At 58.0% G+C, this 44,484-nt stretch carries 37 protein-coding genes, 1 tRNA gene and 2 riboswitches; of the genes, 15 read left to right on the forward strand and 23 right to left on the reverse strand.

The features are described from left to right. Positions 1–1,041: autotransporter outer membrane beta-barrel domain-containing protein (locus HMPREF1992_RS10615; protein WP_231366992.1), on the forward strand; the 1,041-nt coding region annotated here is incomplete at its 5' end. A 98-nt stretch (positions 1,042–1,139) separates the two neighbouring features. On the opposite strand, the gene HMPREF1992_RS10620 is transcribed toward HMPREF1992_RS10615, so the two are convergent. Continuing rightward, a complete protein-coding gene (locus HMPREF1992_RS10620; protein ID WP_021685912.1) occupies positions 1,140–1,895 on the reverse strand; it encodes a creatininase family protein in 756 nt (251 codons plus the stop codon). 125 nt (positions 1,896–2,020) lie between these two features. After that, a complete protein-coding gene (locus HMPREF1992_RS10625) occupies positions 2,021–2,671 on the reverse strand; it encodes a GntR family transcriptional regulator (protein WP_021685913.1) in 651 nt (216 codons plus the stop codon). A 263-nt stretch (positions 2,672–2,934) separates the two neighbouring features. Between HMPREF1992_RS10625 and HMPREF1992_RS10630 the strand changes: the two genes are divergently transcribed. Then, complete coding sequence (locus HMPREF1992_RS10630) at positions 2,935–4,362, forward strand: cytosine permease (protein WP_231366994.1); 1,428 nt, start codon at positions 2,935–2,937, stop codon at positions 4,360–4,362. Between the two features lie 121 nt (positions 4,363–4,483). On the opposite strand, the gene HMPREF1992_RS10635 is transcribed toward HMPREF1992_RS10630, so the two are convergent. The 3 genes from HMPREF1992_RS10635 to HMPREF1992_RS11865 form a co-directional block, all read right to left on the reverse strand. Then, positions 4,484–4,921 (reverse strand): hypothetical protein, encoded by a 438-nt coding sequence (locus HMPREF1992_RS10635; protein WP_037359715.1) that lies wholly within the window; start codon positions 4,919–4,921, stop codon positions 4,484–4,486. Between the two features lie 98 nt (positions 4,922–5,019). Beyond that, a complete protein-coding gene (locus HMPREF1992_RS10640) occupies positions 5,020–5,427 on the reverse strand; it encodes a hypothetical protein (RefSeq protein ID WP_021685916.1) in 408 nt (135 codons plus the stop codon). A gap of 74 nt (positions 5,428–5,501) precedes the next feature. Then, the gene (locus HMPREF1992_RS11865; protein ID WP_071782461.1) at positions 5,502–5,627 is read right to left on the reverse strand and encodes a secretion protein HlyD; all 126 of its coding nucleotides are present in this window, start codon (positions 5,625–5,627) and stop codon (positions 5,502–5,504) included. 101 nt (positions 5,628–5,728) lie between these two features. Here HMPREF1992_RS11865 and HMPREF1992_RS10645 point away from each other — a divergent pair, with 101 nt between their 5' ends. After that, positions 5,729–6,769, forward strand: a complete 1,041-nt coding sequence (locus tag HMPREF1992_RS10645; protein WP_037359718.1) for a low specificity L-threonine aldolase — start codon at positions 5,729–5,731, stop codon at positions 6,767–6,769. Between the two features lie 52 nt (positions 6,770–6,821). Here HMPREF1992_RS10645 and HMPREF1992_RS10650 read toward each other — a convergent pair whose 3' ends face one another. The 6 genes from HMPREF1992_RS10650 to HMPREF1992_RS11955 form a co-directional block, all read right to left on the reverse strand. Continuing rightward, positions 6,822–7,934 carry an ABC transporter permease gene (locus HMPREF1992_RS10650; protein WP_021685918.1) on the reverse strand — a complete coding sequence of 371 codons (1,113 nt, stop codon included), beginning with the start codon at positions 7,932–7,934 and terminating at the stop codon, positions 6,822–6,824. Next, the gene (locus tag HMPREF1992_RS10655) at positions 7,931–8,851 is read right to left on the reverse strand and encodes an ABC transporter ATP-binding protein (RefSeq protein ID WP_021685919.1); all 921 of its coding nucleotides are present in this window, start codon (positions 8,849–8,851) and stop codon (positions 7,931–7,933) included. Before HMPREF1992_RS10655 ends, HMPREF1992_RS10650 begins: the two co-directional genes overlap by 4 nt. Beyond that, on the reverse strand, positions 8,841–9,833 hold the full coding sequence (locus HMPREF1992_RS10660; RefSeq protein WP_037359771.1) for an HlyD family secretion protein: 993 nt from the start codon (positions 9,831–9,833) through the stop codon (positions 8,841–8,843). The genes HMPREF1992_RS10655 and HMPREF1992_RS10660 overlap by 11 nt, the downstream gene beginning before the upstream one ends. Before the next feature lie 164 nt (positions 9,834–9,997). Beyond that, the gene (locus HMPREF1992_RS10665) at positions 9,998–11,182 is read right to left on the reverse strand and encodes an iron-containing alcohol dehydrogenase (RefSeq protein WP_021685921.1); all 1,185 of its coding nucleotides are present in this window, start codon (positions 11,180–11,182) and stop codon (positions 9,998–10,000) included. A 65-nt stretch (positions 11,183–11,247) separates the two neighbouring features. After that, the gene (gene mnmE, locus HMPREF1992_RS10670; protein WP_037359725.1) at positions 11,248–12,624 is read right to left on the reverse strand and encodes a tRNA uridine-5-carboxymethylaminomethyl(34) synthesis GTPase MnmE; all 1,377 of its coding nucleotides are present in this window, start codon (positions 12,622–12,624) and stop codon (positions 11,248–11,250) included. Positions 12,625–12,652: 28 nt separating this feature from the next. Beyond that, positions 12,653–13,684, reverse strand: coding sequence for a CatB-related O-acetyltransferase (locus HMPREF1992_RS11955; protein WP_051290518.1), 1,032 nt, complete (start codon positions 13,682–13,684; stop codon positions 12,653–12,655). Positions 13,685–13,820: 136 nt separating this feature from the next. Between HMPREF1992_RS11955 and HMPREF1992_RS10680 the strand changes: the two genes are divergently transcribed. The 5 genes from HMPREF1992_RS10680 to HMPREF1992_RS10700 are packed head-to-tail and all read left to right on the forward strand — an operon-like array spanning position 13,821 to position 18,327. Continuing rightward, a complete protein-coding gene (locus HMPREF1992_RS10680; protein WP_037359728.1) occupies positions 13,821–15,551 on the forward strand; it encodes a DUF456 domain-containing protein in 1,731 nt (576 codons plus the stop codon). Between the two features lie 4 nt (positions 15,552–15,555). Then, positions 15,556–15,792, forward strand: coding sequence for a hypothetical protein (locus tag HMPREF1992_RS10685; RefSeq protein WP_021685925.1), 237 nt, complete (start codon positions 15,556–15,558; stop codon positions 15,790–15,792). After that, complete coding sequence (locus tag HMPREF1992_RS10690; RefSeq protein ID WP_037359731.1) at positions 15,789–16,253, forward strand: hypothetical protein; 465 nt, start codon at positions 15,789–15,791, stop codon at positions 16,251–16,253. Before HMPREF1992_RS10685 ends, HMPREF1992_RS10690 begins: the two co-directional genes overlap by 4 nt. Beyond that, on the forward strand, positions 16,250–17,824 hold the full coding sequence (locus HMPREF1992_RS10695) for an AAA family ATPase (protein WP_021685927.1): 1,575 nt from the start codon (positions 16,250–16,252) through the stop codon (positions 17,822–17,824). The genes HMPREF1992_RS10690 and HMPREF1992_RS10695 overlap by 4 nt, the downstream gene beginning before the upstream one ends. Positions 17,825–17,835: 11 nt before the next feature. Beyond that, positions 17,836–18,327 carry a hypothetical protein gene (locus tag HMPREF1992_RS10700; protein WP_021685928.1) on the forward strand — a complete coding sequence of 164 codons (492 nt, stop codon included), beginning with the start codon at positions 17,836–17,838 and terminating at the stop codon, positions 18,325–18,327. A 114-nt stretch (positions 18,328–18,441) separates the two neighbouring features. On the opposite strand, the gene gyrA is transcribed toward HMPREF1992_RS10700, so the two are convergent. Beyond that, positions 18,442–20,889, reverse strand: a complete 2,448-nt coding sequence (gene gyrA / locus HMPREF1992_RS10705; protein WP_037359734.1) for a DNA gyrase subunit A — start codon at positions 20,887–20,889, stop codon at positions 18,442–18,444. 137 nt (positions 20,890–21,026) lie between these two features. Beyond that, positions 21,027–22,331, reverse strand: a complete 1,305-nt coding sequence (locus tag HMPREF1992_RS10710) for a hypothetical protein (protein ID WP_021685930.1) — start codon at positions 22,329–22,331, stop codon at positions 21,027–21,029. 254 nt (positions 22,332–22,585) lie between these two features. On the opposite strand from HMPREF1992_RS10710, the gene HMPREF1992_RS10715 reads away from it, so the two are divergent. Beyond that, positions 22,586–24,268 (forward strand): tetratricopeptide repeat protein, encoded by a 1,683-nt coding sequence (locus HMPREF1992_RS10715; protein WP_021685932.1) that lies wholly within the window; start codon positions 22,586–22,588, stop codon positions 24,266–24,268. 93 nt (positions 24,269–24,361) lie between these two features. Here the strand turns inward: HMPREF1992_RS10715 and HMPREF1992_RS10720 are convergent, their stop codons facing one another. The 6 genes from HMPREF1992_RS10720 to HMPREF1992_RS10745 all read right to left on the reverse strand — a co-directional run bounded on the left by HMPREF1992_RS10720 (position 24,362) and on the right by HMPREF1992_RS10745 (position 32,746). Next, positions 24,362–25,354: an ABC transporter substrate-binding protein gene (locus HMPREF1992_RS10720; RefSeq protein WP_021685933.1), complete on the reverse strand. Its 993-nt coding sequence runs from the start codon at positions 25,352–25,354 to the stop codon at positions 24,362–24,364. 3 nt (positions 25,355–25,357) lie between these two features. Continuing rightward, positions 25,358–26,377, reverse strand: a complete 1,020-nt coding sequence (locus HMPREF1992_RS10725; protein ID WP_071782459.1) for an iron ABC transporter permease — start codon at positions 26,375–26,377, stop codon at positions 25,358–25,360. A 10-nt stretch (positions 26,378–26,387) separates the two neighbouring features. Continuing rightward, complete coding sequence (locus HMPREF1992_RS10730) at positions 26,388–27,419, reverse strand: iron ABC transporter permease (RefSeq protein WP_196801410.1); 1,032 nt, start codon at positions 27,417–27,419, stop codon at positions 26,388–26,390. 72 nt (positions 27,420–27,491) lie between these two features. Then, positions 27,492–29,627: a TonB-dependent siderophore receptor gene (locus HMPREF1992_RS10735; RefSeq protein WP_021685936.1), complete on the reverse strand. Its 2,136-nt coding sequence runs from the start codon at positions 29,625–29,627 to the stop codon at positions 27,492–27,494. 34 nt (positions 29,628–29,661) lie between these two features. Then, a riboswitch (cobalamin riboswitch) is annotated at positions 29,662–29,846 on the reverse strand. A 151-nt stretch (positions 29,847–29,997) separates the two neighbouring features. Then, a complete protein-coding gene (locus HMPREF1992_RS10740) occupies positions 29,998–31,239 on the reverse strand; it encodes an NADP-dependent malic enzyme (RefSeq protein WP_021685938.1) in 1,242 nt (413 codons plus the stop codon). Positions 31,240–31,405: 166 nt separating this feature from the next. Further along, positions 31,406–32,746, reverse strand: a complete 1,341-nt coding sequence (locus HMPREF1992_RS10745; RefSeq protein ID WP_037359741.1) for an LCP family protein — start codon at positions 32,744–32,746, stop codon at positions 31,406–31,408. 182 nt (positions 32,747–32,928) lie between these two features. Between HMPREF1992_RS10745 and HMPREF1992_RS10750 the strand changes: the two genes are divergently transcribed. Beyond that, the gene (locus HMPREF1992_RS10750; RefSeq protein WP_021685940.1) at positions 32,929–33,408 is read left to right on the forward strand and encodes a CYTH domain-containing protein; all 480 of its coding nucleotides are present in this window, start codon (positions 32,929–32,931) and stop codon (positions 33,406–33,408) included. Between the two features lie 336 nt (positions 33,409–33,744). Continuing rightward, a complete protein-coding gene (locus HMPREF1992_RS10755; RefSeq protein WP_021685942.1) occupies positions 33,745–34,422 on the forward strand; it encodes an MgtC/SapB family protein in 678 nt (225 codons plus the stop codon). 176 nt (positions 34,423–34,598) lie between these two features. Here HMPREF1992_RS10755 and HMPREF1992_RS10760 read toward each other — a convergent pair whose 3' ends face one another. From HMPREF1992_RS10760 to HMPREF1992_RS10775, 4 genes are all read right to left on the reverse strand, one after another. After that, positions 34,599–35,372 carry an ABC transporter ATP-binding protein gene (locus HMPREF1992_RS10760; RefSeq protein WP_037359744.1) on the reverse strand — a complete coding sequence of 258 codons (774 nt, stop codon included), beginning with the start codon at positions 35,370–35,372 and terminating at the stop codon, positions 34,599–34,601. A 1-nt stretch (position 35,373) separates the two neighbouring features. After that, complete coding sequence (locus HMPREF1992_RS10765) at positions 35,374–36,429, reverse strand: iron ABC transporter permease (RefSeq protein WP_021685944.1); 1,056 nt, start codon at positions 36,427–36,429, stop codon at positions 35,374–35,376. Between the two features lie 175 nt (positions 36,430–36,604). Then, the gene (locus HMPREF1992_RS10770) at positions 36,605–37,624 is read right to left on the reverse strand and encodes an ABC transporter substrate-binding protein (RefSeq protein WP_021685946.1); all 1,020 of its coding nucleotides are present in this window, start codon (positions 37,622–37,624) and stop codon (positions 36,605–36,607) included. A gap of 71 nt (positions 37,625–37,695) precedes the next feature. Next, on the reverse strand, positions 37,696–40,152 hold the full coding sequence (locus HMPREF1992_RS10775) for a TonB-dependent receptor domain-containing protein (protein WP_037359747.1): 2,457 nt from the start codon (positions 40,150–40,152) through the stop codon (positions 37,696–37,698). Between the two features lie 129 nt (positions 40,153–40,281). Beyond that, positions 40,282–40,476: riboswitch (cobalamin riboswitch) on the reverse strand. A 404-nt stretch (positions 40,477–40,880) separates the two neighbouring features. Here HMPREF1992_RS10775 and HMPREF1992_RS10780 point away from each other — a divergent pair. From HMPREF1992_RS10780 to HMPREF1992_RS10795, 4 genes are all read left to right on the forward strand, one after another. Beyond that, complete coding sequence (locus tag HMPREF1992_RS10780) at positions 40,881–41,357, forward strand: dCMP deaminase family protein (RefSeq protein ID WP_037359750.1); 477 nt, start codon at positions 40,881–40,883, stop codon at positions 41,355–41,357. 67 nt (positions 41,358–41,424) lie between these two features. Continuing rightward, positions 41,425–43,338, forward strand: a complete 1,914-nt coding sequence (mnmG, locus tag HMPREF1992_RS10785) for a tRNA uridine-5-carboxymethylaminomethyl(34) synthesis enzyme MnmG (RefSeq protein WP_021685950.1) — start codon at positions 41,425–41,427, stop codon at positions 43,336–43,338. Between the two features lie 39 nt (positions 43,339–43,377). Further along, a tRNA-Gly gene (locus HMPREF1992_RS10790) sits at positions 43,378–43,451 on the forward strand. 68 nt (positions 43,452–43,519) lie between these two features. Continuing rightward, the gene (locus tag HMPREF1992_RS10795; protein ID WP_021685951.1) at positions 43,520–44,335 is read left to right on the forward strand and encodes a hypothetical protein; all 816 of its coding nucleotides are present in this window, start codon (positions 43,520–43,522) and stop codon (positions 44,333–44,335) included. Positions 44,336–44,484: the final 149 nt, after the last annotated feature.

Genomic DNA, 44,484 nt, shown 5'->3' on the forward strand with positions numbered 1-44,484 from the left:
ACACCGACACCGACACCAACGCCGACACCAACGCCGACACCAACACCGACGCCGACGCCGACACCAACACCGACGCCGACACCCAATCCGGGCAATAACGGCTTCGTCCTGCATGAGGACACGAAGTCCCTTGCCGAGACTATGACAGGGACGGCGGCGTTCCTCGGCGCGAGCGGCGACCTCATCGCGGGCGGCGGCATGACGAGCGCCTCGGCAGAGGCTTCAGGAGCGAGCGGATTCGCCCCCTTTGCTGCCGTAGGCGGATCGAGCCTGCGCCACGAGACCGGCTCTCATGTGAATGTCAGAGGCATGAATCTTGCCGTCGGCTTCTCACGTGAGGTCATGCGCGGCGATGACCGCATCCTCTTCGGCCCCATCGTCGAGTACGGGCGCGGCAGCTACGACTCCTACCTTGATAACGGCACGCACGGCGAGGGGAATACCCACTACGTCGGCGGCGGTCTTTTCCTCAAGCAGGAACAGAAGGGCGGCGTCTTCTACGAGGGCAGCCTGCGCCTTGGCCGCATGAGCACGGACTATGAGGCAGACCTTCCCGTCGGCGGGATCACACGCCGCGCCTCCTACGATACGGATGCGAACTACATCGGCGCGCATCTTGGTCTTGGACATACGACAACGGCGGCAAGCGGAACGGAGCGCGAGCTCTATCTGCGCTACTTCTATACGCATCAGAACGGCGCGAGTGCAACCCTCTCGACCGGCGACCGCTATGACTTCCACGCCGTCGACAGCCACCGCGTGCGCACGGGTGCACGCTGGACGATCCCGCAGGGGAGCGGTGCGCTCATCCTCGGCACCTCACTTCAGTACGAATTCAAGGGCGATGCGGGCGCGACCTACCACACGGGCGGCTTCTCCTACGACACGGCCAGCCCCTCGCTCAAGGGACTCTCGGGCAGCCTTGAGCTGGGCTACCGCGCGAACCTCAGCAAAAACGCCACCGCCGACCTCAGCGTCGAGGGCTGGGCCGGCAAACAGCGCGGCGTAACATTCAAGGCAGGGTTTGACTGGAGATTCTGATCAACTCATGCATAACAAAACCTCCGAAGACGGTACATGTACTGTCTTCGGAGGTTTTTCTCTGCAATGCGTTCAGCGCAAATCCAAACGAATCTCTGCTATTTACGGTCTGCCTCAAAGTTCCAGTCTGCCGCATCCAGCGCTCTCATTGTCTTTGTGCAGTACTCGAGCAGAATTTTGAACATCTTCTCGCCCTTCTCTGCCGTTCCCTTCGTCGCATCGCCGGTCTGCGCTGTGTTGGTAAGCTCGGAGAAGTCCCACTTAATCCCCATAAGATCCGGCAGATTCTTCGGTACACGGCAGGTTGCCTGCTCCGGCTCACACCACTCGGGGAAGAGATAGTAGGCAATGGAGGTCTCGCCCTCGCCCGCATGGCCGAGGCCGTTCCAGACCTCAAAGGTCCCTTTGGGCAGAAGCTCGCCCGCCGTGACCCACCACTGGTCAAGCGCGGCAATGCGCGCATGGGGATACTTCTCCTTGATCTTGCGCGAGGCTACCTCAATCGGTGCGATGTTGCCGTCATGTCCGTTGATGATCATGATCGTATCGATGCCGTTGCGGAGCACCGACTCGACAATATCATAGATCACCTGCGTCACCGTATCGTACTGCAGGGTCAGCGTAAAGGGGAAGGAATCGTAATGGCCGCTGTATCCGACCGGGATCGGCGGCAGTACGAGCATATCGCCAAGCTCGTCCGCGATCGCCTTCCCCAGCTTATAGGAAACGATCGTATCGCACCCTTCAGCCAAATGCTGGCCATGTGCTTCACAGGCGCCGACAGCAAGCACGGCCTTTTTAAAATTCCCCTCTTTTACCTGATGGGCTGTCATTTTCCACAACTCATTCAACATGACAATTCCTCCTTTGTGTTTATCATGCAGGCGGCACGGTGATCCACACGCAAATGCCGCCGCTTATCCTATGCCGTAACGAGAGCATTTCCTGCCTCATCAGGGAGCCTCTGTATATATGCAGGTCAGGACATATGCTCTTTGCGCTCGATGATATTGATTTGCTGTGAGGCAATGGCGAGCGCCCCTGCAAGATCGCGCCTTCGGATCGCATCCACGATGCACTTGTGCTCTCCCAGCGTCTTTTCGACGCCGATGTATTTCATATCCTCAATCAGATCTCTCTGCAGGATGTTCAATACGCCGCGAAGGGCATCGATGAGATAATTGTTGCGCGTCAGTGCGGCAAGCCCGATATGAAACGCACTGTTCACTCTGTGGTATTCCTGAATCCACTCCGGATGCGACGTATCAACCTGAGCACCTGCCAGCACATCGAGGTGCCGAAGCTCCTCCTCGTCGGCGTATCGGACAGCATATTCCACCGATGCGCGTTCCAAGATATTTCGAAATTGATAGAGTTTGCAAAGCTCTTTGTGTGACAGCTTCTTTACCATGTACCCCTTGCGTGGAATTTTGCACAGAAGCTTTTCCTCGCAAAGAATGGTAAGCGCCTCTCTCGCAGGGGTTTTGCTGACCTGATACTTCTGCGAAACTTCGGACTCTGTGATGAAATGCCCATCCGCATATGCACTGGCACAGATCTCCTTGCGCAGTGCGTCCAAAACAGTCGATGTAATAGAGCATTTCCCTGCTCGTTCAGCTTCCATAGCCATATCACACCTTCTCACTTGCATTCAGAATAATCGTATCCTTTTGTGTTTCAGTATACCTTGATTGTCATCGACTTGCAAGTATAAAATATCTCTCGTATATTTAACAAACTTTTAAAACGACACGACGTTTCCTTATTGACATCCATATGATTTTTACGTATCATAAATTTTATGAAAAATATACTGCTAAGGTATTTTTCGTATATTCACGAGATGCTGGTCGCACAGGATCTCTTAGAAAAATAGGATAAGGAGGTACAATGATGGACAACTCTGTAAAGGAGAATGCCCCTCACAATGTTCCGGACGATCAGGAGTTCATGTCTGAACCCGTTCCGATGGAGAAACGGCATTCGACCAAAGATCAGATCATGGTCTGGATTGGCTTCGGCTACGTTGTAACAGGTCTTGTTGTCGGCGGACAGATTGGAGGACAGGGCGGTGCAGGACTGCCTCCGCTCACAGCATTCCTTTCCGTTGCGCTTGGGATGGGATTTCTGTTTTTCCTGACCTCCTTTATCGGGATCGCCTCACAAAAGACCGGATACAACCTGTCCCTGCTCTGCCGCTTCAGCTATGGTGAACGCGGTTCTACCCTGCCGCTCGCCATGATGTCGCTGATGACACTCGGTTGGTTCGCAAGCATCGCGGGCATGATCGGACAGATTTGGGGCGCATGGATCGGGAATCCGTCCGGCGTGGTCGTTTTTGACCCGAGTGCCCACGGTTTCCACGGGGTTGCAGCGATTACACTGGAGGAGTTCCTCTCTACATTCGTTTGGGGTCTCATATTTACTTATACGGCTGTCCGTGGAATGGGGGCGATCGAGAAGGTCGCCAATATCTTTGCACCGTTCATTATGATCGTCGCCATCGTCATGGGCTTCGTCTATATCTCGCAGGCAGGCGGGCTGTCTCCATTCCTCAGCAAGGCCAGCATGCTCAGCGGCATGAGCATGGGCACCGCGATTACGGCGGTCGTCGGCAGCTGGATTGCAGGGGCCATCATGGGCGCAGATCTCTTCCGTTTCAACAAAAACATCAGTGCCGTTTGGTGGTGCGCAGCAGCGTGCTTTATCTTCACCAATCCGATTCTGAACGTCGTCGGCTATATTGGCGCCGTTCAGACAGGCGACTTTAACTATGTGATGTATATGCTGCAGGTCAGCATTCCAGTAGCAATTCTTGGCGTCATTGTATGGACATCCGCGCTCTGGACAACAGACAATGGCGAGCTCTACTGCAATGCACTCTATACAGGGCCGGTGCTTCGGTCGTACGGATTCGATGTAAGCCGTAGGCACGTTGTCATTGTCGTCGGCGTCCTCGGATCGATTCTCGGGAGCCTTGCATTCTATCAGCTCTTCTTCGCGGACTTCATCAACGTACTCGGCATCATGGGCCCGCCCATTGCATCTCCAATTCTGGCGGATTACTTCGTATCCGGGCGTCATCGGAAGTACAATGCGGCAGCACTGCCCTATCAGCCCGCCATCCGCTGGGCAGGCCTGCTGTCCTTCGCTGTCGGTGCCGCGATTGCTCTCTACTGCTCGTATGGCATAACACTGCCCGGTGAGTTCCCGTCCGGTGTCTTTGCGATGATTATCTCCTTCATCGTCTATATTGTCCTCTATCGGATGCTGCCCGATGCCGCTGCAGATAAGCGCATCCTAACGCAAATCAATAGTTAAACAAAACCATATTTCTATTTTCGTGTGCTTCCCAGGCATGTCAAATCCCTCCTGCTGCAGCTCTTAGTCTGCAGCAGGAGGGATTTTCTTGCTTGTCCTCGATCTAGGGAGCAGTCCACTTTTATTCGCGGTACATCAGCGGATCCACCTCGGAGCGAATCCCATGGAGGGCGAGTTCCTCTGCAATCTGCTCGGTCGTGCGCAGCAGCAGAGCACGGGAGGTACGCCAGATCCTCTTTTTAACGTACGTGCTCCCATCATAAACATAGCGGCGGCTCTTCTGCCCATCCTTCTTCACGATCTGCATCTCCCCCATAAACGTGAGGTTCCCTTTGGTCGATCGGCAGAAAAAACGCACGACGCGAATCTCATCAAGCGCATAGTGCTCCTCTGCAGTGCCGCACAGTCCGTGGTAAAACGTAATCAGACAGCTACCCTCGATGCGCATCACATCATAAAACGCATGTGCCGCTCGAGAACGCGCGAGAAACCGCAGCGTCAAAACGCCCACAACGATGCCGGCTGACAGGAGCACCATGACCCAAATAATTTCTTCCATCCACATACCTCTTCTGATGCCTGCATCATGAGAGAGACTACAACAAAGACCTCCCGCACGATCCACAATGTGAGAGGTCTTTTTGCTGTTTGAACTTGTTACAGCATCGTACTGACGAGTGCCGCCGTCGCAGCAGAGCTCTGCGCCGCCTTCGACATGAGCAGCGGATCCGCAGTCTGCTCGCGTGCCTGCAGCTTCATCTTCTCCATCGTTTCGGAGATGATTGCCTTTCCTCTCTCGGGGTGCGAGCCGCGCGTCACGATCTGGGAGACGAGCTTCGTTCCCTCGTAGATCTGCGTGATGACCGATCCGTCTGCGAGCACACGCGTGATGACGGTGTCGCCCACCTTCTCCGCCCAGTCGCGCGCTTCTGCCGCCTTCATCTCCTTGAAGTTCTGCAGGATCCGCGCAAAGGCATCGGACGTATCCTCCTTGACGGAGCTTGCGCGCCGCGCAGATGATGTCGGTACAACGCTGCGGCTGCCAAAGATTTTCTCGAGTTCCATGTCTTTCCCTCCCTTCGTGCTTCCTGCATGATATTGCTGTCCTTACCTTTACTATCGGAAAAATCCTTCCTTGTTTAAGGAAGCACTGATAAATTCAGCCGCGCCATCTTAGCGCATCTTTTTTGCCCGCACTGTGCCCTAGAATCCTCCACATAGCCCCTGCTATGCGTCCGGTTTGTCTCCTTGTTCGGACGAAAAATTTACGCCAATCTGACGGACTTCATTTTATCAGCGATTCCTTAAGGATTTTCCTTGAATCCCTATAGATTTTCCGATAATATAGAATCGCATGAAAAAGGAGATGACGACAATGAGTGAACTGCTTTCCTTTTCCTCCGACTATATGGAGGGGGCGCACGCAGAAATTCTGCGGCGGTTCGCAGAGACGAATATGGAGCAGACGGCGGGCTATGGACTGGACACCTACTCCGAAACGGCGCGGGAAAAGATACGCAAGGCATGCCGCAGTCCGCGCGCAGAGATTTACTTCCTCTCTGGCGGCACCCAGACGAACCGCATCGTGATCTCGGCACTGCTGCGCCCCTACGAGGGTGTCATCGCCGCGGATACGGGGCATATCACCGTACATGAGGCGGGTGCGATCGAGGCGGGCGGTCACAAGGTGCTTGCGCTCCCGCATGAGGACGGCAAACTCACGGCGGAGGCGATTGAGGCGTATCTGCGCACCTACTATGAGGATGCGAACCGCGATCACATGGTGCGCCCCGGCATGGTCTATCTCTCCCATCCGACCGAGTACGGCACTCTCTATACGATGGACGAGCTTGAGGTCATCAGTGCGATCTGCCGCACGAATCGCATCCCACTCTTCCTCGACGGCGCGCGGCTTGCCTGCGCGCTCGGCTGTCCCGCGAATGAGCTGACGCTCGCCGCCATCTCACGCCTCACGGATGCATTCTGCATCGGCGGAACGAAGTGCGGTGCGCTCTTCGGCGAGGCGGTCGTCTTCCCGCGGCCGGACACAGTGCCGCATTTCTTCACCATCATCAAGCAGAACGGTGCGCTCCTCGCGAAGGGGCGCGTACTCGGCATCCAGTTCGATACCCTCTTTACGGATGGACTCTACGAGCGCGGCGGTGCACACGCCGTCGCTATGGCAGATCGCATTCGCGCGGCACTCACAAAGAGGGGCTATCATCTCGCCGTGGACAACCCGACGAACCAGATCTTTCTCGCACTCGATGAGGTGCAGCTCGCACACCTCTCGGCACACGTCAGTATGGGCTTCTGGGAAAAGCAGGACGACGTGACTGTCATGCGCATCGCGACCAGCTGGGCGACGCGCGAGGAGGACGTAGAGCGGCTGATCGCGCTGCTGTAAAGGAAAAATCCGCTTGCATCGGGGCAGTCCACCATCGCGTCCAAGGGTTTTTTCATAGAACCGACCGCTTGAATTTGCGTACGGCGGTGCCGAAGAATACGAAGGTGAAGAGCGCGAGGAAGGCACTCTGCTGGTAGAGCGATGTGATGCCCCCGCCCTTGAGGAAGATCATGCGCAGAATCTCGATGTAGTGCGTCATGGGGATGGCAAGGCTGAGGTATTGAAAGAATGTGGGCATCGCCTCGCGCGGAAACATGAAGCCCGAGAGGAGAACCCCCGGCAGAAGGGTCGCGATGCTCATGAGCCCCGCCTGCAGCTGATTCTGCGCAAGCGATGCGATCATGAGCCCCATCGTAAGCGAGGCGAGGAGGAAGAGGGTCGTGAGCGCATAGAGGAGCAGCACGCTCCCGCGCAGAGGCACGCCGAAGACGGCGAGCGCGACGAGGATACAGATCGTCGTCTGGATGTAGCCAAGCATAATATAGGGCAGAATCTTGCCGACGAGCAGTTCCCATATATGCAGTGGAGTGACAAGGAGCTGCTCGAGTGTGCCGGCCTCGCGCTCGCGCACGATGGACATGGAGACCATGAGCACCATCGTGATCGAGAGGATGATGCCCATGAGTGCGGGCAGCATGTAGTAGGCGGTGACGGCATCGGGGTTGTACCACGCGCGGATGCGTACGTCATAGGCAGGCGATACGGCGGGCGCCCCGCGCACAGCGACGGGCTGCACCCGCATGCCAAGCCCCGTCAGGGCGGCGATGGCAGAGGTCGAGGAGATGGAGTCCGAGGCATCGACAATCGCCTGGATCGGCACCGTATGCCCCGCGTTTGCCTCCCGCACGAGATCGGGCGGAAAGACAATGCCGATCTTTGCATCGCCGCGTTCGATCCGCTCGTTCAGCTCATCGTAGCTCCACGCGATGTAGCGCAGGTCAAAATAGCCGCTCGCCGTCATCGCCGCGAGGAAATTGCGGCTCTCCTCGCTCCGCGACTGATCGAACACGACCGTGGACTGGTGCCGCACGTCCGTGCTGATGGCAAAGCCGAACACGATGAGATAGATGACCGGCAGGAGAAAGGTCACACCGACGGTCATGGGATCGCGCCGCATCTGAATGAGTTCCTTGACGAGAAGCGCCAGAATCCGCAAGCCGCTCACCCCCTCTGCCGCCGGTCATAGTAGATAAAGACATCCTCCATCGTCAGTGCAGACGGCTGTGCCCCCAACTCCGATGGCAGCGTCACATCCCGAGAGACAAGCGCACGCACCTGCCGACCGAACACATAGACCTCGTCATAGGGCACGCCTGCCGCCGTCAGCGCCGCCGTCCCCGCCTCCGCACTCTCCTGCGGCAGGACGTAGAGACGCGCAGGCAGTTCCTCCTTCAGCGCCGTCGGCGAGCCGGAGGCGATCTTCTTTCCGCGCTGCAAAAAGGCGATTTCATCGCAGTGCTCCGCCTCATCCATAAAATGTGTCGTAACGAAGATCGTTGTCCGCTCCGTGCCCGCCATCTCCGAGAGCAGATTCCAAAACAGGCGCCGCGACGTAGGGTCGACGGCAGACGTCGGCTCGTCGAGCACGAGGAGTGCGGGGCCGTGGAGAATCGCGCAGCCGAGCGCGAGCCGCTGTTTCTGCCCGCCCGAGAGACCGCCCGCGAGCACATCCGCTTTCTCCGTGAGCTGCATGCGCACGAGCACTTCCTCCGTGCGTGTGCGCCGCTCCGTGCGCGGGAGGCCGTAGAGCCCGCCGTAGAACATCATATTCTCGCGCACCGTCATATTCGTGTAGAGGCTGAACCGCTGGGACATATAGCCAAGCGACTGGCGCGCGCGCTCCGGATGCGCCGCCGTGTCACAGCCGAGCACGAACGCTGTGCCGCTCGTCGGCGGGAGGAGGCCGCAGATCATGCGGATTGCCGTGGACTTTCCCGAGCCGTTCGATCCGATGAATCCGTAGATCGCACCGCGCGGCACGGAGAGGTTCAGATGATCGACGGCGGTGTAGTCACCAAAGACACGCGTGAGATCATGCGTTACGATCACAGGCGCATCGCCCGTACGCGCCTCACGTTCCATGACGCGCCCCCAGATCCACATCGGCAGGCATGCCGGGCTTTAGGATGCCGGCCGCATTGTCTACGGCTACCTTTACGCCAAAGACGAGGTTCGCCCGCTCATTCTTCGTAATGCTCTGGCGCAGCGTGAACTCCGCCGCGTCGCTGATCTCCGCAATAATGCCGTTCAGCGGCTCCGCCTGCCCGTCGATGTAGACGCGTGCCGAATCGCCGAGATGAATGCTCCCGAGCATATCGGTCGTCACATAGATCTTGATCCAGACATCGGAAGGATCGATGAGGGTTGCAACGGATGCACCTGCACGGACAAACTCGCCTGCCTCGTAGTTCTTTGTCAGGACAATACCATCACGCGGTATGCGTATAGTGAGGTCGTCGATCACGGAATCATCCATCGCGAGGATTGCCTGCTGCCGCCGCACATCCTCCTCTGCCATTCGGATGTCCTCGGGGCGGCTGCCGTTCTCCAGTAGCCGCTGCTCTTCCTCGCGTGCGTGCAGATTCGCATCCGCCGTATCACGCGCCTCACGCAGGGCATCAAACGCCTGCTGTGCGATGGCTCCTGCCGTGAGAAGCTCTATACCGCGTGCATAGTCGGCGCCCGCACGATCCGCAGCGGCACGCGCGGCACGGGTACGCTCCGCGGCTGCACGAACTTCCTCTGTGCGGCTGCCGCTCTGTGTACGCGCGAGATTCGTCCGGGCATGGGCAAGCGCCGCCTCATCGCGCAGGCGTGCCGCCGCGAGATCACGCCGTTCGATGCGTGCCGCTACATCGCCTGCCCGCACCGCCATCCCCTCGCGCACGAGGATCTCGTCGATGTAGCCGCTCTCCTTTGCGCTGACCTCGACGCGCGTCGCCTCTACGGTACCCGTGAGGAGCTGTGCGCGTCCCTCCTGCTCTACATACGCGCGATAGGCGAATACCGAGAGCAGGACAATCGCGAGGAGCAGAAGAACAACACGCATCATCTTCGTATTCATGCGGCTTCCTCCTTTGCATGCGAAATCGATAATCAGTGTTTCCATAAGTATAGCACGGACAGAGCAGCAGAAAAAGTTGACTGCGATGAGATTGATTCGGAAAACAAAAAGGGGCTGTTGCACGAAGCTAGAAAACTTCATGCAACAGCCCCTTTTCGATTTGCTCAGTGATTCGCCATATCGTAGATCGCGATGACATCCGCGCGCGAGAGCGGATGAAAATTGCCGATCTGTATCGTATCATTTGCCGTCACGGCACATGCAAGCTCCTCGATCGTTCCCTTTGACAGCTGCCCGATGTCGAGTCCCCCGAGACTGATCGGCATGCCGATCTCGGTGAAGAACTCCTCCATATGGCGGATACAGGCGCGTGCGCGTTCCTCGTCCGTCCCCGCATCGACGCCGAAGATGGCGGCGCCAAACTGCGCAAAGCGCGCAGGATCATATTTATAGACATAGCGCGCCCACGAACCCCAGAGCGCCGTGAGCGTCATGGCATGCGTCGCATCGCAGCGTGCGGAGAGCTCATGGCCGAGCTTGTGCACGGAGAAGTCCTTCATGCGCCCCAGCTCCGTGAGTCCGCAGTGCGACACGCTGCCGCAGTACATCAGCTCGCTCATCGCATCGTAGTCCTTGCGGCTGACGAGGAGGCGTTTGACCGACTCCATGACGGTGAGGAGGAGCTGCTCGGACATGCGGTCGGTGAAGAGATTCGTCTCCTTTACACTCGTAAAGTAGCGCTCCATCGTGTGCATCATGATGTCTGAGGCGCCCGCTGCAATCTGTTCGCGCGGCAGGGTAAATGCAAGTGCGGGGTTCATAAAGGCAAATACGGGACGGTTCAGCGGGGTGTTCAATCCGAGCTTGCGCCCGGTATCCTCGTTCGTGAGCACCGCCGAGTCGCTTGTCTCGCTGCCCGCTGCGGGGATGGTGAGGATGGAGCCGAACGGCATGGTCTTTGTGATCTCCACCTTACGTGTCCAGATATCCCAGATATCCACGGTCGGATTCGCGATGCCGTGTGCAACGGCCTTTGCCGAGTCGATGACACTGCCGCCGCCGACGGCGAGGACGAAGTTTACATCCGCCGCGATTCCCTCGCGGATCGCCTCGCGGACGAACGAGACACGCGGATTCGGCCGGATACCGCCCATAACGAGGAACGCAAGGCCTGCCGAGGTCAGGTCCTTCTCGACGCGCGAGAGCAGCCCTGACCGCTCTGCACTGCCGCCCCCGTAAAGGATGAGGACGCGGGTCGTTCCGAACGCACGCAGCTTCTCGGCAACGGCATTCTCTGCGCCTCGTCCGAAGATGATCTCGGTGGGGCAGTGATAGGTAAAGCTTTGCATGGGGATCCTCCTCCATAGACCGCTGATTGAAGTATCTTTATTATAACAGAAAATGCGGAAAATACCTACTTTCCGATGCAGAACTCGCTGAAGATGCGGTCGATGAGATCGGTATCTACGGTCTCACCGAGGATCTCGCCGAGGATCTCGTAGGCGGCGCGCAGGTCGATGGAGACAAAATCCGTTCCCATGTCCGCAGCAAGGGCCTTTTCTGCCTCTGCGAGATGATCGGCGGCACGGCGGAGTGCCTCTGTCTCGCGCTCCTTGTTCGGCAGTGCTCCATCACCGAGATCGCCCTCCATCGCCGCGATGCACGCAGCGATGGTCTCACGCAGTGCATCGAGTCCGGTACCTCGGGCTGCAGAGATCGTGAGGACGGGTGCGTTCAGCCCGTCAAAGACGGAGGCATCGAGGACGGCGGTGCGATCCTCCTTGTTGCATAGGATGATGATATCCGCGGTCACCCTGTGCAGACGCTCGATCAGGTCTCTATCCTCCTGCGTAAGAGGTGCTGCCCCGTCAAAGACGGCGAGCACGAGCTCTGCATCCATGAGGTGCTCCTCGGTGCGGGCGACACCGATCTGCTCGACGGCATCCTCTGCTGCGCGCAGCCCTGCCGTATCGAGAAGGCGCAGGGGGATTCCCGCGACGATGATCTCCTCCTCGATCACATCCCGCGTTGTACCCGGTACATCGGTGACGATAGCGCGCTCCATCCCGAGGAGGGTATTGAGGAGACTGGATTTTCCGACATTCGGACGACCGACAATGACCGTCTTGATGCCCTCGCGCAGGATGCGTCCCGCATTGGCACCTGCGATGAGGCGCTGGGTGGCTGCGGCAGCAGCTCGTATGTCCTCCGTGAGCGCGGTGCTCTGTAGCTCCGGCAGATCGTCCTCGGGGAAGTCGATTCCCGCCTCGATTCGTGCAATCGCTCCGAGGAGCTGCATGCGGATCGCCGCGATCTCGGTCGACAGTGCCCCCGCCATACGCTCGCGTGCCGCGTGTGCGGCGCGTGTGCTCTTAGCCGCAATGAGCTCCATTACACCCTCAGCGCGTGCCAGATCGAGCCGTCCGTTCAGGAAAGCGCGCTTTGTAAAGGCACCTGGTTCGGCGGGATGCGCTCCCGCCTCCCACGTCCGCAGGAGCACCTCGCGCAGCACGACCGTACCGCCGTGGCACTGCAGCTCGACCACATCCTCGCCTGTATAGGAGTGCGGCGCACGCATCGGGAGGAGGATCGCCTCGTCAATTACGGTACCGTCTGCCGCATGGACATGGCCGTAGCGTGCACGGTAGGGCACTATCTCCGCGAGATCACCGTATACTGGGCGAAACACCTCACGTGCAATGCGGAACGCATCGGCACCGCTCACGCGGATGATGCCGATGCCGCCCGTGCCATGCGGTGTCGCTATTTGGCTGATCGTATCATCTGTCATCATACACCTGTCTCAACTATAGTGTGGATCATATCTGCGGAAAGAGGAGCGTGCCCCGATCGAGGCCATAGCGGATTGTGAGATCTGCGTCTGCCGCATAGTCGACTGCATACGAGCAGACCGGCTCCCGCGTCGTGATGTAGGTACTCGATGCCTTGAGCGCCGAGATGGAGAAGGGCATTTTCCGCGGACAGCTGTGTGAGAGGATGAGAGGAGCCCGATCTCCGTGTTCCGCCATGCGTGAAGCAATGGCGTTTGCATAGGCATCCGTATCCTCGCCTTCGGGCAGTGCGAGCATGAGTGCCGCCCTGTCCGCTGCTGTATAGGCAGCAAGGAATCTGTCAATCACACGGGGCCAGACCGCGTACATGGGATCGATTTCAAAATCGGGGATGAAGTAGGAGACATCGTAGCCATCCGCACGCAGCTGATGAATTTGTGCTGTCGTATCATCCGGCGTTTCTTCCCGTACGCCGGGGTCAAAGCGATCCAGGAATGCCGCCATATCATGATTGAACTCCGGAATGTATCGCTCAATTTCCTCCTGCATCCAGTACCACCACTTGATCCGCTGGAGGCGCGTGATCGTCTCGGCATCGAATCGGTACTTGATCACGCGTGCAGGATTGCCGACAACGATCGCATACGGGGGGACATCCTTTGCAATGACAGACCCTGCTCCGATCACCGCTCCATTTCCGATGTGTACGCCGCTCATGACCATCGAGCCGCCGCCGATCCAAACATCATTCCCTATGGTGATCTGATGGCGGTTGTAGGCTGCATGCTTGTTGTCATCGGACGAATCGAGTACGGATGCCAGAGGGTAGGATGTAATCGCATAGTGGTCGTGGTTCATGCCAAGGAAAAAATGCTCCATATGGGCGATGGAGCAGTAATTGCCGATCAGGACGTGTGCATCCGTTGTATATGAATGAGCGATGCCGTTCACAAGATAGCTCCGTACGCCAAGCGTCATGAGCGCCATCTCGGGATAGTCCTCGAATGGCACCTTGCGTGTGTACGCTGAGAAGTCTGCCATATTGACGGTCTGAAACAAAATGATTATCCCCTTTCGTCACGAATCCTATGATAGGATAGATTCGCGGCCGATGGAACGATTCCCTTCTTCTCGAAAAAGTCGATTGGTGCTATAATCAACTCGTATCATGCGTAAAGAGAAAGAAAGGGAATGTATGAGTAATCGTGTGATTGCGCAGGCCGATCTCTCGCACATCGCGAGCCGCCTGCGGGAACTGGGCGACTATATTGATACGACAAATTCGAATGTCGTGGCGGTCGGCAGGAACGTCAACGATCTGCGCGAAGATCTGGACGAGCTGACGGCAGACTTCCATGACTTTGTGGAGACGCATCGCCTCTCGACACGTGCACAGCTGGCGGAGACGCGCCTTGTGAAGCTGCATCAGGAACTTGAGCAGAAATATGGACACTATGCCGTCATTCGACGCACGACGAAAGGCATATTGCAGGCCAATGACCTTGCCCTCGTGCGGCAGGAGACGATCCGATCTGCGTCGGAGGAGCTGATGCTGCGTGCACCGGAGTACTGGCTCGCTCCCGCGCTCGTTGCGCTCTCCGCGTGGATCAGCGACCATGAGGAGATTGCACAGCGTGCGCTGAAGGAGGCCCTGCGCCGCGACGAGGAAAAGACGGCACTCTTCTTCGCACTCGTCTGCCGCCGTGCGGGACGCAGCTCCTCCGCCCTGCGATGGATACAGCACTACCTCATGCGGCAGGACGAGACAGCGCTTGACCGCAAGGCAATCCTCATCGTCGACGCCTATGCGAGCGGCCTCCTCGGACGCGATGCGGAGGGGCAGATCGATCGGCAGATCGAGACGTGGACACGCCGTCTCTCGGAGCGGGCGGGCTTCGTCGAGGAGCAGGAGCGTCGCTGGAGAGAGGCGCTGACCGTGATGCAGCCGGTGCAGCCGGTGCAGCCTGCTGCCTATGACTATCCCTATCTGGCAGAGTACAGCACGATTTCCGATGAACTCAAGCGCGTGCTCGGTGGGGCGGAACTCCATGCAAAATTTCACGAACATCTTAAAAAAGTATTCGAACAGAAGCCGCCCCTGCGCACCCTCGTACAGGAGCTTGACCGCATCCTCACGAGCCTCGTGACCGACTTCGACGCGGCGGAACAGCCCCTGCGAGAGGCGGCGACCCTCGAGCAGCTTGTCGTCGATGCGGGCGGTGATGAAGTCCGTGCAAAACAGGAGATGAAGCTCAAGGAAAAGGCATTCGAGGAGCGGCGTGACTTCATGCAGCTGCTCACGGATGCCGCGATGAACCCATCGGAGGCACATGCGAGCGTCACGACGCAGAAGATGGCGCTCGCCGTTTCGCGGGACTGGATCCTCTCGGCATACCGTGACCACATCGCGGAAAACCGTGCAGCCGTTCCCAATATCATCCCATTTAAGATCGGAGCCTTTGAGGGGGAGACAGCGGATGGTGAGAACGAGGAGGAGCTGATCACGCGCTTTGCCGCGTGGAACGACTTCGAGCGCACGCAGGCACTGTCGAGGCTCCAGCTGAGCACGGAGCATCGCCTCTGCCAGTGGGGCGGGATCGTCACCGCACTTCTCGGGCTTTACTTCGGCGGCATGACAGGCTTCATCATCGGCGCGCTCATCGGGGCATACCTATACTACTGTTACCACAAGGCCGTGCGGGCACTGGATGAGCAGCGCGCAGAGCTGGAGGAGCAGTATGCGAAACAGGGGACATCGGGTGCGGAGATCCTGCGCGGCATCTTGGCCGAGGTCGTGGACTACCGCGAGGAATATGAGTCTCTCGACAGCGGCAGTCAGCAGACCATTGACTTCCTTACGGCGCTGCATCCCGATCAGTTCCGCATTGACATTGACCATGACCGCAGAATACGCATACAGGAGTAATATCATGAGTGAGCAAAATCCATTTGGCGGCATAAAAAAAGAACCCCCGCGCAATGCGGGAGAAAAACCTGCGCCGCCGTCCGCACGGCGCAGCGCAGCATTTGCTTCGATTCGCTCTGCCGCTCCGCCGGATACAGAGGAGCTTGGCTCCTATGAACGTGTCTCCGAGGTGCTTGCTGAGGGCCTCCCCGCATGGAACCTCGAGCCGCCGGCGGCACCCGTACGGAGATCACGCACATGATCGTTCCGCCAACGACCTATGCCCAGTGGGCAGCGCTGCTGAAAACATTCGCAGAGGGGACGGCGGATGAGGATGTCCTGCACGCCATGCACACGGGTACGATCGCATGGCAGTCCGGTGTCGCTGCACGATTTGCACAGCGCTTTATGGATGCCCTGCATGCACGCGTGGAGCGAGCCTCTGATGTCTTTGACCGCGCTATGCAGCGCGCATCCGATGAGCGTGCGATGATCGGGGCGCTTCTTGCCCTGCGCCGCAGCCTTATCTTTTTGCATTCTGCCGCAGCGCTCCCTGCCGTGCCTGAGGAGCAGCGCACGCAGTTCACCGCCCTTGTGCAGAATGCCGCCGACCGTATGCAGGAGAGCCTGGAATCATCGGCAAAGAGCGACCGTACGGGCAGGATGGGTGCACTCGTACGGAACCATAAAGTGAATGCACTGGAAATGGAGGAACATCTATGACCGCACGAAACGAGTGCAAGGAACTTCTCACGCGCTATGGCATCGCGCGGATTCCTTTCATCACGCTCCATACCGTGGAGCGTGCCCGCGCTCTCGATTTGCTCAAAGAAGCCGCCGCGGAGCTGTGCCTTCCCTTTTTCATCCACACGCTCTCTAAGGGCGTCTACGACCTCGCGACGGATAAGGTCGTCAGTGATGATAAATCCATCTACGGTGCGATCGACTTCATCGGTGAGCAGATGAAGCACCGTGCGAATACGACCCTCGTCCTGACCGAGACCCCAGACCTCTCGAGCGACACGAACGATGCGCGCCAGCTGCTCGACCTTGTGACCCTCGCGAACGAGACCGGCGGGCAGATCATCGTACTCACCACCTCCGCCGTCTGGAACCGTCTGCAGCGCCTCGGACTGACCCTCCAGCTGCCGCTGCCGGATGAGGACGAGATGGAGACGATTGTGCGCGGCTACATCGACGACTATCGCGCAGAGATCGACATTGAGTGGACGGATATGGATATTCGCGAGGCGGCATCCATACTAGGCGGTGTCACCGCCGTCGAGGCAGAGAATGTCATGGCGGCGCTCATCGCGAAGAAGGCGATCCGCAAGGAGGATATGGACGAGGTGCGCACAGCGAAGGATCGCCTCTTCTCCGACATCTCAGGACTCGAGAAGATCTCTGTCGATGAGAGTGCCTCTGATGTCGGCGGGCTCGCGGGACTTAGAGACTGGCTCGACGAGAAACGGCTCCTCTTCACAGCAGAGAAGCGCAGTCTGCTCAAGGAGAAGGGCCTGAAATCGCCGCGCGGCATCCTCCTCGTCGGTGTTCCCGGCTGCGGAAAATCCCTCTCAGCAAAGGCAATCTCTGCGAACTGGAAGCTGCCGCTCTACCGCCTTGACTTTGCGACCGTGCAGGGCAGCTACGTCGGTCAGAGCGAGCAGCAGCTGCGCGACGCACTCATGACGGCAGAGAACGTTGCACCGTGCATCCTCTGGATCGACGAGATTGAGAAGGGGCTCGCGGGTGCGGGTTCGTCGAACGACGGCGGCGTCTCCACGCGCATGGTCGGACAGTTCCTCTTCTGGCTGCAGGAGTGCCGCAAACAGGTCTTCGTTGTTGCGACGGCGAACGATGTGTCCATGCTCCCCTCGGAGCTGCTGCGGCGCGGACGCTTCGATGAGCTGTTCTTTATCGATTTGCCGACCGCCGACGAACGCTATGACATCCTGCGCCTCTATATGCGGAAATATCTGGAACTCGACTTTGCGGGCGCATTCGCCGACACCCTCGTCACCATGACCGACGGCTTTACGGGCGCCGATCTCGAATCCACGGTGCGCGACCTCGCCTACCGCGTGATTGCAAACCCTGATTTCCAATTAAATGAGGAGAATCTGCGTACGGCATTCGGCAATGTCGTCCCGCTCTCTGAGACCGCGCCCGAGAAGATTGCCGCCATCCGAGACTGGGGCAGGGAACGTGCCGTCCCTGCAAGCGGCCGTCCCATCGGCAGTGAGACCGCACTGCGAAAGTCGACGGAGATGCGTACGCGCAGGGTATTAGTGTAGGGAGGGATCGTATGCCGCGGCCACTTTTGAACCGAACTGCAGATACAAAGACGCAGAGCCCGCTCAGCCTTCATCAGGTATCCGCGAACACGGAGACGAAGAGCGAGGCGCAGCAGATGCAGATGGGGCGCCTCCTCAAGAAGCAGCGTTCCAAAGCATATATGGAGGCGATTCATAGGCTCGATGCGGGCAGCCATCATATGAGTGAGGCGGAGCGTGCAGCCATCGTCGATGCCATTCGCGCCGAGTTTCCCGAGGTGCTCGATCTGGCGGGCGTCCTCATTGGCATCGTCGCAAAATGCTATCTCGGTGAGCCATACGAGGTGCATACCATCACCATCGCCGGGAATATCATCGAGCACTACAAGCGCGGTCAGACATTGCCGCACGGTATGGAGCGCGCAAGATCGCTGGCCGCACGCGGCGGCTACGAGTTCGTCGAGGTATATACCGACGCCTGCCGCGCCATTAGCAGCGATGGAGCTGTATCCGTCGTGAAGTAGGTACCTGCAGACATACAAAAAGGGGCTGCTGTACGAAGTTCTAGCTTCGTACAGCAGCCCCGCTCTTTTGGTCAGATATGCTGCAGCAGGTGCCGCCTCCGCCATGTCTACGCTTTATTCGTTCGGCGGATCGACGATGCGGTTCATCGTTGCCATTGAGGCGACGCGGTCGTTCTCACCGATGGTCATGAGCTTGACGCCCTGCGTATTGCGGCTGATGAGCGAGATCTCATCGACGGTTGTGCGGATGACGATGCCCTCAGTGGTGATGAGCATGAGCTCCTGATTCTCACGTACAACGCGGATGCCGACGACGGGGCCGGTCTTCTCCGTAACCTTCATGTTGATGAGGCCCTTGCCGCCGCGTGTCTGCGTGCGGTACTCCTCGGCCGTCGTGCGCTTGCCGTAGCCGCCCTCAGTAACCGTGAGCACCTCAGAATCGGTCTTGAGGATATCCATCGCGACGACTTCATCGCCGTCGCTGAGGTTGATGCCGCGCACGCCGCGCGTGACGCGTCCCATGGAGCGTACGCCGTCCTCGGGGAAGGTGATCGCCTTGCCGTGGCGTGTGCCGAGCATGATCCGGTTCTCACCGTCCGTGAACTTCACCCCGATCAGCTCATCGTCCTCGTCAAGGTTGACCGCCTTGAGTCCGCTCTTTCGGATGTTCGCAAACTCGGCGAGCGGGGTCTTTTTCACCACGCCGCGCTTCGTGCCGAGGAAGAGGAAGCGGTCAGGGCGGAACTCCTTGATCTGGATGACGGCGGTGATGCGCTCATCGCTCTCAACGGCAAGGAGGTTGACAATCGCCGTGCCCTTTGCCTGGCGGCCGCTCTCAGGGATCTCGTATGCCTTCAGAACAAATGCGCGTCCGCGGTTCGTAAAGAAGAGGATGTCGTGATGCGTCGTCGTGATGAGGAGATCGCTGACAATATCCGTTTCCTTCGTTCCCATGCCCTTGACCCCGACGCCCCCGCGCCGCTGGCGGCGGTAGGTATCGAGCGGAATGCGCTTGATGTAGTTGTTGAGCGTGAGCGTGACGACCACATCTTCTTCGGCGATGAGGTCGGTGATGTCCATCTCGCTCGCATCGAAGGTGATCTCCGTACGGCGCTCGTCGCCGTACTTGTCGCGCACCTCGATGAGCTCATTCTTGATGATCGCAAGTACCTTCATGCGGTCGGCGAGGATGCCCTTCAGCTCCTCGATCATCTTCAGGACTTCCTGATACTCCTCCTCGATCTTCTCGCGCTCGAGGCCCGTGAGCCGCTGGAGACGGAGGTCCAGGATCGCCTGTGCCTGCTTCTCCGTGAGCTTGAAGCCGTCCATGAGAGCAGTACGTGCAATGTCCGCCGTGCGGCTCTCGCGAATTGTTGTAATGACAGCGTCCAGATGATCGAGTGCGATTGTGAGACCTTCGAGGATATGAGCGCGTGCCTCTGCCTTTGCAAGCTCGTACTGCGTACGCCGTGTAATGACCGTTTCCTGATGGCTGATGTAGTGCCCGAGCATCTGCTTGAGGTTCATGATGACGGGCTGGCCGTCCACGAGAGCAAGCATGATGACGCCGAAGCTGTCCTGCAGCTGCGTGTGCTTGTACAGCTGGTTGAGGATGACGTTGGGCGCACTGTCGCGGCGCAGCTCAATGACGATGCGCATGCCGCTGCGGTCGGACTCATCGCGCAGATCCGTGATGCCGTCGATCTGCTTGTCGCGGACGAGGTCGGCGATCTTCTCGATGAGGCGCGCCTTGTTGACCTGATACGGCAGCTCGGTGACGATGATGCGCGGCTTGCCGCTGCTCATCGTCTCGATGTGGGCGCGCGCGCGCATCTTCACAACGCCGCGGCCTGTCGTATATGCCTTGCGGATCTCCTCTGTGCCGAGGATGAGGCCTGCCGTCGGGAAGTCGGGCCCCTTGATGATGCCCATGAGCTCCTCGATGGTCGTCTCGGGATTGTCGATGAGCATCAGCGTGCCGTTGATGACCTCGACCATGTTGTGCGGCGGGATGTTGGTCGCCATGCCGACGGCGATGCCTGCCGTGCCGTTGACGAGCAGCTGCGGGAATTTCGCGGGGAGCACGGTTGGCTCCTTCTCCGAGCCGTCGTAGTTGTCCGTAAAGTCGACGGTCTCCTTGTCGATGTCGCGCAGCATGAGCTCGGCGATCTTCGACATGCGCACCTCGGTATAGCGCATTGCAGCGGCTGAGTCGCCGTCGACCGAGCCGAAGTTGCCGTGTCCGTCCGCGAGCATGTAGCGCATGGAGAAGTCCTGCGCCATGCGGACGATCGCGTCGTAGACGGAGGTGTCGCCGTGCGGGTGATATTTACCGAGCACTTCACCGACGATACGTGCCGATTTCTTGTACGGCTTCGAGCTGGTCATGCCGGAGCCCTGCATCGCGTAGAGGATGCGGCGATGCACGGGCTTTAGGCCGTCGCGCACATCGGGCAGCGCACGCGCCACAATGACGCTCATCGCGTAGTCGATGTACGAGTTTTTCATCTCGTGTTCGAGGTTGACCGGGACGATGCGCCCCTGTCCAAAATCCAAATCCAAAATGTCACCTCTTCGTGTTCGTTCCATAATAATCCACGATGATTATAGCATTTTCACAGGGAAAAGTCTATGTTTTACGGGCGTGAGCACGCATAAAAAGAGCCGAGGAGATTCCTCGGCCATGCCTATGGATAGAGTCATGCCAGACTGCCCATCTCCACATATACGGTGAGATGGTGTGCGCTGATGGAGGCATTCGTATCGTGCAGTTTGCCAGCGAGCGCGTGCAGGAGAGTGTCCTTTCTTGCTGCAATGTCCGCGGGTTCATAGCCCTGTGTGTCCAAGAACAGTGTGATCGAGGAATTCCTTGCTGCGTGTCGGATGATGATCCCTCCACCCATAATGCACCCATCTGCTTTGCATGTGTAGATGACGCGTACATGACCGCTGAAGTTGTTGATCGTGATCGGCAGAGATTCCTCTTGGATGATGGAGGCCTGCATTTCACGGGAGGCTGCACCGCAGAGATTTCGAATCTTGCTGCCTGTGTAGAGGTAGGAGGCAGCATTCGGCCGCGCAGCTTTTTCACGCGGTGCACCGAGCCATTTGTTGCGCCAGCAGGCATGATTTGAGAGCCGGAGATCGACACCGGAGCCCTGCGGATTCGAACCATTCTCCTCAAACTCGTTCAGAATGCCGCCCGTCAGCGTAGAATCTGCGGTCGGAAGGCTGAGCGCAATCAACGAGGTACGCCTATTCGGATTGGGATCGATGCCGTAGTTTTTGTTGAGCACGCCGAGATTCCCGATAATATGGACGGCTTTTGCATCCTGGAGGGCATTTGTTTCGGTTACATTCATGGAGACCGTACCCTCTTCGGCGAGGAGGGCATAGGTGTCAGAGGAGGTGAGCGCCTGCGTTACGATCCTGCCGCCGCCCACGGTGATCATACTGTCCTTGTTCGCCTGGAGTCCGACGCCAGTTACCTCCATATCAAGATTGCCGCGGAGGAGGAACTGTGTCGTCCCATGCGTCCTGCCGCGGATCTGACCGCCGTAGCCTGCGTAGATGCCGCTCATATAGTAGTGCGCAACATCCGTGCCAGGTGTGGCTCCGTCCACGGGCGGACGGGCATTTGTGAGACGGAGCCTGAGGTCGCCGCCAATCGTCAACTGTGCGCCGTCCAGCAGGTAGATTCCCGTCACATTGTTATGCGGGCCGCGTTCTCCTCTGCCGACACCGGAGACATCGACCGAGACATTTTCATCCCAGATGATCTTTTCGTCGTGGCCAGGATGATATCCAATGCTAGTACCTGATGTATGGGATGCAATCAAACGCTCCATTCGAGATGTAGTCTGCATCTGTGCATCCATTCCTTCCTTTGGCATGCAGCTCTCCATGGACTCCTGTGCAGAAATGATGTCCGTGCCGCTGAGGAGGCACAGACAAAGAGCGCTTAGAATGATCAAACCATATCGCTTCTGGCTGCTGTATATCATGCTCCTTGCTCCTTTGGCGTTACGGCAGATCGTAAGTGCTCATGCGCGGAAAGGTTTCTTATGATGAGCATTATACCATCGGACAGAGATTTCAAGAAATATATCCTGTATATCTTTTTCTGTGTATCTCATCGATGTTGTTTATCGTGTGACGTCTTTCCAAAAGGAATTTTATATCTTCCTGTCGAATAAAACTCATATCATTTGCAAAGAGGAGGGGCATCGTGAAAAGTCGAGAGGCATGGCGCCAGGAGATGCTGATGCGGGCAAATGCGCTCTATGAGGCACGAGAGTACGTGCGGGCGGCAGAGCTGACAGGGGAGATGCTCAGCGCTCTGCCCGAGGATGTGGAGATGCGCTACATCCGTGCAGCGGCTCTGACGGGCTGCGGTTTGTATGACGAAGCACGCGCGGAGATCGCGCGCATCCGTGCAGTACGTCCTGATCATGCGGGGGCTGCGCGCCAGGAGATCTACATCGATCGCGCGGAGGACAAGATTCGCACGCAGATCGAGCATCTGCGCGCGCTGATTGCCATGCTCACGGAGCGGATTGCCGCCGAGGAGGAGAGCCGTGCCTACTGCACGGTCTTTCTTGCGAGTGCGTACAGTCTGCTCGGCGAGGCTCTGACGCTCACGGGGGAGAGTGCGGAGGCGGTTGAGGCGTTCCTTGCCTCGAGCCGTCTCGAGACGGGGCGTGTGCAGAAGGCGATTGAATACAGTAACGCGCTCTTTGCCGTCAACTATCTGCCGACGCATCTGCGCGGTACCTATGCAGGGCTTGCACGCGGCTATGGGGCGCTCTTTGCCGATGTGCAGGCGCTCGCGTCTGCCGCGGATGCCGCACGCGGGCACGATCGCCTCCGCATCGGCTATATCTCGCCCGATCTGCGCACACATCCCGTCGGGACACTGATGCGCCCGCTCCTTCACCTCTGCGATCGTTCGCGTTTTGCCGTTTACTGCTACATGAGCGGCGCGGAGGACGTGCTTTCACAGGAGTTCCGTGCGGCGGTGGATGCGTGGCGGAACATCCAGGGGATGACAGCGGCAGAGGCGGCGGCTCTCGTGCGCAGCGATGAGATTGACATCCTCGTTGATCTCGCCGGACACACGCAGGACAACTGTCTCCCCGTCCTTGCATACAAACCTGCGCCCGTGCAGGTGACGGGCATCGGCTACTTCAATACGACGGGGCTGCCTGCCGTTGACTATATGCTCTCGGATGTGCACGTTGATCCTGAGGGGCGTGAGGACGCCGCCTTTACCGAGGAGATGATCCGTCTTCCGCACAGCCATTTCTGCTACACCCTGCCCGAGGATCTTTCTGCCGTCACCCCACCGCCGATGGAGCGCAGCGGCTATGTGACATTCGGCTCGTTCAACAACTTCAGCAAGGTGACGGATGAGGTTCTGTGCCTCTGGGGTCAGCTGCTGGATGCGGTCCCGCGGTCACGGCTTTTACTCAAGAGCAAGCTGTTTATGAGCGAAGAGGGGCGAGAGCTCGCGGCGGAGCGCTTCACACGCTGCGGCATTCCCGTTGAACGTGTGGAGATGCGCGGATTCAGCCCCGATCACCTCGCGGAGTACGGAGATATGGACATTGCGCTCGATACCTTCCCCTACACGGGCGGCATCACGACCTGCGAGGCGCTCGCGATGGGCGTTCCTGTCGTGACCCTGCGCGGGGAGAGCCACGGTGCGCGGTTCGGGGAGAGCCTCCTCACGAATGCAAATCTCACGGAGCTGATCGCCAAGACCCCCGAGGACTATGTGCATATCGCGGCGGCACTCGCCTCCGACCCTGCGACCCTGCGTGCTCTGCGCGAGAATCTGCGTGCGATTCTGCGTGGTTCGCCGCTCATGGATGCGCACGGGTACGTAAGGGATGTTGAGGCGGCGTATGAAGAAATATGGGCACGATTCGTACAGACTTGACGAATTTGGGCAGAGTCGTATTCTAAGCATAGAAAAGCATCGCCGCCGGAGGAATTTCCTCCGGCGGCGATGTTCGTTACCACATAAAGCGCCCTATTCGATTTCGATTCCTGGATAAAAAGCCTTTGCCATCATTTTTATTCCGTCAATGGTATGACAGAGTGGCCCATAGGTATATCCGAGCGGGATGCTGTAAATGCGGTGATTTTGTACGCATTTCGTATGCTGAAGTCCCGGATGGTCATGGATCTGCGCAACGCATGAACCGTATTCTGCGTGGCTGCAGATCACCATCAGGACATCGGGATCCTCCTTTGCGATGTGCTCGAATGTGATGACCGCAGGAGTTGCGATGGCCTCTGCGCCGATCTGCTCCGCCATATTGCCCGCGAGCTTGCTCTTATCGTAGGAGACGAACGTGCTCATGAGCTCGATCAGCATGACCCGCGGTTTTGGATATGAGCGAGCCTTTTCGTTGATCTCCGCGATACAGTCATAGGTTTCCCGGACAATGCGTTCGGCAGCGGGTTCTGCGTGGAAAATGCGGCCATAGTCACGAATGCTCTCCATCTCCTGCGCCACGGTCTCTGTGATGTAGTGGCGCCGGGGCTGAGAACTGCTCGGATTGACCAGTGTCCTCACGCCGTGTGCGTTCCAATAGTCAGTGCTGCCGAGGCTGTTTCTCGTAAAACAGTATTGGTGTCCGATGATGAGGTCGGGATTCAGCCGCGTGATATATTCCATGCGGAGCTGTTGATTCATCGCGCGCGGCAGGGTTTCTAAAACACGCGCGTTTTCCTCCTTCATGGGAAAAGGGCCGTCGTTGTTCGCTGCAGCTAAAACGATGGATGAGGCTGCTCCGAGTTCGATCAGTGTTTCCACCTCGTTGTCACCGACGACGAGCACACGCTGCGGCACTGCATCGAATTCCTGTATATTCTTTCCCTGTACATAGTAGTTGTCAATGCGCAGATTCTCTACGCGGACAATCTGCTCCTCTCCCACAGGCGGTGTTTCTGAGAACGTGCAGCCAGCAGCTGCCGCGCACATCATGACTGCCAGGCTGCAGCAAAATGTCTTTTTCATAGATCAGCCGTGCTTTCTCTTCAATAATAGATGCAAAAAAATCGGACTGCCGAGCAGGCTGACCACTATTCCGATCGGCACCTCTCCATTTTCTACAGCGATGCGGCTAAAGACATCTGCCCACGCGAGAAAGCCAGCGCCGAGGGCGGCACATACGGGAAGCAGGCGCGTATAGCTGCCGCCGACCAGAAGCCGAGCGATGTGGGGGACAGCAAGGCCGACAAAACCGATGATGCCCGCATTGTAAACGATCATCGCCGCAGCTGCAGCGCAGAGGAAGATGAAGGTCTGCCGGCGCTCCTCCAGACGATAGCCGAGTGTACGTGCGGTATCGTCGCCCAAGAGCATCAGATTCAGGACACGAGTCTGCAGAAAGAAGAAAAGGAGTATGGGCAGGACGACGATCGCCAGATAGAGATCCTTTTCCCAGCTCGCTTTTTCGAGACTTCCGAGAAGCCAATAGGAGATGTTTGATACCGTGCGCGAGTTCGGTGCAAGCGAGATGATGAGACTGACGACGGCACTGCACACCGCATGGATCCCCATGCCTGCAATGAGGATCATGAAGGACTTCCCTCGCCCGTAATAACGTGTGAGCCACAGAACGAGAACCGTGGCAGCTCCAGCACCCGCAAATGCGCCCAATGGTACCGCAGAGAGGCCGGCAATCATTGAAATGTTGGCGCTCATCATCAAAACGGCACCGAGCGCTGCCCCCGAGGAGATCCCCAAAAAGTATGGATCGGCCAGAGGATTGCGCAGGAGTGCCTGCATGACAGCGCCGACAACGGCCAGCGTGCTTCCTGCGAGAAGCGCAAGAAGAAAGCGTGGAGCACGCATATATTCCAAAACATCTGCATGAATCGGAGGAATTTGAGGATCGCTCGGATTGAGAAGGAACCGTACAACCTCCCCCAGCTCTATGGGGATGACCCCGCGCGTCATGGCTGTCAGCGGCAGCAGGAGAAGTATAGCGGCAAGTACTGCATATAAAAGGATGTTCTGCATCGGTTGTTTCATCATATCTGTGCTCCTACCCGCCATAAAAACCGTATCTGCGCCGAAATACCAGATAGATGAAGAGCGGTGCACCGATGAGGGAAAACATGATGCCCAGAGGAATCTCTGCGCCCGGAATCGGCAGGAGCGAACGTGAGAGTATGTCCAGGAGGACAGCGCATATCCCGCCGATCATGACGGCAGCGGGCACGAGCACATGATGATCGGATCCCAAAAAACTGCGTACAATATGGGGGAGGACAAGACCGATAAAGCCGATCATACCGGCATTGCAGACGATCAAGCCAACCAAAAGACCATTGCAGAGAAGATATTTTACTATGTAATTCTGCGGATGGATGCCAAGCGTGATCGCGGTATCGCGGCCCAGGAGCAGGATGTTCAGCACGCGTCCCTGCGTCATGAAGTACGAAAATGCTGCGCCGACGATAAGGCATAAGAAGAGCACGTGCGGCAGGGACGCATTTGTCACACTTCCCATAAGCCAAAAGGTAATGGCCTCCATACCCTCCTTGTCGCTGACTCGATAGATAAGGAATCCGGCGAGTGAGGAGAAGATCAGCCCCATTGCAAGACCGCCCAGGAGCAGATTGCCAAGATCCGTATGAGTGCCGCGCGCGATGCCGATCACCAGCACGGACACGAGAAGAGCACCGAGAAAGGCGCTGATCCCAATGGCGGCAGCGCCGAACAGGGCGCCGAGGCCGAGGAAGAGTCCCGCAGCCGTACCGAAATAAGCGCCGGCAGATACGCCCAGGATATACGGATCCGCGAGCGGATTCTGCACGATCGCCTGCATGATGATGCCGGAGAGCGTCAGCCCCATACCGACGCACAGAGCCAGCAGTACGCGCGGCAAACGCAGCTCATACAGAATCCGAGCGCTCAGCATCTCATCCTGCGTGCCGCCGGTGATGCCGAGAAGCGCAGTCGGTGACAGCTCGGAGAGTCCTGCACTCAGCCCCCACCATACAACGAGCAGCTGCAGCGGAAGAAGCAGCAATACGATGCGTACGCTGCCCAGGGTCTTTATTTTTTCCAGCAACATAGCCCTTCCTTAAAAATGACAGAATGAAAACAGGCAAACGCACATCCGTCTGCCTGTGTCCATACGTTATTACAGTTCGAAATTTGCAGTAAAGGAAACGGAACGCGGAGCGCTCAGCTGCAGGCCGTCCGAGCCGGCGACGGGGACCCAGTAGTCTCTCCCTGTTACGTTATAGCACATCAGTGAGAGGGTGACGGGGGTCGTTCCCATTTTCGTCTCATAGGAGGCACCGAGATCGAACTTCCACGAGGAGGGTACCGTCAGCGCTTCGTTCTTAATCTTGGCACTCCCCAGATACGAGACTCTGCCGATCAGCGACCATGCAGGATCGATGTGGTAGATCGCACCGACCGTGCCGGAGAGCTTTGACGTTCCGCCAACGTCTTTTCCGTCGTTCGTTCCGTTTTGTGTCTTGGCCTGCTTGGCATTGAGGTACATGAGGCCGCCGACCAGATCGAGCCGATCGTTCAGCTTGCCGGTGAATGCCCACTCAAAGCCCGTATTCTTCTGCTGGCCATCATTCGTACGATACTTTCCGTCGGCACGCTCAACATCAATGTTATTTGCCTTGCGGATCTGGAAGAAGCTCAGTGTATTGACGAAGTCTCCCTTTTTGATCTTTATGCCGATCTCATCCTGCTTCGTCTTTGCCGGCGGGAGAACATCGCCCTTGTTTTTATAGGCAGCGCCCGATACCAGAGTTCCCGCGTTGAAGGACTCGCTGTGGCTGACGTATCCCATGACATCTGGGGTAAACTTGTAGCTCAGTGCAAATGTTGGGCTGGTTGCATGGGAATCCTGGCGCTTTTGTCTGACTCTCGTATAACTGGAGTTATGCATGTGCAGACCGAGCGTCAGCTGGAGGCGGTCATCCATGAACTTCATCGTATCGACGATGTGATAGCCCGTCATCTGCTGTTTGAACTGCAGCGGCGCTTTGTAGTCGGGCAGCGGCACGCTTGGCCACGCATTGCTGCGGTAGAGATTGCCCGTGCCGGACCACAGATCGTCGCCGCCCGAGTCACGGTTGACCCAGTTCTTATCAACACCGATGATGTAGTCGTGGCTGACCTTGCCCGTGCGGAAGTCGCCGCGCAGTCCTGTCCCAAAATAGACGCGCGTATGACCGAGCGGCCAATACTCTGCATTGATTTGGAAGTCACCGTCATTTGAGGTCAGTTTCGGGGTACCTTCGTAATACTTGTCGTAGTCAAACCGATGATAGCCGAAGTTGGCATAGGCCTTCATGTGCTCGTTGATCTTTTGGTCGTGATTGAGGATCACCCATGTGTCCTTATATGTGTGATAGAGCCACGACGGTGTATAGCTCTTGCTTGCATCGGGGGCCTTGGGCAGAGCCGTCAGTGCTCCAACGCTGAAGCCGTCGCCGCCGCCCTCATATCGGATGCGGCTGTAGCCGAGCATGAGGTTCGTCGTTGAGCGTTTTCCCTGATGATCGAGGTTGATGAAGATGTTGTTCTGCGTGAGATCCTTATTTTCCTGTACGGTCTCGCCGCCGATGTGGTTGGCGACGACGCGCAGACCATATTCTTTGTTGGCGCCGAATCGACGGCCAATATCGACGCCCTCCTCGAATGCGCTGCCGCCGTTATAGGACAGGCGGAAATCGGTATTGTCCTTTGCCTGAGCTCTCTTTGACTGGAAGTTGATCGATCCGCCGATTGCATCAGAGAGATTCGTCCCGTTGACGCCGAGGTTCGGCCCTGAAACGACGGTCGCGTTTTCGATCCAGTAGTAGGGCAGGTTGCCGGAACTCATTGCGCCCGGAATTCCGTTGATATACATGGAGTAGCCGTTCTGCTGGAAGCCGCGGATGGTCACAGAATGGACAGTTTTGCTGGAGGATGCACGCACGGAGGGAACGAGTGAGAGCGTATCCATGACACCGTTTTGCGGTGAGGAGAACGTCTCGATTGCCTTCTGGCTGACGGTCGTCACGCTGTAAGGAAGCTCCAGGGAGTCCTTTTCACCCAGAATGCCCGTGGTGCTCTTTGTCTCGATCATGTCGCCGGCAAACGTTATCTTGCGTTCTCCGACAATCGTAAGAGCGGGCAGATCGTACACATGGACTGTGTCATCCCTGTCCGCATCTGCTGCCTCCACCGTACAGAAGCCATGTCCTGCACCAAAAGAGCAGCCATAGATCACGGCTGCTGCTAGGAGTTTCTTCTTCGTTTTTTTCATTGTCCTTGCCCCTCTCCCCATCGCTCGTGGGTTTATCAATGAGCGTCAAACAGGCAGTTCTCCTGGCTCGGGATCATCGCTCCTTTGCCCACCTTCCCAAGGCATGTGCCCCAGTGGCAATTGCGGCAAATTCGCTCCTCCTCACAGTGGCGGGACCGCGCCGGCTTTGACCGGCTTCCCTATTAAGCCCCGAAGGGCACCTGCTTTACGTATCCCATGTTGAATTGTACAGCGTACATCATAATATGGCTCTCATATTTTGTCAACATAATAAATATTATAATATACTTTACTATGTTTTATAAACCATACAAAACCGCCGCCGGAGGAATTTCCTCCGGCGGCGGGCGTTTGTATCGATGCAGATGTCTTACTTCTTCTGTCCGAGGAGCTCACGCGTATGGGCGGCGACGTCCTCGGGGGTGAGGTCGGTGCGACGTGCAACACCGGTATCGAGTGCTGCCTTTGCGACAGCAGCCGCGACGGTCGGAGCGACGCGCGGATCGAGCGGGCTCGCGATGATGTTGGTCTCGTTGAGCTCTGCCTCGGGGATGAGGGATGCGATGGCGCCGGCAGCGGCGATCTTCATTTCCTCATTGATCTCCTTTGCACGCACATCGAGTGCACCGCGGAAGATGCCCGGGAAGGCGAGGAGGTTGTTGACCTGGTTCGGGAAGTCGGAGCGGCCGGTGCAGACGATGCGTGCGCCTGCTGCCTTTGCCTCATCCGGCAGGATCTCGGGGACGGGGTTTGCCATCGCCATGATGACAGGCTCGGGGCTCATGCTGCGGATCATGTCCTGCGTGAGCGTGCCGGGGCCGGAGACCCCGATGAAGATATCCTTGCCCTTGACAACCTCGGCGAGCGATCCCTTTTCCTTCTGGAGGTTGGAGACCTTGGCGATGCTGTCCTTGTACGGGTTCATGTTCTCGGGACGGCCCTCGTAGATGGCGCCCGTCGTGTCGCAGAGGACAACGGTCTGTGCGCCATAGGCGAAGAGGAGACGTGCGATCGCCTGGCCCGCAGCGCCTGCACCGTTGATGATGATCTTTGCGGTCTTGAGGTCGCGGTTGAGATACTTGTACGCATTGAGCAGGGCGGAGACGACGACGATCGCTGTGCCGTGCTGGTCATCGTGGAAGACGGGGATATCGAGGGTCTTCTTCAGCTCATTCTCGATGTCAAAGCACTGAGGCGCCTTGATGTCTTCGAGGTTGATGCCGCCGTAGGTCGGAGCGATCAGCTGGCAGACCTTCACGACGTCCTCGACTTTGGGGCTGTCGACGCAGACGGGAACGGAATCGACGCCTGCAAAGCCCTTGAAGAGGATGGATTTGCCCTCCATGACCGGAAGTCCGGCGCCTGCGCCGATGTTGCCAAGGCCTAGGACGGCGGTGCCGTTCGTGACGACGGCAACCATGTTGCCCTTCGTCGTGTAGTCGTAGATGGTCTCGGGCTTTTCCTTGATCTCCAGGCACGGTGCTGCAACGCCCGGCGTGTAGGCACGGCTGAGATCGTCGCGCGAACCGAGGGGAACGGTCGGAACCGTCGCGAGTTTGCCGTGATGGCTCTTGTGAAGCTCGAGTGCCTCTGCGTCAAATTTACTTGCCATGATACATCTTCCTTTCTGCGGGGGGGATGCCCCATTGCTCTCCGCGGACAATGCACACAGTACACTGCCCTATGCTGGGTTTTATGATAAAAGAATGGGACGCCGCATGGGCGGCCGCATTCTCGGCGGAGCTTTTGTCTCCGGCGGCAGCGCATGGATGCGTGGGTTATTCTTGTTTCCCCATGTCTGCGTTGCCGCGTGCAGGGGCACCGTTGTCGCTGCCCGTACTGCGTTCGCTGCTTTTGCCAGGCTGCTCGGAGGCTGTGCCTGGTCGGCTGCTCGCGTGTCGGCCGCCGGTATCGGTGGCGGGAACGGTCTCGGTGCTGCGTCCGGGACGCCGTCCGCGCTCGTCCGTATCCTCGCGCGCGCCCGTACGGGTGCGGTCAGAGGAGGGGGAGCGTGTGTCTTTTTCCTCGTCTTCCCCGCGGCCGGTCGATTTCTTTCGGCGGTCTGTGTCGAGTGCCTCTTCGGCGCTGACGGCACGTCCGACGGAGGTGTCGCCCGCCGGCAGCTCTGTCGCGTCTGCGGGGATGGAGTCCTCGTACTCCCGTACGGCGCGCTCCATACGGCTGCGCTCCGTGCTGCTGAGGGTGACGCCGAGGGCGTTGGCCATGCCGCGCCTGAGCTGTGCCATGTCGGGGATCCAGTAGCTCACCTCGTCGATGAAGAGGGGGCGGCCGGGGACCATCTCCGTACGCAGTCCCTTTGCCTGCGATTCCTTGAGCGTACCGATGAACTCGAGCATCTGGCGGACACTGAGGTCGGTCTTTACGCTGTCGATGACGCTCGAGATGATCCCGGGCAGGCGAGGCAGGATGGCAGGGGTAGTGACGGCGTCGACGCAGGCGCGCATGAATTTCTGCTGGCGCTTGACGCGGCCGATGTCACCATCCTCGTCGCGGTAGCGGACGTAGGTGACGGCCGTCTTGCCGTCCATGTGCTGCATCCCCGGCCGCAGATCGATGATGAGGCCGCCGTCATCGTCCCACGGATCCTCGTAGTACATCCGCTTTTCGACGTTGATATCGATGCCGCCGATGGCGTCGACGATCTTTTGAAATGCGTGGATGTTGATGATGACGTAGTGGTCGATGCGAATGCCAAGAAAGTCCTCAACGGTGCGCTGTGTGAGCTTTTCCCCGCCGTAGGCATAGGCTGCGTTGATCTTGTCGTAGCCGTTTCTGGGGATCGCGACGCGCGTATCACGCGGGATGGAGAGGAGCGAGGTCTCGTTTTTTACGGGATCGATGGTGGCGACCATGAGCGTGTCGCTGCGCCCTATGTCATCGCTGCGCTCATCGACGCCCATGATCATGATGGTTGCCTTGTCGGTTGCGGTGAGGAGCTCCTCCTTTGGATCCTCCTTCGTGCGTTTGTCAAGCAGGCTGCTCTGGGCGAAAAATGCACCCGCGACGGCTGCGAGGACAAAGACGACGAGAACACCGAGCATGACATAGGGCCAGGTTCTTTTCTTCGCGGTTCGTCTCTTTGGTGGTAATTTTGTCAAAGCGGGATCGATCCTTTCCTCCCTTATTATATAGAGGGATTCCCTACCTCCGGATGTTTATCCTTGCGTTCTTGCAGAAGCGCTGATACAATAACTCCATCCGTTCAGTATCACATAATATATAGCAAACGCACGGAATATGCAAGGTATACTTCAATAGAATCGAGAAAGGACGCGGCTCCATGGGGGTTGAAATCGAGCGAAAATTCAAGGTAAAGGAAGATTTTCGACCGACGAGCATCGGGATCGAAATGGCGCAGGGCTATCTCTCGCGCGATCCGAAGCGAACCGTACGAATCCGAATCGCAGGTATACAGGGATTCCTGACGATCAAGGGAGTGAACCGCGGCGCTGCGCGTCTCGAGTATGAGTACGAGATCCCCGTGGAGGAGGCACGCGAGCTGCTTGCACTCTGCGATGCACCGCTCGTGGAAAAGACGCGCTATGTCGAGCGTGCGGCGGGGCACACCTGGGAGGTGGACGTCTTTCATGGGGCGAACGCGGGGCTTGTCATCGCCGAGATCGAACTCGCGTCGGAGGACGAGGCGTTTGCGCTGCCCGTATGGGTCGGTGCAGAGGTGACGGGGGAGCATAGGTACTATAATTCTGCCCTGATCGCCCATCCGTATTCCCAATGGAGCCCGGCGGAGCGCGCAGAATAAGGACTGTGGATACTGTGCAGAAATGGACGGATGAAACGGAAAAATATCCCCGTGTTTTCCCCTCGGATTGTGGATAACTTTCATTCGTCACGGTACAAAATATAGAAATTCGAAAATTTTTTGGTCAATATATGGGGTTATCCACTCTTTTATCCACATTATCCACAAAAATTGAAAAATCGTTCGGAAAAATTATGCACACTGTGCAAAACCCTGTTGATAAAGGAATTTTGGGCCTTGTAAACAATTTTATCCACAGAGTTCTGCACACCTGGGGATAACTTTTCACAACTGTGGATTTTAAAAAAACGATGGATATGGAAAGGAATTTTACCGATGCAAGAATGGGAGATCTGTCTGCGGCTCGTGCTCTCCTGCGCGATGGGCGGGATCATTGGCTACGAGCGTCAGATGCGGCACAAGTCCGCAGGCCTGCGCACGAATATGCTCGTTGCGCTCGGCTCGTGTCTCATCATGATCATGTCGCAGACGCTCTATGATAACGTGGAGGGCAAGACGAATGCCGATCCCGCGCGGCTCGCGGCGCAGGTCGTCTCCGGCATCGGTTTTCTCGGTGCGGGCGCGATTATGAAGGAGGGGCTGACGGTCACGGGGCTTACGACGGCGGCGACGCTCTGGGTCGTCGCGGGGGTTGGCATCGCGGTCGGCGGTGGGTTCTACTTTAGCGCGGGTGTGACGACGGCGATCGTCTTTCTCATCCTCGGCAACCTCTCGCGCCTTGATGCATGGGTTGATCACGACCATCTGCTTATGCTCTCCATCCACACCGTCGATCGGCCGGGGCAGATCATGCGCATCAGTGCCTGCATCGAGGATCTGCGTCTGCGCTCGCGCGGCGTCAAGGTGCGCACCGACGAGGATGAGGCGGAGACGGGCGGCGAGCGGCGCGTCTATCTCACGTTCGAGGTCTATAACAGTGAGTATCTGAAGTCTGCCTTCATCGTCGACACACTCCGCCAGATCGACGGCGTTCTGCGCGTGGATGTGATCTGATCTTGACGGTGGCGTGAGATGGCGTAGAATAAGCATAGAAAAAGGGCACTGCCGATTAGCCGCCTACCGTTTCTGCAGTGCCCTTTCATTAGTATATCATACGTTCGCGAAAATACAGAAAAAGGGGCTGCTGCACGAAGTTTTCTAGCTTCGTGCAGCAGTCCCTTTCCAATGCCTTAGCTTATATTGTACTGCGGAAGATATCTAATGTTGATACGACCGTTGTCATCATGCGTTACTTTGGAATGCACCTCATAGAGATCGTAGATAAACTCCTCTGTGAGGAGTTCTGCGGGTGTGCCGAGTCCAACGACGAGACCTTTTTTGATTGCGATAAGGCGGTCACAGTAGAGCGCTGCAATGTTGAGATCGTGGATTGCCGCCGCGACAGTGAGGTCGAGGCTCTTTACGATGTCCATGATCTGCAGCTGGTACTTGATATCCAGATGATTCGTCGGTTCATCGAGGATCATGCACTCTGCCTCCTGCGTGAGGGCACGCGCGAGGATGACGCGCTGCTGCTCACCGCCCGAGAGACTCGAGAAACTCCGCTCCGCCATCGCCTCCATCCCAACGGTTGCGAGTGCGTGCCGTGCGACACGATAGTCCTCTGCATTGTCGCGGTCGAGAAGCCGCTTGTGTGGGGAACGCCCCATGAGGACGACCTCCATCACGCTGAAGTCAAAGCTGTAGAAATTGTGCTGCGCCACCACAGCGAGCTGCAGGGCACTTTCACGATAGGACAGCTCGTCGAGGTTCTGCCCGTTGATCGTGATCGTTCCCTCCGTCGGTTTTTGCACGCGGTAGAGGCATTTCAGGAACATACTCTTGCCGCTGCCGTTCGGGCCGATGATCCCGAGGAATTCCTTCGGTTTCAGATGAAAATCCAGTCCCTTGAGGATCTCCTTATCTCCGATGAAGAGCTTTACTGCTTCCGTCAAAATCTCCACATTACTCTCCTCCAAATCCGTAGGTACGTTTCACCATCAGATAGATGAATGCGGGTGCGCCGACAAGCGCGATGAGAATGCCGATCGGCAGCTCCGTGTGCGGGATAATGACGCGGCAGAGACCATCGGCGATGACGAGGAAGATCGCGCCCGTGAGCGCCGTCACGGGGATGAGCCGTTTGTGATCGGTACCGACAAGCATTCTGACGACGTGGGGCACGACGAGTCCGACGAAGCCGATCATGCCGGCAGCAAAGACGGCAAAGCCGACGACAAGCGCACTGACGATGAGATAGCCCTGCCGATAGGGATGGAGGTCGGTGCCGAGGGTGATCGCGGACTCGTCGCCGAGCAGCATGAGGTTGAGGATACGGCTCTGCGACCAGAAGAAGAGGACCGCAAGAGCTGTGATGCCGCCGATGAGCGCCATGTGTTCCCACCGTGCGCCCGCGAGACTGCCCATCATCCAGTAGGTGATGGTCTGAATTCCTTCTTTGTCCTGTGCAAAGTAGATGATAAAGCTCGAGAACGCACTGCATACGGCACTGAGCGCCATGCCGCCGAGCAGCAGCTTCATCGCGTTCGCACGTCCGCCGAGGTTCGCGATGAAGAGCACGCCGACGGAGACGGCGAACGCCCCGAGAAATGCCGCGATGCCGACGGAATTCTCTCCGAGTGCGGCACCGATCCCGAGCAGAACGGCGGAGGTTGCGCCGAGGGACGCACCCGCCGAGATGCCGAGAATGTACGGGTCGGCAAGCGGGTTCTTTACGATTGCCTGCATGATGACGCCGCAGGTCGCAAGCCCCGCGCCGATGATCGCTGCGAGCAGCAGACGCGGCAGACGCAGCAGCCATACAATGTCGTGCACAGGACCCTTGCCTGGCGTCTCAATGGGTGTGCTGCTCTGGAGCTGGTCGAGGATGGCGGACGCAATGACGCCCGGCGGCAGATCGACCGTCCCGATCGAGAGCGCCCAGAAGAGGGCGGCAATGAGGAGTGTGGAGAGCAGAACGCAGAGAAGCGCCAGTCCCGCACGCGAAAAGAATGCTTGCATTGTGATTCTCCGTTCCTATATAGCAGCTTCCCCGTCAAAACGGGAAAAGTGCCGAACACAGTGAGGCGATAGGGCGCTTCTTAGGCATCATCGGAAGGTTCCATGCGTCCGAAGCGCCCCTTCCACCATGCTGCGCATGGTCCTCCTCTCCCGCAGCGGCGGGGGAGGCTTGCATTTACGGCACACGATAAATCTCAGGGTATAGACCATGTGCGAAGATCGTGATCCCGTCATAGGTGCGGATGCCCGCACTGTAGACGGCATAGAGCGGTACGGTGTAGATGCGGCGCTGCTCCACACAGGAGAGGGAGCGCAGGGCAGGGTTGTCATAGAGACGTGCGGTGATCGTATCCTCGCTCCCGTAGTCGTCCTCGGTGACGACGAGGAAGAGCGCGTCGGGATCGAGTGTAACGATCTCCTCCATACTGAGACTCTGCCCCTCTGATGCGAGATGATCGACGCCGAGAGCGCGCATCATATCGCCTGCGAGGGTGTCCGCGCCGTAGGAGCGGATCTCCTTGCCGAGCAGTTCGATGACGAGGGCACGCGGACGCGCTGCACGCGCGGCAGTCTGCGTCTTGACATAGGTGATCTCTGCCTGCATCTCGTGTACGATCTCTGCGGCGCGCTCCTCCCGCTGGAAGATGCGCCCCATGTTCATGATGTCGCTGCATTCCTGCGCGATGGTCTTGTTCTGGGTCATGCGCGCCGAGGATGGTGCGATGTAGGTATGTACGCCGCGTCCCTGCCAGAACGCTGTCCCCCGCAGCACCTTCGGTGAGAAGGTGGATGACCAGCCGACGATGAGATCGGGCTGCATCATGAGGATTGTCTCCACGTCGAGGTTCTCGAGCGAGGTGTAGGGGATCGCCTCGTATGCCGCGCGGTATTCTGGGCGGATGTATTTCGCGTCCGGCACGCCCATCCCCGCAACGATCCGATCCCCCATGCCGAGCGCGAGCAGCGTCTCGATCGAGTTCTGCCAGACGGCAACCACGCGCTGCGGCGGCTGTTCATAGCGTGCTGAGACAGGTTCGCCCTTTTCGTTGATATTCTCAATCGTAACGGGCGTATACACCGCATCCGCCTGCTCCGTCATCGCGGGGCGATGCTCGTTCTCGTGTACCTTTACGATGGGACTGCACGCCGTGAGCAGGAGTACGAGGACGGTGGGGAGTATATATGAAAGTTTCATCCTTCCTCCTATAGAAAGAGACGCAAGGCATCCTTTCAAAGAATGTCCTGCGTCCTTTCATTTCCGAGCGATTAGAACGTGTAGCGTGCGCCGACCATCAAACTGCGGCCGGGCATGGACGAACTGCCGACGCCGTTCCACGCATTGTAGGAAGTCTGGTATGCCTCGTTCGTGAGGTTGTTCACGGTGATATATCCCGTCAGATCGGGGGTAAAGCTGTAGTTAAAGTTCCAGTCAAGGACGAGGAACTGACTGTCCGTGAATGCCGTGTAGCTGCATCCCGTGTACCAGTTCATCAGCATTCCCGTATAGATTTTCCCCTTCTCATAGGAGAGATTGAGCGCGTAGTGGTTCTGCGGGCGGAGGCGGTTGATCTGGGTATTGACGTCGCTGCCGCCCTGATAGCCCCAGTTCGGATCGAGCACCCAGCCCGGTTTCGCCATCCACTTGTCCTGCATATGGGTATAGGAGGCGCTCATGCTGAAATGCTTGTCAAAGGCATGGTCGAACGTGATGTTAAAGGACTTCTTGTCCTCCTTTGCATTGACCGCCGTGCTCTGGTACTCGCCGTCGGCATCGTTCCAGATTGGCAGGGTTGCAATCGCGTTGCCCATGTGCGTCCAGTCGTAGTGGACAGCGAGTGCGGTGTGCTGCGAGAACTCCTTGCGTACGCCGAGCGTCCATGAGTCGCCGCGCTCATCTTCCAGCGGAGTGTAAAATACACCATCTGTGGAGGTATAGTCGCCCTGACGCAGTGGGCGGAAGCCTTTCGCCCAGCCGAAATACATGCTGAGCGTATCGTCAAAGAGGTACTCTGTGTTGAGTGCGGGCGTGATAAAGTTCACATTGCCCTTGCCCTGCACATCGTCCCCCGCCGTTGAGGAGTGATAGCCCGAGTAGTAGGAGTAGCGCAGGGCGGGCGTGAGATCCCAGTTGTCCGTGATGTGGATCTTATCCTGCACATAGGCGATGACGGAGTCGCGCGCGGTATGACTCTCGGCCAGCGTGCCGTTATTCTTACGCCATTTGTCATAGTTCTTCGCCTTGTCATAGGTGAGGCTTGCGATGACATCGTTCTTGCCGATTGACTTTGCGTACTGCACCTGGAAGCCGCGGTTGCGCTCCTCATGCCAGCTGGTCGGTTCCTTTGCCGAACCGCCAGTCTTCTCAAGCCACTCCTGCACCTTCGCCGGATCGCCGCCCGGGAACGGTGCGAGATGATCCCTGATCCACTGCTTGAGCTCTGCCTGTGTTGCACCTGCCGGGAACCTCGTCCGATAGTCCTGGACAAGAGCGGCACGCTCCGCATCGCCCCAGACATATTTATCGCGGTCGGCGTAGCGGTGGTTCTGGTCATAGAGGCGGACGAAGCTCTCCATGCCGTTATCCTTGTCGAACGTCCACTTCAGCTCCCAGTCGTTGTTCTTGAATTTGCTGAAGGAGTTGTAGACTTTGCCGTCGAGGGCATAGAGGTTCGCATAGCCGGGGTTGCGCGTGTCGCCGGTAAGCGTACGTGCCGGTTTCCATATACCGTCATCCGGGTCGACTGCACCCTTGAGGGCTCGGTTTGTATCCAGCTGACCGACGGCAGCCCCAAAGATAATGCGCTCCCAGTCGTTCTGATTCCAGTATTTGAGGCGCGGCGTCGAGATCGGGTAGCCGTCCCTGCCCGCCTTGTAGTTGTACCAGAGCTTGATGCTCTGCTCATCAGAGAGATCCTTATCGAGGCGGATATTAACAGCATCCTCTTTCCAGTTCGAGCCGCCGAGCGTGCCTGTCTGCCCCGTCTCGCCGTCCACATACTTCGTATCGCCGCTCATATTGCGCGTGACCGTGCCGAAGTAGTGGAACGTCGGATCGTCGTCGAGACTGCCCGAGAGGGTGAGCGAATAGTTGTGCTTGTGCCACGAACCCGTGGAGAGGTCGAGGGTTCCCTTGTGCTCGACCACGCCCTTGCGCGTGATGATGTTGATGACGCCGCCCGTTGCGTCAGGTCCATAGGCGGAGGCCCCGGGCCCCTTGATAACCTCGATCTTATCCACGCTCTCGATGCCGATCATCTGATCGAGGTTCACACCTGTGGATTTGCTGCCAGAGGTACTGTTGCTGTTAATACGCGTACTCGTGAGGTTGTCCACACGCCGCCCGTCGATGAGGATGACGACGCGCGAGTCGCCGTTGATGAGTACGCCGTTGTTGTAGAACTGATAGCCGTACTCGCCGCCGCGGTAGCCCGGGTTCTGGAACGTCACGCCCGGGATGCGCTTGATCGCCTCCGTGAGATCCGTGTAGTGACGCTTCTCGATCTCCTCGCGCGTGATGACCTTCACGTCGCCGCCCGTGCGGTAGTAGGACTGCTCTGTCACCGTATCGCCGAACTGATTGATCGTCTGCTCCGCCTCGACCACGATATTGTCGATCGTATAGGACTGCAGATTCTCATCGTGACCTGCAAATGCAGTTCCATACCCCCCCCCCGTATAGACAAGTGCAGCGAGGATTGCCAGTGTGAGTTGCTTTTTCTTCAAAATAATTCCTCCTTGATCAGGGCGTTCGCCCTTTCCCATAATACTCTGCATAAAAAATGGCTTTCCATACGAAGAAAGCCGCTGTGCCAAAGGCAAAGTTCCGGCTCCCCTCCCCATCGCTCGTGGATCGTCAGTGAGCATGAAACAGGCAGTTCTCCTGGCTTGGAATCCTCGCGCGGCTGCGTCTTCCCAAGGCATCTTCCTCAGTGACCGTGCCGGATTGCTCCGTGCAGCTCTGCTCTTCCTTACAGTGGCGGGACCGCTTCGGCGTTGGACCGAATTCCCTATTAAGCCCCGTGGGGCACCTGTCTCATTATTATGCAGTTTTATACAAATTGACATTAGTCTATTTTATATTTCATCTTTTGTCAATCATATATCAACGAAAAATAATTTTTAACTTTTGAACATAGACGGGAAGAGATGCACATGCTTGACGAAATCCGCCGTTTGCAGTAAAATAAGCATAGAAAAAGGGCACTGCCGCTCAGCGGTTGCCCCTCATACATGCGAGAAATTCCCCGCCTATTGTTTTAGGGACGCAAGGCGGGGCTTTCTCATTTATCGTTTAACGGATAAGATTAAGATGGTAAACACAACGAGAAACGTCAAGAACTCATAGGTTTCCATACAGATCCCCCCTTTCGGGGGCTGAGTTGCCACTGCGCCTATCAGTGCCTTTTCTCATTATAACAAACGAACGTATGTTTTGCAAGGAGAACACCAATATGATCATCTCTTGGGACGAATACTTCATGGGCGTGGCGATCTTCTCTGCCTACCGCAGCAAGGATCCGCACACGCAGGTCGGCGCGTGCATCGTCAACGAGGACAAGCACATCGTCGGCGTCGGCTACAACGGCATGCCGAACGGCTGCGACGATCGCGAGTATCCGTGGGGGCGGACGGGTGAGTTCGCTGAGCAGAAATATCCCTACGTCGTGCACGCCGAGCTGAACGCCATTCTCAATGCGAGCACGTCACTGAAAGGCTGCCGTATATACGTATCCCTCTTTCCGTGCAACGAATGCTGCAAGGCGATCATTCAGAGCGGTATCCGCGAGGTCGTCTACCTCTCGGACAAGTATGCTGCGACCGAGGCGACGAAGATCTCAAAGCGCATGTTCGACTCTGCCGGCGTCCGCTGGCGCCGCATGGAGACCGACCTCGGCGAGGTTCCGGTGAATTTCGCGGTAAAAGAATAACATAGGAATCGCTGCGTCTATCAGTGCTTCCCACAATCTATGAGATCAAAACAAAGGGAATTGTTACGTGAACGACACTACAAATTATGACATCATCGTGATCGGTGCGGGTCATGCGGGCGTTGAGGCGGCACTCGCTGCTGCGCGCATGGGACAGCGCACACTCATTGTCACACTTTCACTGGACAACATCGCTATGCTGCCCTGTAATCCGTCCATCGGCGGCCCAGGCAAGAGCCACCTCGTCCGTGAGATCGACGCGCTCGGCGGTGAGATGGGGATCGCGGCGGATCGCGCGAGTATTCAGCGGCGCCTTCTCAACACGGGCAAGGGACCTGCCGTCCATTCGCTGCGCATGCAGGCGGATAAATTCCTCTATCAGCGCATCATGAAAGAAACGGTCGAGAATACAGACAATCTTGACGTGCGCCAGCTGCTCGTGACGGAACTTCTCGTCGAGGAGACGAGCGCGGGCAAGCGCGTCACAGGCGTCCTCTGTGAGACGGGGGAGCGCCTCACGGCGCACGTCGTCATTATCGCCACGGGGACGTATCTGCGCGGGCGCATCATCCTCGGCGAGACCATCTACGACAGCGGCCCGAACGGACAGCGCCCCGCGATGGCACTCTCGGATTCGCTCCGCTCGCTCGGGCTGAAACTCATGCGCTTTAAGACGGGGACACCCGCGCGCGTTGACCGCCGCACCATCGACTTTGCAAAGACGGCTGTGCAGGCAGGCGACCCGACCGCCCCCGCTTTTTCCTTTTTGACCGAGGAGATGCCCGCCGAGCAGACGCCCTGCTACCTCACCTATACAAACGAGGCGACGCATGAGGTCATTCGCGCGAACCTCCACCGCGCACCGATGGCAAACGGCGTCATCGAGGGGGTGGGACCGCGCTACTGCCCGTCCGTCGAGACGAAGATTGCGCGCTTTCCGGACAAGGAGCGGCATCAGCTCTTTCTCGAGCCTGAGGGGCTGCATACGAATGAAATATATGTGCAGGGTATGTCCACCAGCCTGCCAACGGATGTGCAGGAGGCATTCCTCACGACAATACCAGGACTCGAACACGCACGCATCATGCGGCCTGGCTACGCCATCGAGTACGACTGCCTCGACCCCTTGCAGCTCGCTCCGACCCTCGCTGTGAAGAACATTGCGGGACTCTACTCCGCAGGGCAGTCGAACGGCACGAGCGGCTATGAGGAGGCGGCGGCGCAGGGACTCATCGCAGGCATCAACGCCGCGCGTGAAATCACAGGGGAGGAGCCGCTTGTACTGCGCCGCAGCGACGGCTACATCGGCGTCCTCATCGACGATCTCGTCACCAAGGGGACGGACGAGCCGTACCGCATGATGACGAGCCGCGCCGAGTACCGCCTCATCCTGCGGCAGGACAATGCCGATCTGCGGCTCACCCCCATCGGGCGCGCCGCCCATCTTGTCACGGACGAACGCTGGACACGCTTTGTTGCAAAGCGGGACGCCATCGAGGCGGCGCTTGCCCTCCTAAAGGAGCGGCGTCTCAGCCCGAGCGCGGAGACCGAAACGCGACTGGCGGAGGCGGGGATCAGCCCCCTGCGCGTTCCCATGACCCTCTTTGCCCTCCTCTCACGCGAGGGAGACTATCGCCGTCTCGCCGCCCTCTTTGACCTGCCTGTCCTTGCAGACGACGTCAGAGAAGAAGTCGAGATAATGGCGCGCTATGACGGCTACCTCCGAAAACAGGAGGAGCAGATCGCGCGTATGGAACGCCTTGAGAGCCGCCGTATCCCAGAGACCCTCGACTATGCGGCGATCACCAGCCTGCGCCTCGAGGCGGCGGAGAAACTCGCCGCCATCCGTCCTCGCTCCATCGGGCAGGCATCCCGCATCAGCGGCGTCTCGCCCGCCGACATCTCCGTCCTCCTCGTCTACCTCGAAAAGGAGCGTCGCTCACACGGCGGCGAGACCGACGGCGCGCAAAGATTTTCTTGACACAGCGCCTGCAGATACGCTATACTAATCACCGTATTTGCGGGCATAGTTCATCGGTAGAATGAAAGCTTCCCAAGCTTTAGAGGTGGGTTCGATTCCCATTGCCCGCTCCATAGGAAAGACAGACGCCGCATGTGCGGCGTTTTTTGTTGCACGCGGTATTTGGGGGAAGGAGTTTGCGATGCGAACATACTTTAAGAGAGTCCGTGGATGGGGCGCCCTTGCCCTCCTCTGCAGCACCCTCCTCTCCGGCTGCTCGTTCATACTGGCGACGGAAAACAGTGATCCGTACACGCCGGACGATGTGATCGCGATGGTGGAGGAGGAGTTTGCTGCCTGTAAGCCGCAGCTTGTTTGGGTGGAGACACAGATCGAGAAGGAGAAGCCGTTCGAGCGGCGCATCTATGTCCTGCGCGATACGGCGAATGAGTTTACCTTTTCCTGCAATGCCGTTGTTCGCCGCCCGACGCTCCCGCTTCCCTGTGCAGAGCGGGACACGAACGCATTCTTCCACTATGCTGAGGGCTATGCCGCGCATCTGAATGCAGAGATTGGACACGTGGCGGAGGAATACGGATTTCGTGCCGCGACCACCGAGGAGGCAGAGGCATTGATTCATTCGGGCGTCAAACGCAAACACCTTGATCGGGAGGTCTCGCTCTTTGACGAGGGCGACTTCATCTTCGTCACGGACGGCGCGCGCGGCGCGGATATGGCGGCGGTCTGCAAGAAACTCCACGCGCTGTACCGTCCAAACGGGGACGGTACCGTCCTCTCCGCACTCTACGGGCGCAAGATCACGTTCTACTACCTGCCGTCAAACGAAACGGATCGGACGCGGGCGGCCTTTGTCGCGTTCTTTACGCTAAAGGGACCAAACGACTGGGCTGCGACGCTCGCGGACAATCCCGGCTCTTCATCGAACGAAAAAGATGTCGCTGCATTGGAGCAAAATCTCGCACGCTACTTCGGGAGCTGTCTGCGCAGCGCGCACTAGGAACACAAAAAAGGGGGGCTGTTCACGAATGCCCCTATCGGCTCGCTGCGCTCGCCACTTCCCCCGCTCTGGCGGGGGAAGCTAATATGCCATAACCCTAGCCTCCCCCGTGCGATACGGGGGAGGGGGACCGCGTAAGCGGTGGAAGG

Origin of the sequence: Selenomonas sp. oral taxon 892 str. F0426 (assembly GCF_000468035.1) — a bacterium.
Lineage (GTDB): Bacteria > Bacillota > Negativicutes > Selenomonadales > Selenomonadaceae > Centipeda.

Excerpts from the sequence above, each read along its gene's own strand:
- HMPREF1992_RS10695 (WP_021685927.1), top strand. The coding sequence starts at position 16,250 with ATGACCGCACGAAACGAGTGCAAGGAACTTCTCACGCGCTATGGCATC.
- HMPREF1992_RS10690 (WP_037359731.1), top strand. The coding sequence starts at position 15,789 with ATGATCGTTCCGCCAACGACCTATGCCCAGTGGGCAGCGCTGCTGAAA.
- HMPREF1992_RS10630 (WP_231366994.1), top strand. The coding sequence starts at position 2,935 with ATGGACAACTCTGTAAAGGAGAATGCCCCTCACAATGTTCCGGACGAT.
- HMPREF1992_RS10780 (WP_037359750.1), top strand. The coding sequence starts at position 40,881 with ATGATCATCTCTTGGGACGAATACTTCATGGGCGTGGCGATCTTCTCT.
- mnmE (WP_037359725.1), bottom strand. The coding sequence starts at position 12,624 with ATGACAGATGATACGATCAGCCAAATAGCGACACCGCATGGCACGGGC.
- HMPREF1992_RS10720 (WP_021685933.1), bottom strand. The coding sequence starts at position 25,354 with ATGAAAAAGACATTTTGCTGCAGCCTGGCAGTCATGATGTGCGCGGCA.
- HMPREF1992_RS10635 (WP_037359715.1), bottom strand. The coding sequence starts at position 4,921 with ATGGAAGAAATTATTTGGGTCATGGTGCTCCTGTCAGCCGGCATCGTT.
- HMPREF1992_RS10665 (WP_021685921.1), bottom strand. The coding sequence starts at position 11,182 with ATGCAAAGCTTTACCTATCACTGCCCCACCGAGATCATCTTCGGACGA.
- HMPREF1992_RS10755 (WP_021685942.1), top strand. The coding sequence starts at position 33,745 with ATGCAAGAATGGGAGATCTGTCTGCGGCTCGTGCTCTCCTGCGCGATG.
- HMPREF1992_RS10770 (WP_021685946.1), bottom strand. The coding sequence starts at position 37,624 with ATGAAACTTTCATATATACTCCCCACCGTCCTCGTACTCCTGCTCACG.
- HMPREF1992_RS10655 (WP_021685919.1), bottom strand. The coding sequence starts at position 8,851 with ATGGAACGTGAGGCGCGTACGGGCGATGCGCCTGTGATCGTAACGCAT.
- HMPREF1992_RS10700 (WP_021685928.1), top strand. The coding sequence starts at position 17,836 with ATGCCGCGGCCACTTTTGAACCGAACTGCAGATACAAAGACGCAGAGC.
- HMPREF1992_RS10765 (WP_021685944.1), bottom strand. The coding sequence starts at position 36,429 with ATGCAAGCATTCTTTTCGCGTGCGGGACTGGCGCTTCTCTGCGTTCTG.
- HMPREF1992_RS10715 (WP_021685932.1), top strand. The coding sequence starts at position 22,586 with ATGCTGATGCGGGCAAATGCGCTCTATGAGGCACGAGAGTACGTGCGG.
- HMPREF1992_RS10685 (WP_021685925.1), top strand. The coding sequence starts at position 15,556 with ATGAGTGAGCAAAATCCATTTGGCGGCATAAAAAAAGAACCCCCGCGC.
- HMPREF1992_RS10740 (WP_021685938.1), bottom strand. The coding sequence starts at position 31,239 with ATGGCAAGTAAATTTGACGCAGAGGCACTCGAGCTTCACAAGAGCCAT.
- HMPREF1992_RS10645 (WP_037359718.1), top strand. The coding sequence starts at position 5,729 with ATGACGACAATGAGTGAACTGCTTTCCTTTTCCTCCGACTATATGGAG.
- HMPREF1992_RS10750 (WP_021685940.1), top strand. The coding sequence starts at position 32,929 with ATGGGGGTTGAAATCGAGCGAAAATTCAAGGTAAAGGAAGATTTTCGA.
- HMPREF1992_RS10795 (WP_021685951.1), top strand. The coding sequence starts at position 43,520 with ATGCGAACATACTTTAAGAGAGTCCGTGGATGGGGCGCCCTTGCCCTC.
- HMPREF1992_RS10710 (WP_021685930.1), bottom strand. The coding sequence starts at position 22,331 with ATGATATACAGCAGCCAGAAGCGATATGGTTTGATCATTCTAAGCGCT.
- HMPREF1992_RS10735 (WP_021685936.1), bottom strand. The coding sequence starts at position 29,627 with ATGAAAAAAACGAAGAAGAAACTCCTAGCAGCAGCCGTGATCTATGGC.
- HMPREF1992_RS10660 (WP_037359771.1), bottom strand. The coding sequence starts at position 9,833 with ATGAATACGAAGATGATGCGTGTTGTTCTTCTGCTCCTCGCGATTGTC.
- HMPREF1992_RS10640 (WP_021685916.1), bottom strand. The coding sequence starts at position 5,427 with ATGGAACTCGAGAAAATCTTTGGCAGCCGCAGCGTTGTACCGACATCA.
- HMPREF1992_RS10625 (WP_021685913.1), bottom strand. The coding sequence starts at position 2,671 with ATGGCTATGGAAGCTGAACGAGCAGGGAAATGCTCTATTACATCGACT.
- HMPREF1992_RS10725 (WP_071782459.1), bottom strand. The coding sequence starts at position 26,377 with ATGATGAAACAACCGATGCAGAACATCCTTTTATATGCAGTACTTGCC.
- HMPREF1992_RS10680 (WP_037359728.1), top strand. The coding sequence starts at position 13,821 with ATGAGTAATCGTGTGATTGCGCAGGCCGATCTCTCGCACATCGCGAGC.
- HMPREF1992_RS10620 (WP_021685912.1), bottom strand. The coding sequence starts at position 1,895 with ATGTTGAATGAGTTGTGGAAAATGACAGCCCATCAGGTAAAAGAGGGG.